The organism is Cupriavidus sp. YR651 (genome assembly GCF_900101625.1).
Lineage (GTDB): Bacteria > Pseudomonadota > Gammaproteobacteria > Burkholderiales > Burkholderiaceae > Cupriavidus.
Genome location: NZ_FMYZ01000001.1, coordinates 228,630 through 279,918 on the forward strand (window position 1 = coordinate 228,630; position 51,289 = coordinate 279,918).

At 63.4% G+C, this 51,289-nt stretch carries 45 protein-coding genes and 1 pseudogene (1 of these 46 running past the window's edge); 8 read left to right on the plus strand and 38 right to left on the minus strand.

Features of this window, described 5'->3' with window-relative positions; genetic code table 11:
* From BLR29_RS00995 to BLR29_RS01025, 7 genes are all read right to left on the minus strand, one after another.
* On the minus strand, window positions 1-162 hold the 5' portion of the coding sequence (locus BLR29_RS00995) for a YciI family protein (RefSeq protein ID WP_092133900.1). 141 nt of this gene lie to the left of the window's left edge; only the first 162 of its 303 coding nucleotides appear in the window; its start codon is at window positions 160-162; its stop codon lies beyond the left edge, outside the window.
* A 12-nt stretch (window positions 163-174) separates the two neighbouring features.
* Window positions 175-1,056 (minus strand): intradiol ring-cleavage dioxygenase, encoded by an 882-nt coding sequence (locus tag BLR29_RS01000; RefSeq protein ID WP_092133902.1) that lies wholly within the window; start codon window positions 1,054-1,056, stop codon window positions 175-177.
* 41 nt (window positions 1,057-1,097) lie between these two features.
* On the minus strand, window positions 1,098-2,066 hold the full coding sequence (locus tag BLR29_RS01005; RefSeq protein WP_092133904.1) for a sugar ABC transporter substrate-binding protein: 969 nt from the start codon (window positions 2,064-2,066) through the stop codon (window positions 1,098-1,100).
* Between the two features lie 64 nt (window positions 2,067-2,130).
* Window positions 2,131-3,096: an ABC transporter permease gene (locus BLR29_RS01010; RefSeq protein WP_092133906.1), complete on the minus strand. Its 966-nt coding sequence runs from the start codon at window positions 3,094-3,096 to the stop codon at window positions 2,131-2,133.
* The gene (locus BLR29_RS01015) at window positions 3,093-4,061 is read right to left on the minus strand and encodes an ABC transporter permease (RefSeq protein WP_092133908.1); all 969 of its coding nucleotides are present in this window, start codon (window positions 4,059-4,061) and stop codon (window positions 3,093-3,095) included. The genes BLR29_RS01010 and BLR29_RS01015 overlap by 4 nt, the downstream gene beginning before the upstream one ends.
* A 1-nt stretch (window position 4,062) precedes the next feature.
* A complete protein-coding gene (locus BLR29_RS01020; RefSeq protein WP_092133910.1) occupies window positions 4,063-5,571 on the minus strand; it encodes a sugar ABC transporter ATP-binding protein in 1,509 nt (502 codons plus the stop codon).
* A 9-nt stretch (window positions 5,572-5,580) separates the two neighbouring features.
* On the minus strand, window positions 5,581-6,933 hold the full coding sequence (locus tag BLR29_RS01025; RefSeq protein ID WP_092133912.1) for an amidohydrolase family protein: 1,353 nt from the start codon (window positions 6,931-6,933) through the stop codon (window positions 5,581-5,583).
* Between the two features lie 235 nt (window positions 6,934-7,168).
* On the opposite strand from BLR29_RS01025, the gene BLR29_RS01030 reads away from it, so the two are divergent.
* A complete protein-coding gene (locus BLR29_RS01030; protein WP_092133914.1) occupies window positions 7,169-8,083 on the plus strand; it encodes a LysR family transcriptional regulator in 915 nt (304 codons plus the stop codon).
* A gap of 51 nt (window positions 8,084-8,134) precedes the next feature.
* Here the strand turns inward: BLR29_RS01030 and BLR29_RS01035 are convergent, their stop codons facing one another.
* The 10 genes from BLR29_RS01035 to guaB all read right to left on the minus strand — a co-directional run bounded on the left by BLR29_RS01035 (window position 8,135) and on the right by guaB (window position 22,387).
* Window positions 8,135-9,007, minus strand: a complete 873-nt coding sequence (locus BLR29_RS01035; protein ID WP_092133916.1) for an NAD(P)-dependent oxidoreductase — start codon at window positions 9,005-9,007, stop codon at window positions 8,135-8,137.
* Window positions 9,008-9,052: 45 nt separating this feature from the next.
* Entirely contained in the window at window positions 9,053-10,126 is a 1,074-nt protein-coding gene (locus tag BLR29_RS01040) for a maleylacetate reductase (protein WP_092133918.1), read from the minus strand.
* A gap of 1,198 nt (window positions 10,127-11,324) precedes the next feature.
* Entirely contained in the window at window positions 11,325-15,005 is a 3,681-nt protein-coding gene (locus tag BLR29_RS01045) for an SIR2 family protein (RefSeq protein WP_092133920.1), read from the minus strand.
* Window positions 15,006-15,170: 165 nt separating this feature from the next.
* Entirely contained in the window at window positions 15,171-15,884 is a 714-nt protein-coding gene (locus tag BLR29_RS31840) for a hypothetical protein (RefSeq protein WP_143018404.1), read from the minus strand.
* 233 nt (window positions 15,885-16,117) lie between these two features.
* Window positions 16,118-16,876, minus strand: coding sequence for an NYN domain-containing protein (locus BLR29_RS01050; RefSeq protein ID WP_092135353.1), 759 nt, complete (start codon window positions 16,874-16,876; stop codon window positions 16,118-16,120).
* 658 nt (window positions 16,877-17,534) lie between these two features.
* Window positions 17,535-17,963, minus strand: a complete 429-nt coding sequence (locus BLR29_RS32350; protein ID WP_176860854.1) for a tyrosine-type recombinase/integrase — start codon at window positions 17,961-17,963, stop codon at window positions 17,535-17,537.
* Window positions 17,964-18,141: 178 nt separating this feature from the next.
* Window positions 18,142-18,372, minus strand: coding sequence for an Arm DNA-binding domain-containing protein (locus BLR29_RS32675; RefSeq protein ID WP_218132677.1), 231 nt, complete (start codon window positions 18,370-18,372; stop codon window positions 18,142-18,144).
* 219 nt (window positions 18,373-18,591) lie between these two features.
* Window positions 18,592-20,211 carry a glutamine-hydrolyzing GMP synthase gene (gene guaA, locus BLR29_RS01060; RefSeq protein WP_092133922.1) on the minus strand — a complete coding sequence of 540 codons (1,620 nt, stop codon included), beginning with the start codon at window positions 20,209-20,211 and terminating at the stop codon, window positions 18,592-18,594.
* The gene (locus BLR29_RS01065) at window positions 20,186-20,830 is read right to left on the minus strand and encodes a hypothetical protein (protein WP_092133923.1); all 645 of its coding nucleotides are present in this window, start codon (window positions 20,828-20,830) and stop codon (window positions 20,186-20,188) included. The genes guaA and BLR29_RS01065 overlap by 26 nt, the downstream gene beginning before the upstream one ends.
* 93 nt (window positions 20,831-20,923) lie before the next feature.
* The gene (guaB, locus tag BLR29_RS01070) at window positions 20,924-22,387 is read right to left on the minus strand and encodes an IMP dehydrogenase (protein ID WP_092133925.1); all 1,464 of its coding nucleotides are present in this window, start codon (window positions 22,385-22,387) and stop codon (window positions 20,924-20,926) included.
* A gap of 115 nt (window positions 22,388-22,502) precedes the next feature.
* Between guaB and BLR29_RS01075 the strand changes: the two genes are divergently transcribed.
* Both BLR29_RS01075 and BLR29_RS01080 read left to right on the plus strand, forming a co-directional pair.
* Window positions 22,503-23,462, plus strand: a complete 960-nt coding sequence (locus tag BLR29_RS01075) for a DMT family transporter (RefSeq protein WP_092133927.1) — start codon at window positions 22,503-22,505, stop codon at window positions 23,460-23,462.
* 90 nt (window positions 23,463-23,552) lie between these two features.
* Window positions 23,553-24,119 (plus strand): DUF4124 domain-containing protein, encoded by a 567-nt coding sequence (locus BLR29_RS01080; protein ID WP_092133929.1) that lies wholly within the window; start codon window positions 23,553-23,555, stop codon window positions 24,117-24,119.
* Between the two features lie 33 nt (window positions 24,120-24,152).
* On the opposite strand, the gene BLR29_RS01085 is transcribed toward BLR29_RS01080, so the two are convergent.
* Together BLR29_RS01085 and BLR29_RS01090 are read right to left on the minus strand one after the other, a co-directional pair.
* Entirely contained in the window at window positions 24,153-24,512 is a 360-nt protein-coding gene (locus BLR29_RS01085; RefSeq protein ID WP_092133931.1) for an RnfH family protein, read from the minus strand.
* The gene (locus tag BLR29_RS01090) at window positions 24,496-24,936 is read right to left on the minus strand and encodes a type II toxin-antitoxin system RatA family toxin (protein ID WP_092133933.1); all 441 of its coding nucleotides are present in this window, start codon (window positions 24,934-24,936) and stop codon (window positions 24,496-24,498) included. Before BLR29_RS01090 ends, BLR29_RS01085 begins: the two co-directional genes overlap by 17 nt.
* Before the next feature lie 176 nt (window positions 24,937-25,112).
* On the opposite strand from BLR29_RS01090, the gene smpB reads away from it, so the two are divergent.
* Window positions 25,113-25,565 carry an SsrA-binding protein SmpB gene (gene smpB / locus BLR29_RS01095; RefSeq protein WP_092133935.1) on the plus strand — a complete coding sequence of 151 codons (453 nt, stop codon included), beginning with the start codon at window positions 25,113-25,115 and terminating at the stop codon, window positions 25,563-25,565.
* 51 nt (window positions 25,566-25,616) lie between these two features.
* Here the strand turns inward: smpB and BLR29_RS01100 are convergent, their stop codons facing one another.
* The 3 genes from BLR29_RS01100 to ppsA form a co-directional block, all read right to left on the minus strand.
* Entirely contained in the window at window positions 25,617-26,546 is a 930-nt protein-coding gene (locus BLR29_RS01100) for an SPFH domain-containing protein (RefSeq protein ID WP_092133937.1), read from the minus strand.
* A gap of 70 nt (window positions 26,547-26,616) precedes the next feature.
* Window positions 26,617-27,042 carry an NfeD family protein gene (locus BLR29_RS01105; RefSeq protein WP_092133939.1) on the minus strand — a complete coding sequence of 142 codons (426 nt, stop codon included), beginning with the start codon at window positions 27,040-27,042 and terminating at the stop codon, window positions 26,617-26,619.
* Between the two features lie 182 nt (window positions 27,043-27,224).
* Window positions 27,225-29,609, minus strand: coding sequence for a phosphoenolpyruvate synthase (ppsA, locus tag BLR29_RS01110; RefSeq protein WP_092133941.1), 2,385 nt, complete (start codon window positions 29,607-29,609; stop codon window positions 27,225-27,227).
* 260 nt (window positions 29,610-29,869) lie between these two features.
* Between ppsA and BLR29_RS01115 the strand changes: the two genes are divergently transcribed.
* The gene (locus BLR29_RS01115) at window positions 29,870-30,796 is read left to right on the plus strand and encodes a posphoenolpyruvate synthetase regulatory kinase/phosphorylase PpsR (RefSeq protein ID WP_092133943.1); all 927 of its coding nucleotides are present in this window, start codon (window positions 29,870-29,872) and stop codon (window positions 30,794-30,796) included.
* A 145-nt stretch (window positions 30,797-30,941) separates the two neighbouring features.
* Here BLR29_RS01115 and BLR29_RS01120 read toward each other — a convergent pair whose 3' ends face one another.
* The 16 genes from BLR29_RS01120 to rpsB form a co-directional block, all read right to left on the minus strand.
* Window positions 30,942-31,721: a TrmH family RNA methyltransferase gene (locus BLR29_RS01120; protein WP_092133944.1), complete on the minus strand. Its 780-nt coding sequence runs from the start codon at window positions 31,719-31,721 to the stop codon at window positions 30,942-30,944.
* Between the two features lie 9 nt (window positions 31,722-31,730).
* Window positions 31,731-32,393: a ribonuclease HII gene (rnhB, locus tag BLR29_RS01125; RefSeq protein ID WP_092133946.1), complete on the minus strand. Its 663-nt coding sequence runs from the start codon at window positions 32,391-32,393 to the stop codon at window positions 31,731-31,733.
* Window positions 32,393-33,601: a lipid-A-disaccharide synthase gene (gene lpxB, locus BLR29_RS01130; protein ID WP_092135354.1), complete on the minus strand. Its 1,209-nt coding sequence runs from the start codon at window positions 33,599-33,601 to the stop codon at window positions 32,393-32,395. Before lpxB ends, rnhB begins: the two co-directional genes overlap by 1 nt.
* Window positions 33,602-33,614: 13 nt before the next feature.
* On the minus strand, window positions 33,615-34,418 hold the full coding sequence (lpxA, locus tag BLR29_RS01135) for an acyl-ACP--UDP-N-acetylglucosamine O-acyltransferase (RefSeq protein WP_092133947.1): 804 nt from the start codon (window positions 34,416-34,418) through the stop codon (window positions 33,615-33,617).
* A gap of 70 nt (window positions 34,419-34,488) precedes the next feature.
* Window positions 34,489-34,941 carry a 3-hydroxyacyl-ACP dehydratase FabZ gene (gene fabZ / locus BLR29_RS01140; protein WP_092133949.1) on the minus strand — a complete coding sequence of 151 codons (453 nt, stop codon included), beginning with the start codon at window positions 34,939-34,941 and terminating at the stop codon, window positions 34,489-34,491.
* A complete protein-coding gene (lpxD, locus tag BLR29_RS01145) occupies window positions 34,938-36,044 on the minus strand; it encodes a UDP-3-O-(3-hydroxymyristoyl)glucosamine N-acyltransferase (protein ID WP_092133951.1) in 1,107 nt (368 codons plus the stop codon). Before lpxD ends, fabZ begins: the two co-directional genes overlap by 4 nt.
* Window positions 36,045-36,094: 50 nt before the next feature.
* A complete protein-coding gene (locus BLR29_RS01150) occupies window positions 36,095-36,628 on the minus strand; it encodes an OmpH/Skp family outer membrane protein (protein ID WP_092133953.1) in 534 nt (177 codons plus the stop codon).
* A 21-nt stretch (window positions 36,629-36,649) separates the two neighbouring features.
* Window positions 36,650-38,959 carry an outer membrane protein assembly factor BamA gene (gene bamA, locus BLR29_RS01155; protein ID WP_092133955.1) on the minus strand — a complete coding sequence of 770 codons (2,310 nt, stop codon included), beginning with the start codon at window positions 38,957-38,959 and terminating at the stop codon, window positions 36,650-36,652.
* Window positions 38,960-39,119: 160 nt separating this feature from the next.
* Window positions 39,120-40,523: an RIP metalloprotease RseP gene (gene rseP / locus BLR29_RS01160; protein ID WP_092133956.1), complete on the minus strand. Its 1,404-nt coding sequence runs from the start codon at window positions 40,521-40,523 to the stop codon at window positions 39,120-39,122.
* A gap of 41 nt (window positions 40,524-40,564) precedes the next feature.
* A complete protein-coding gene (gene ispC / locus BLR29_RS01165; RefSeq protein ID WP_092133957.1) occupies window positions 40,565-41,743 on the minus strand; it encodes a 1-deoxy-D-xylulose-5-phosphate reductoisomerase in 1,179 nt (392 codons plus the stop codon).
* A 28-nt stretch (window positions 41,744-41,771) separates the two neighbouring features.
* Entirely contained in the window at window positions 41,772-42,593 is an 822-nt protein-coding gene (locus tag BLR29_RS01170; protein ID WP_092133959.1) for a phosphatidate cytidylyltransferase, read from the minus strand.
* Window positions 42,594-42,638: 45 nt separating this feature from the next.
* Window positions 42,639-43,409, minus strand: coding sequence for an isoprenyl transferase (locus BLR29_RS01175; protein ID WP_092133961.1), 771 nt, complete (start codon window positions 43,407-43,409; stop codon window positions 42,639-42,641).
* Window positions 43,410-43,457: 48 nt separating this feature from the next.
* Window positions 43,458-44,018 (minus strand): ribosome recycling factor, encoded by a 561-nt coding sequence (frr, locus tag BLR29_RS01180; RefSeq protein ID WP_092133963.1) that lies wholly within the window; start codon window positions 44,016-44,018, stop codon window positions 43,458-43,460.
* A 108-nt stretch (window positions 44,019-44,126) separates the two neighbouring features.
* Window positions 44,127-44,837: a UMP kinase gene (gene pyrH, locus BLR29_RS01185; protein ID WP_092133965.1), complete on the minus strand. Its 711-nt coding sequence runs from the start codon at window positions 44,835-44,837 to the stop codon at window positions 44,127-44,129.
* 318 nt (window positions 44,838-45,155) lie between these two features.
* Window positions 45,156-46,034, minus strand: coding sequence for a translation elongation factor Ts (tsf, locus tag BLR29_RS01190; RefSeq protein ID WP_092133967.1), 879 nt, complete (start codon window positions 46,032-46,034; stop codon window positions 45,156-45,158).
* A 229-nt stretch (window positions 46,035-46,263) separates the two neighbouring features.
* Window positions 46,264-47,007, minus strand: coding sequence for a 30S ribosomal protein S2 (gene rpsB / locus BLR29_RS01195; protein WP_092133969.1), 744 nt, complete (start codon window positions 47,005-47,007; stop codon window positions 46,264-46,266).
* Between the two features lie 382 nt (window positions 47,008-47,389).
* Here rpsB and map point away from each other — a divergent pair, with 382 nt between their 5' ends.
* The 3 genes and pseudogenes from map to BLR29_RS01210 form a co-directional block, all read left to right on the plus strand.
* A complete protein-coding gene (map, locus tag BLR29_RS01200; protein ID WP_092133971.1) occupies window positions 47,390-48,208 on the plus strand; it encodes a type I methionyl aminopeptidase in 819 nt (272 codons plus the stop codon).
* A 79-nt stretch (window positions 48,209-48,287) separates the two neighbouring features.
* Window positions 48,288-50,861, plus strand: a complete 2,574-nt coding sequence (locus tag BLR29_RS01205) for a [protein-PII] uridylyltransferase (RefSeq protein ID WP_092133973.1) — start codon at window positions 48,288-48,290, stop codon at window positions 50,859-50,861.
* A 27-nt stretch (window positions 50,862-50,888) separates the two neighbouring features.
* Window positions 50,889-51,289: pseudogene (locus BLR29_RS01210) on the plus strand (16S rRNA pseudouridylate synthase); the annotation flags it as partial.

The following is a 51,289-nucleotide window of genomic DNA, read 5'->3' on the forward strand; positions in this document are numbered from 1 at the left end:
CAGCAGGCTGCCGACCATGGTCTCGCCGTCCTCGGCCAGCAGCGGGCCGGCAAAAGCGATCTGGTTCTCCACCGCGCGCAGGTAGGCCTTGTGGTCGGGCCGCACGCGCAGGCGCAAGTCGCCAACGCCGGGCTTGTCGATCAGATGGAATACGTAAAGCATGGCACTGCCTCCTTACTGGTTTGCCGTTGCCGGTTGGGCGGGATTGAGCACGAAGTCGAAATCGAGCGTGTAGAAGGGGTTGTCTGACCGGGTGCCGTCTGGCGCCGTGCCAGAGTCGTGGCGCACCCAGTCGGCCACCAGCGACGAACGCACCCCGAACACGGTGTCGGAGTCCAGATAGGTGTCGCCGTCACGAAACACATGCGTGACCAGCGTCTCGTATCCGGGGGCCGAAATCATGAAATGCAGGTGCGCGGGGCGCCATGGATGCCGCCCCATGGCTTCGAGCATGCGTCCGACCGGGCCGTCGTGTGGAATCGGATAGCACTCGGCGACGATGGTCTTGAAGTGATAGTGTCCGGACGCGTCGGCGTGCAACGTGCCGCGTCCCTGGGCGCTCGTGCGCCCGGCCTTCTGCACATCGTAGAAGCCCTCGGCATCGGCTTGCCAGACTTCCAGCTTGGCGCCCGGCACCGCCTCGCCCGTGATGCTCCGGACATTGCCGCTGACATAGCAGGGCTCTCCCGCCATGCCGTTGCCGACGTCGGCGCCGAGCGCGTAGTCGGGCGCGTCGTCGACGTAGAACGGGCCGAACACCGTGGCCTCCGTGCAGCCCTGGGGCTTGCGATGGTTCTGCGCGGTCACCAGCGTCGACAGGCCCAGCGTATCCGACAGCAGGATGAACTCCTGCCGGCTCGGGTTGCAGGTATGGCCGACGTCCGTCAGAAACTGGATACCGGCGGCCCACTCCTCCTCGGTCAGCCTGACCTCCCTGGCGAACGCGTGCAGGTGCTGGATCAGGCTGGTCATGACCGTCTTCAAGCGGCGATCCGTCATGTCGGCATTGCGTGCCAGCACCGCCTGGGTAATGGTCTCTTCATTGAGATTTCGCATGGTGTTCCTTTCTTGTTGCCTTTCTTGGCCGTATGAGGCCTCTACGCTTTTGCGCCGTCTTCCCAGCGCGGGCAAGCGCGCTTGTCGACCGGCACGTCGAGCGGCTGATAGTTGGTCTTGTCGATCACGGCGGCCGGCAGCACGATGTCCTGCTTCACCGGCAGCCCGCGCAGCTTGCGGATCGCCGCCATGGTGCCGAGGCAGCCCTGGGCGAAGCCGTTGTAGTCGCCGGTCGCCAGCATGGTGCCGGCCTTGATTGCGTCGATCGCTTCCTTGGTGCCGTTGATGCCGGAGACCAGGGCCTTGCGATTAGCCCCCTGCAGCGCCTCGATGGCGCCGATGGCCATGGCGTCGTTGGCGGCGAACACGGCATCGATCTGCGGGTAGGACTGCATCAGGTTCTCCATCACCTGCAGGGCCTGCAGGCGCTGGTAGTTCGCGGGTTGCGTGGCCACCAGCCTGACCGCCGGGAAGGCCTTCAGCGCGTCTTGCACGCCGCGCACGCGGTCGGTATTGGTCAGCGATCCCTTGACGCCTTCCAGCAGCACCACATTGCCCTTGCCGCCCATGGACTTGAACAGATGCGTGGCGGTCTTCAGGCCGAGTTCGTAGTCGCTGGCGCCGACGAAGGACACAAAGGTGCCCACATCGCTGCGATCCGTGACGTTGACCACCGGGATGTTCGCCGCGTTGATCTTCTTCACCCCCGGCGCCATGGCCTTGTAGTCCACCGGCACGAAAACCACCGCATCCGGCTTCTTGACGATGACGTCCTCGATCTGGCTCATCTGCTCGGGAATGCTGTCCGGCTTGGTCGGGATGTAGTGCGTGACCTTGGCGTTCATGCTCTTTGCCGCCGCATCCGCGCCCTGGCGCAGTACCTGGAAATATGGGTTGGTCTGGTTCTTGGTAAAGACGGCGATCTTCTCGCCGTCGGCATGGGCGGCTGGCGTGGCCAGCAACCCGAGTGCCAGCATGGCGGCGAACGGCTTCAGCTTGTGCGATTGCATAGGGTGTCTCCTTGGTTTTCGAATAGCGCCGGCATGTGGTCTGCCGGCGTTGCTGCAATTTCGCTTACCTGGTACCCAGCCGGCGCCGCGACAGGGTGTCCAGGAAGACAGCAAGCACGACGATGACCCCGGTCACCAGCGGCTGCCAGTTGGCGCTGACGGTGAGCAGGTTCATGCCATTGAGCAACAGCGTCAGGATGATGGCGCCCACCAGCGTGCCGGAAACCCGGCCCACGCCACCGAACAGCGACGTGCCGCCGATCAGTACCGCGGCGATCGCCGGCAAGGTCAGCGTCTCGCCGATATCGCCCTCGGCCGAGTTCAGGCGCGCCAGGAACACCAGGCTGGCCAGCCCGGCCATGGCGCCGCTCACCACATAGACCATCACCAGCCGGCGCGCCACCGGCACGCCGGACAACCTGGCGGCGACGGGATTGGCGCCGATGGCGTAGATCTCCTGCCCGTAGGTGGTCTTCTGCGAGATCGCCGTGCCGGCCACCAGGAAGGCCAGCATCAGGAAGACCGGAATCGGTACGCCCCACAGATAGCCGCTGCCGACCGCGCGGAACGCCGGCGCGAAGCCGTGGATGGTGTCCCCGGCCATGAACCAGTAGGTCAGGCCGTGCAACACCCAGAGCATCCCGTAGGTGGCGATAAAGGGCGGGATGCGCAGCGCCGCCACCAGCAGGCCGTTGCCCAGGCCGATCAGCACGCCGCTGCCCAGGCCAACCCCTACCCCAAGCATCGTCGAGCCGGTGGCCTTCATCACGCTCGCCGCCAGGCAGGCGGACATCGCGACATTGGCCCCCACTGACAGGTCGAGACCGCCGGTCAGGATCACCAGCGTCAGTCCGGAGGCCAGCAGGAACAACAAGCTGGCCTGGCGCAGCACATTGAGCAGGTTGCCGAGCGTCAGGAAGGCGTCCGACGCCACCGCCAGCGCCACGCAGAGCAGGCCGAGCGCGAATACGCGGTAAGCGAAGGAGCGGGCGTCAGCCGACAGCGGCGCCCGGGCGATGACGGTATTCATGCTTTCCCCTTGAAGGACTCGATCAGCAGCACGACCAGCACCAGCAGGCCGATGGCCGCCACCTGGATCGACGATTGCACGCCGACCAGGTTCAGGCCGTTGCGCAGCACGCCCACCGCCAGCACGCCCAGCACCGTGCCCGGCAGCCAGCCGTTGCCGCGATCGAAGGTGGTGCCACCCACGGCCACCGCGGCGATGGCATCGAACTCCAGCCCGATGGCCGCCGTGGGATGACCGGCGTTCATGCGCGCGGTCATCAGCAGCGCGGCCACGCCCGCCATCACGCCGCCCAGTGCGTACACCGCGATCAGCCAGCGGTTGACGCGCACGCCGGCAAACTTGAGCGCTTCGCGATTGCCGCCGAGGGCGAACACATTGATGCCGAAGCGCGTGCGGTAAAGCAGCCAGTGGAACAGGCCGTAGAACGCGCCGGCGATCCAGATCGGCAACGGGATACCGAGCCACTCACCCGAGTAGAGCAGCGGAATGGTGTCGCCGATGCCCACCACGCTCTGGCCGTCCGTGACCGCCAGCGACAGCCCCTGCGCCACGCCCATCGTGCCGAGGGTGGCGACGAAGGGCGGAATCCCCAGGCCCGCCACCAGCGCGCCATTGAGCAGGCCGAACAGCAGCCCGACGCCAAGCGCCGCCAGCACCGCCAGCCACAGCGAGCCGGTTGCCACCATCACCATGGCCAGCGCCACGCCGCACAGCGTGAGGACGGCGCCCATCGACAGGTCCAACCCTTCCGTCATGATGATCAGCGTCATGGGCAAGGCGATCAGCAGCAGGATGGTGGACTGCGTGCCGACGTTGAGCAGGTTGGCCGTGCTCAGGAAGCCATCGCCGCCAATGGCGAAGGCGAGCGTCAGCAACAGCAGGACCCAGACCGATCCGGGCAGCTTGCCGAGTGCCGGCGCCATCGGCAGTGCCACGGCGCGCGGGAGGGCGCGGGTATCAGGCATATCAGGCATCGTTCATCCCCAGTTGCAAAATGCTTTCCTCGGTCATGTCGCCATGCGCAAGCTCGCCGGCGATGCGGCCTTCGCGCATGACATAGGTGCGGTCGCAGACGTTGATGATCTCCGGCAGCTCGGAGCTGATCAGCAGCACCGCGGCGCCCTCCTTCACCAGCCCGTCGATCAGCGCGAAGATCTCGGCCTTGGCGCCCACGTCGATGCCGCGGGTCGGCTCGTCGAAGATGAACAGCCTGGATTCGGCGATCAGCCATTTGCCGATCACGATCTTCTGCTGGTTGCCCCCCGAGAGGAACTGCGCAAGCTGGTCGCCGCCGGGCGTGGCGATACGCAGGCGGCCGATCTCGCGCGTGGCCAGCGCTTCGGCCTTGCCGCTGCGATACCAGTGGGCCGGGAAGGCGCGCCGCAGTCCGGCCAGCAGCAGGTTGTCGCGCACGGTGCGGATCAGGGCCAGCCCCTCGGTCTTGCGGCTCTCAGGAATCAGCGCCGCGCCCAGCGCCCGCGCCTTGTCCGGGCCGCCCTTCATCGGCTTGCCGAAGATGCGGATCTCGCCGTGACGGATCGGGTCCGCACCGAACACGGCCCGGGCGACCTCGCTGCGGCCCGAACCCACCAGGCCCGCCAGGCCGACGATCTCGCCGGCGCGCACCTGCAGGCTGATGTCCTCGATGCCGTTGTCGGCGCTGACGCCGCGCATCTCCAGCGCCAGGTCGCCGGTGGGCCCGCCGCGCTCGCGGCTGTAGCTCATATCGACCTTGCGGCCCACCATGCGGGCCACCAGTTCGTCGGGGGTGGCATCGCCCGGCAGGTAGCTGCCGACCTTGCGGCCGTCGCGCATCACGGTGATGCGGTCCCCCAGGGCGAACACCTCGGCCATGCGGTGCGAGATGTAGATCATCGACACGCCTTCGGCCTTGAGCTTGCCGATCACCGAAAACAGCTTCTCGGTCTCGCGGTCGGACAGCGCCGCCGTCGGTTCGTCCAGCACCAGGATGCGCGCATCCTGCGACAGCGCCTTGGCGATCTCGACCATCTGCTGCTGGGCCACGCCCAGGCGGTGCACGGGCGTACGCGTGCTCAGGTCCATGCCGAGGATATCGAGCAGGCGGCGGGCCTCGGCATGCATCCTGGCGTGATCGACCGAGCCCGGCACGCGTCCGCGCGGCTCGCGCCCCAGGAAGATGTTCTGCGCGATGTCCAGGTACGGCACCAGCGAGAACTCCTGGAAGATCACGGCGATGCCGAGTCTCATGGTGTCGGCCGGGCGGGTGACGGCAACGCGCTGCCCGTTGTGATAGAACTCGCCGGCATCGGCCACGTACACGCCGCACAGCACTTTCATCAGCGACGACTTGCCCGCGCCGTTCTCGCCGAGCAGCATGTGCACTTCGCCGGGGTAGATCGCGAAGGACACGTCGTCGAGCGCCTTGACGCCCGGAAAGCCCTTGCAGATGCCGCGCATCTCGAACAGCGGTGTCATGTCGGTGATCGCGTTCATGGTCTCTCCTTATGCGTGGGCGGGCGTGTGGGCGTGCTTGTGAAGCAGGCGCTCGCCGGAGGCGCGCAGCGTCTCCAGCTTCGCCGGCAGCCCGTCGACCAGCAGGCGGCCGCCGCGCTTGCGAGCCACGCCGGCCACGAACACGCTGTCGATATTGGCCAGGCTGGCCTGCATTACGACGGCGCTGACCGGGTCGTGCAGCGGCATCATGTTGAGCCGGCGCGCGTCGATCAGCACCAGGTCGGCCTGCTTGCCTGCGGCCAGCGAGCCGATGCGGTCGGCCAGGCCGAGCATGCGCGCGCCGGCCATCGTGATCCATTCCAGCGCATCGCGACAGCTCACCTCATGCCGGGCGGCGATCTCGCCGTGCTGCGCGCGGTACGCGGCATGATCGAGCGCACGCTGGATGCCCAGCGCGATGCGCGCCGCCACGAACATCTCGCCGGACAGGCCGGATTCCAGGTCGACGCCGAGCGAGGGTGCCGCGCCCAGTCGACGCAGCCGGCCCGTGATGGGAAAGCCGTGGCCCTGCGTCAGCTCGTTCTCCGGTGTCACCGAAAAGCTCATGCCCGCATCGACAAAGCGCGCCAGTTGCGCATCGCTCAGGTTGTTGCCGTGCACGATATTGATGTGCGGGCCGAGCAGGCCAGCGGCTTCGAGCCGCTCCCAGCCATTGGGCGTACGCGCGGCGCCACCGCCCTGGTGCATGCTGGCCAGCAGGCCGAACTCGCGCGCCAGCGAGAAGTCGTGCAGCGCCACGTCCATCGTCGAATAGTGCGGGCCGAGAATCGCCAGACCCAGGCTCACAAGGCTGGAACCCTGCAAGCGCCGGGCGAGACGTTCGACTTCGCGCCTCGGATGCGGGGTTTCCCAGAACGGGGCCACGCCGGGCTTTGGGTCCGGCTTGGGCGAGCCGTGCAGGAAGGCGGCGCGGATGCCGGAATGCTCCAGCGCGTCGAGCGCGGCATCGCTATGGGCAGGCGTGGGATTGTTATGGCACCAGTCCACCAGCGTGGTGGTGCCGCAGTCGAGTTGGTTCCACGCGCCGACCTCGGTGGCGATGTGGATGTCTTCGGGCGTGAAGCGCGTAGCCAGGCCCGCATGCATCTGCCGGAAGTATTCCGTCAGCGTCCACCCGGCTGCCACGCCGCGCAGCGCGGTCTGCCAGGTGTGCATGTGGGCATTGATGAAACCGGGCGCCACGATAAAGCCGCGCGCATCGATCTGCTCGGCATCGGGGGCGTCGATATGTGGTGCGATGGCGGCGATACGCTCGCCGTGGATCAGCAGGTCGCCGATGAACTCGCCGTGAGCCGGCTCCATCGTGACGAGCGTCGCCCCGCGAATCAGGGTACGCGTCATGCCATTTGTCTCCTTTGGCCCGGCGGCTGGCACGGAGTCAGCCGCCTTCGCATTCATCGCCTTTCCAGGCGCTTTCGTAGTTTTTGCGTGCCCGGCATCGCTTGCTGCAAACGATTGCCGCGAGAGCACCGAGGCAGTCTATACTCGCCAAAAGCGGAAAAAAACGACGTACAAGGAAATCTTCTTTCCACTGCGCGGGAGAATCCCGCACACCGAAAGGAGGCGGAGACAAGGCATGGACCGCTGGACCGAAATCGAATTGTTCGTACAAACCGCCGAGCTCGGCAGCATCACCAAGGCCGCCGAAAGCCTGGAGATCTCGAACGCGGCGGCCAGCCGCTACCTGAGCGCGCTGGAGCAACGGCTCTCCGCGCGGCTGATCGAGCGCAACACGCGCCGGCTGTTCCTGACGCAGGTGGGCGAGGAGTTCTTCAAGCGCTGCAAGGGAGTGCTGGCGGAGATGAAGGAGGCGGAAGCCGACGTCAGCGCCACCGTGCTGGAGCCCAGCGGCATGCTGACCATCACCGCGTCGCTGTCGTTCTCGATGAAGCATCTGGCGCCGCTGATGCCCGAGTTCACCGAGCTCTATCCGAAGGTGAGCGTCAATATCCTGACCGCCAACCGCTATTACGACATCATGGACAGCGGTATCGACCTGGCGATCCGCACACGCGAGTTCGAGCCGGATTCCAACCTGACCGTGCGACGGCTGGCGGAGACCCGGCGCGTGCTGGCGGCATCGCCGCGCTACCTCGATCGCAATGGCACGCCGCGCAGCGTGGAAGACCTCGTCGATCACGAAATGATGATCTACGCGTACGCCAACCGCCCCAATGAGCTGGCGTTTACGCGCGATGGCGAAAAACGCGTGGTGTCGGTGCGCAGCAAGATGGAGTCAAACGACGGCCAGGTGCTGCGCGCGGCGGCACTCGAAGGCATGGGCATCCTGGTGCAGCCCAAATACATCCTCTATGACGACATCGTCGCGGGCCGCCTGATCCCCGTGCTCGATGACTGGGACCTGCCCAGGCTGACCGTCAATATCGCCTTCCAGAACCGGCATCACTTGCCGGCACGGGTGCGGCTGTTCATCGAGTTCCTGGTCGGCCATTTCCAGCGCATGGACTACGAGCGCAAGTGGACCTCGTAGCCAGCGCGGATGGCCCGGCGAAGACCGGACGACGTCCGGTCCGGGCAATCCCTAGGCCGTCCTCACGCCGGCAGCCAGCGCCGCCGACTTGATCACCGCTGCGTAGTCGTCGCCAGCCATGCCCTGCGCGGCGGCACCCTGCAGCATCTGGCCGTAGAGGGCCGTCAGGCCCATCGGCACACGCAACTGCGCGCCCGCGTCCAGGATCAGCCCGACGTCCTTGAGCATCTGGTCCACCGTGAACGTGGGCGTGTAGTCGTGTACGGCCAGCTGCGCGGATTTTGCCTTGACGATCGGCGACGCCACGGCGCTGGCATTGATCACCTCCCACATGGCCGCCCAGTCCAGACCGCCCTTCTTGCCCAGCGTCAGCGCCTCGGCCAGCATGCCGCTGGTCAGCGCGATCAGCAGATTCACGACCAGTTTCATCAGGCGCGCTTCCTCCGCCTCGCCAAGATAAAACTGGGCCGGGCCGAGCGCAGCCAGCAAAGGCCGGACGCGCTCATAGGCGGATTTCGGGCCGGACACCAGTGATGTCAGCTTGGCGGCCTCGGCCATGTGGTTGTTGCCCGATACGGTGACGCGCAGGTAGCCGATATCGCGCGCCGCCAATGCAGCGGCCGCCTCCGCCGACGCCGTGGGCGAAACCGTGCTGGTGTCGATGTAGAGCGCGCCCGGCCTGGCCGCAGTGGCCACCTGTGCGGCAACGGCTGCGAAGGCGGCGTCGTGCGGCATGGAACTGAATACGACTTCCGCGTCGGCAACCGCTTCGGCGAGCGACGCCGCCACGGAAAGGCCGGCCTGCCGCGCCGCCGCGACTTGTGCGGGCGCCACGTCATGGACGAGGACGTCGTTGCCAGCCGCAGCCAGATGGCGCGCCATCGGCAAGCCCATCTTGCCGGTTCCGATAAAGCCAATCTTCATGGTCTCGCTCCGAATTCTTGTTTGGGTGTCACAGGATGGATGCCCTCACGCGGGCCGCACGCCGTCGTAGGCGGCTTGCAGCAAGGCGCGGATCGGCTCACGCTCGATCGGGCGGGGATTCCAGTAGGGGTTGGCCAGCGCGATGTCGGTGGCGCGGTCGAGGTCCTCCTCCCGCATGCCGATGTCGCGCAACGCGACGGGTGCGCCATGACGCGCGGCCAGGTCGAACAATGCGGCCGGCGCCGAAACATCCGTCACTCCGATGGCCCGCTGAATACGCGCCATCGCCTCGGGTGCCGCGGCGGCGTTGTACGCCATGGCATGGGGTAGCACGATGGTGTGAGTCTCGGCATGGGGCAGATTGAAGCTGCCGCCCAGCGTATGGCACAGCTTGTGGTGCAGCGCCATGCCGACGTTGCCGAGCACGGTGCCGCACAGCCACGCACCGTAGAGACACTGCGCACGCGCGTCCAGATCGGCCGGTTCGCGGAAGACGGCGGGGATGCCGCTGGCCAAAGCCCGGATGCCCTCCTCGGCCATCATCGACATCACCGGGTTGGCTTCGCGGGCATAGAGGCCTTCAGCCGCATGCGCCACCGCGTTCAGACCGCTGGTCACGCTCAAGCCCACGGGCAGCCCGACCGTCAGCGTCGGATCGTAGATCACCGTACGCGGCAGCACGCGCGGGTCGCGGCCCGTGCGTTTCAGGCCGGCCTCCGTGAGTCCATAGATTGGCGTCATCTCCGAGCCTGCGTAGCTGGTGGGAATCGCCACGATCGGCATGCCGGTTTCCAGCGCGATGGCCTTGCCCAGGCCGGTGGTCGAGCCCCCGCCGATGGCCACGGCGCAGTCGGCGCCGGCAGCGCGCGCACGGGCCACCGCCTCGCGCGCACTCTCGACCGGCACATGCATGACGGCGCCGGCAAAGATGCCTGCCGACCGGGACCCCAGCAGGTCAGCAATGCGCTGCGCTTCCGCCACCTGGTTGGGGGTGCAAAGCACCAGCGCCCGCGCGGCGCCGAGCCGTTCAACCTCCTCTGCAACCCGCGCCGACGCGCCCGCACCGAACACGACGCGAGCCGCATTCGCCTCATAGATGAATGGCTGTGACGTTTGCATGGTCTCCTTTGTGGCATGCGAATACGAATGGCTGAACGCTATATTTCCGCGCGCCGAAAGGAAATAGCCCCTGCGGAAAACACTCTTTAGGCTGGTGGAAAAATGCGGGAGATTCGCTGTGCGGGAAATTCGCTGATCAGGCTCGCACTGATGACGAAATACGCGTCGGGGCGGACGCGACGCGGTTCTTTAGCGCGCCGCACAAACCGCGGAGGTCATCGGGGGGATGTCGTTGAGCAGCCGGTTTTGAGAGGCCGGCAGGATATGGCGACGGCGCCGGACGGCGATACCGTCACGCACATGCGATCGCGATTGCGATCAGGAGCCTTGCAAGTCCGGGAGTTGGGCTTGAGGTTACGCGGTGCGCGATTTGGATTGGGTAGTAAGTCTGGAAAGCAAACGCGAGGAATTTGAAACGCCCTCCGGATTCTATCGCGACCTCCGCCGCCGACCTGTTCCGCTGGCCGGCTAGCTCGCGATAGTCCCCGGAAGGGGCGTCAAATCACTCCCACTCGATCGTCAACTTGTGCGGCAAACCCGCATGGTTATTAACTTTGCGGTCGTCGCATTTCTGCCATACCGTCACAGATACCGTCAAGACAGCGCAGCTATGCTAGCTTTGCAACACTCTCCTTGGCGCGGACCAGGCCGGCGCAGGGCGCACGGTATTCGTCCCGCACGCGATAGGCGCCAGGTGTCCCGTCAAGGCGCTGCGGCAGTGGCTGGAATTAGCAGGGATTGCTTCGGGCTGGGTATTCCGCGCCGTGAACCGGCACGATACAGTGGGTAGCGCAGCTCTGTCTGCGCAGTCGGTTGCGTTGATCGTGAAGGCTGCGACAATACGGCCAGGCGGCAACTCGTCCGCCGTCTCGGGACACAGCTTGCGAGCAAGGATACGTGCCGACGGCAGTCGAAGCCAGATTGCAACCTCACCAGATCAAAGAGCAAACGGGACACCGCTCGAATACAATGTTGGCTCGCTACATCCGGCCAGTGTCAACGCGGATAATCCCAAGCTTGCTTTGAATGTGCCAAGCGGTGACTTCCCATCTTTGCCGACGAAATGGTCACGGGACCACAGAAGTGACGTTGATCCTCCGAGTAGTTGCCCTCCATCATGGCGGGATGTGACGGCAGGTCCCACGCTGGCTGCCATCAGACTGCCGGTCGAAAAGGATCGACCGACCAGTCAGGCCAATCAAGCTGCGGTCGTGTCTAGAGCAAACCTGACCTCAGGAAGTGGATCGACTCGCGACTTGGCAAGAACGTCTTCCAATGCTTGAGCGTGCGGATGCAGCAGCGTCAGTGTATGCGCCAATTTCACCAATGCCGCCCTGATAGTGGATGCGTTCACTGCCTCCTGGCTTGCATAGTCGATGTTGATGTAGCTAGCCGATTCGAATGCAGTGGGTACTGCCTCAATCAGCGCCTTAATTTGATCATCTGACAGGCACTGACGAGTCAGCAGTTCTTCGGCAAGCCATATCAGTTGATGCAATCCAACAGTGCGGCCTGACTCAATGATCGCTACTACTGTCGAAACAAGCTTTGTGAACTCCGCCGAGCCAGTGGAGTCTGGTAGGTGCATCCACCTTCGTAGAGCAAGGGCTGCATAACTGACCGAATCCGACCTATTGCTCCAGAGTGCCTTCCGGATGATTTTTTCAGTGACCTTGGCGGTACTATCGTCAATGTGGGCAAAATAGACGAACGCCGGCAGGACCGCGTAATTGTGTTGAATTTGCAGATGAAAGTCGTGGATCTGCTCAAACTGCCGAAGAGTTTTTGGAGCGAGCGCCGGCACAATCCCATTGGCCAGGGCGCGGCCCACGGGATCCTTCAGGCGCTGCCGGCGATCCCTAAACCATCCGTCGGTATCCTCAACCGGGCGCCACGAGATCAGGCAGTCGAAAAGAATCTGGGCCTGAGCAGCCGTGGGAAACAATGCCGTCCTTTCATTGGCTGCGGCGTTTGCTATGCCGTCATAGGTTTGAACGGCACTTTGAATCTCAGGCGATGGATGAACTCGAAGCTCCTTCTGAGTATTCTCCAGAACATCACCACTGTCGTCAAAAAGATACGCGCGTACGAGTTGTTCGGCCCGCTCCTTGTCCATGCAAGGCAGCATCAGCAGTGCATGGGCAAAGAGGCCAGTGCTGGGAAGCGTGAGGTAATTAGGTGGGTTACCCCAAATCGCCGAAGCAAGCTTCTCGTGTTCCGACGAGACCAAAAAGCTGGATTCTTTGGACAAGGGCAGGAGCCGCAGAAGTGCCTCGCTTCTGGCATCGGGGCGACCTGTGGCGACAACCTCAATGAGTTGCGCGATTCGGTCTCCAATGCCGCTGTATGCAGATCGATCATGGAGGTACTCGATTACGGGATTCGGCCAATGAGGAAATCGTTCTGTGGCAACCTCACACGCGAGCGGAAAGGCCAAGGCGCTTGGCAAGAGCTCGCCTTGCTGGGAACTACGTATGCTCGTGAGCGCATGCGTCAACAGGTTCTCTAGGGACTCGGACAGCCAAAAATGCTGAAATTCCGCTTGCTGTCCGAGCGAAACGCCAAGTAAGTACAGCTGCTTGGCGCATTCGGACGAAACTCGAACAGCCAAACGCGCCAGAACCTCAAGGAACACGCGCAGCATCGATATCGCCTCCTTCTGGCTGTCCGACGCCCCCTTGAGTCTCTCATTGCGCCAGTAGGAAATCGCGGCAAGGAGTCTTGCCACGAGCGTATCGACTACGTCTTGCGATGCTCTTGCGACACCGATGCGCGAAAATGCGCTCTTGATAGGAGTTGAATCTTCGGAACTTGCCGCCCGAATGGCGAGAATGAACGTTTGTAGATCGCGGTCCGGATCTGCGGATAGCACGATTCTTTCCGCATTGCTTGCCAGGAGGTTGACAGTGACACTAGCCCCTCGCAGTCGCAACGGAATGCCAATTTGCTTACTCAGTCCGTCGAGGAGTATTGCAATGGAAGTGTCGGCACTTGCTGACCGATTCCCAGAGTGATCACGATAGTGCCCTTGCCCAAACAGTGGCTCTATGGACTTCTGACGTTCGAGATAGTCTTCCCATTGCTTCACTGTACTTTCGCGAATGTTATCCAGCCAAGTCCACGGATCGCATTTCAACCGCCGATAGGTATTTTCGGCGGACGCGGGCAGCTCCACGTCCTTTGATCGCAACCTTCCGTGCTGTGCCGCCTCCAATAGCCAGTGCGTCCACATCAACCGAGACAGGATGGGGATGGAAGAGCGTTCGCGTCGATGGGCCTCCCGTAGCTCGCCATAGCATTGGGCAAGTATCTGCGATGCTTCCTCGAAGCGGGCGAGCTCCATGAGCATCGATGCTTGGCGAAGCTTCCAGACAGGATTTTCGCCTACGATACCTTCGATTGAGGAAGCAATTCCGTCGTAATCAAGACTGTCTCGCGCAACAATCGCACGATGATATGCCAATTCCGCGGCGCAATCAGGCAAGTACGCGGCATACTTCTTCAGGCTATCGATTAGGGCAAGAACACGCTGATCACCAACCCGCCGCTCATCTCCACTGTCGCATTCGATCCAACGTGCATTATTGAGAAGAAAAAGTGAAATCTCCAGTTGCTGACGCCTTGTAAGGGCGCATGAAAAATCGGGATTTGCGAACTTGAAAAGCTCATCCGCAAGCCACGGTCGTACATCATGGAAGGTGACACTATGCCGCCAAGAGATCTCGTACAGAAGCTTGGCGCGATCACCTTCGTCAAGGGCAGCCAGGTTTTTCATGCTGGGCAGCGGATGGCTAATCTGGTGAGCTAGGCTCCATCGAAGGGAGGGCGGGCAAACAAGCCATCCTGGATAAGCTTCCCGATCCCGCTTTAATGTTGCAATTTGCTCAGACAGTAGCTTTGCTCCGTACTCAGGATCTGTTATTGCCCGAGTATGGTCCTCTGCACTCATCGAACTCTTGACGAGATTCGTCGGTTCCCATTCATGCGGCTTGGTTGTAGATGACGCTTCTGTCTTCAGTGCTTCCAAAAATAGTTCGACGGCTCTCTGATGCCGCAGATCTGTGTCGGTTATGTGAGCGACAATAGGCCATAGGTCTATCGGCGCAATATTCACAGATTCAAGATGCTTGCGCCGAGCGGCAGAAAGGTTCAGAGCACCGACGAGATAGATTCTTCGAGCATGATTAGCAAGGTGGTCACGGACCCACCCAGTCCACTGCACAAAGTTTGGATCATCTCCCGAAAACCCGAGCAAGCAAAACTCGTTTTCAATAAACACTTGTCGCGCAAAATTTACGAAAGGCGCAAATCGCTCGGGATAGGTACGATAGTCTTCCTGCGCCGCAATGAAGGATTCAGTAACGCCAATTGTTCCGTGCAGCTTTGCTATGCGCGGCGTCTGTGCCCAAGCCAGATCGGAGGTCTTGGTCACAACGGTATAGTACGGGCTATGGACGTTATTGGCGGCTCGCTCCAACAGCGTATCCCAATTGGTGGTAAGAACCTCGGACCAGGGGAGCTCAAGAAGCTGTTGATGCAGCGGACCGGTTAGCCACGAGTCATCTGCGATCTCGTGTCGAATCCTGTCATTTAGTGCGGCCTGCCCAAAGTACGCGCGGTATTCTTCTGCTACGCGAAGAGGGTCGGAGAACGTGAGGTCTGTCCCGTTGACGTTGAGCTCGCTCTCAAGTCGCTTGGTAAACTGGCCCCAGAGGGGCATTTTTCTCTCCCCGCCCACGTGACGTGCCGCGCTGCGACTAAACCCCGCTCCGATCATGATTGCTGCGCCATGATGACGCGCATCCAGCCGAAATAGTGCAGAAGCAAGCTTCCTTATGCCAGGGAAATCAGGAAGATCGCGGACCGATGGAGTTGTCATAGTTATCAGATATTCTACGGAAAAGGCAGGGACGAGGTTCTATCTCTTTGATCGCGTTTTCGCCGAAAGGGCGAAGCAGAGTGTAACGCGAGTGCCAAGGCGACTGCCGGTGATCCTACTATCGTCTCTCGGAGTTCGACCGCTGCAGGTCCAACTATGCTGTAACTAGGTCTCTCGCCGTGCCTTAGCTTCCGCACTTGATCTTAAGTACTCGCGTGCGCCCAACATGCTCGGAGGAAGAACGTCGATCTTGTCCAGCGAGTAGAGCGTTACACCGTCGATCTGGTCCACTTGACCCTCGGGCCATCTGGCGAAGTCAAATATCACCTGAACTGATCGAGGCTCAATTGGAGATCCGTACGGAGATGCATCTCTCTCGAAATAGCCTCTGGCGAGAGGGGCGGGAGCAGCGGATCCAAGCCTCAGAAGCCCGTAAAACTGTAGACGCCAGTGAGCCTTCTCGGCAGCCAGAAGCGTGTGTGACGATGAATCCGAGTCGAGTCGAGTGGATACTTCATCTGCCGCCAGTAACAGGCGCGCGCAGGTGAGCCACGCGAGGCGATCATGTCTAGGCTCCCCGTTGCTGTTGAGGCTGTCAAAAGCTCGTTCCCAGCATCTGTTTGCCATTTCGAGGTAGAGGCCCTCGTCTGTGGTAGCTCTTTCCTGTTGAATAGTCCAAATAAGGCCCGCTAGGGCGGCGACGGCCATGATTGGTGAAATTGTTCCCCCTATAAAGGTTCCAAAGTTGTTCCATTGCCCCGGATTGTCGGAAATGGGAGTTTCCCAAAAATAGTAGAGCCAAACAATCAGTGGAAGTGGAGATACTGCCGCCGCACCTATTGCAATAACTCGTGCGGGTATGCGATGGAGCTTGATCATGGGCTATCTCGACAGCGTTTAAATGCATCTTATAATTCTATGCGATGCCGCAACGATTCCGCGAGCTTAAGCAGCGGCCATTCAAAATAGAACCGCGATGTCAGGCGCTTGATGACTCAGGTTTGGTCGTGATCTAGTGATATTTATGCTGCAGGTGCTGGCTGCCCCTTTGACGTCTTATTTGCCACCGCAGGCAGATCCAAGTAAACACCCCTCTTTCGTGTGGGCGCCGATCACCCCTCAGCTGCATCCGCCTTGGGCTTCAAGCTGACCCAAAAACCGGTGCCGTTCTGCTGGTTCATGACCAGGTCGGGGTAAGTGCGTACCATGTCAGAGAGAGCGGCATGGCCGAAGGCTTTGGGCGAAAAAGCGGGGTCAGTACGTTTGAGGTACTGGCCTAGAGCGCCCAAGCCTACCCAGCCATCTGGCGTGTCGCCGGCGAGCAGTTCGACGGCCTTGATAACGGTCTTAGGTCGTCGCTTTGTCGGGGTCTTTGCAGGAGCCGCGGCAGCCTTCGGCTTTGCTGGGTCCGCCGGTTCCGCGGCAGGCTCTGGCGGCAACCACTCGAAGAACTGATCGCTGGCATTTCGCAGTGCGTCAGGCGTCTTGGCCTCCCCAACGATATGCACGGTTGCGCCACGTTCCCGGAGCTTGCGGCAAAGGTAGGCGAAATCCGAATCGCTGGTGACTAGGCAGAAGGTATCGGCGCGGGAATCGAACATGGCTTCCATCGCATCCAAGGCCAAGGCGATATCAGCGGTATTCTTGCCCGCCGCGTATTGATACTGTAGGCAGGGGGTAAATGCGAGGCGGACCATGGCTTCCTGCCACCTGTGCGCGAGCGTAGCGTGGTTACCGTACCCTCTGCGAAGGACTACACGGCCGAATTGAGCCACAACCCGGAGGGCATATTCGAGGATCTCTGGGCTTGTATTGTCGCAGTCTACGAGTACTGCGACCCGTGCCTCCGCTGGTGCCAATTGACCCGCCATCGTTTCCACCATTTCATTGTTGTTCCTGCATCATAGCAGGGGCAATTGCGCAGAAGTTGGCTTAGCCAGTAGTGCTGCTGGCCGTGGAGGCTGAGGTGGAAGAAGCAGGTCTGCTCAATTTATACGTCGTAGATCAACGAGTGAACCGTAGCACTATGCCGACCAAACTGAACCGCTGGAGCAACAGCCTCGGCCTGCTGTTGCCGCAACACATCGTAGAATGCGCCGAGCTAGCCGCCTGGGACTATCTGTATATACGCCTGTTGGATTCTGGCGAGATCACCGTTCGCAGTGGCACACCTGGCCGGAAGAATCCGGCTTCGGCGACTCGCTATCGCAGTGCAGACGGCCGAGGTTGGAACGGAACTGGGGAAATGCCCGACTAGCTGCGTAGGGCCGTCAATGCCAGGCAAAACGTGGAGCATTTTCGCGTTGGATAGTCCCTGCCGTTGTAGACGGCAGCGATCCTATTCCGCGGCGCGTGCGCTAGGCTCAGCTCAATCCATCTCTCGTCGAACTTCGCCCGATTCAGGCCAGTGGAGAACGTGCGCCGCAATTCGTGCACCCCGAACGACTGAAATTCTGGGTCGTCCTTTTGAAGGATCTCGTCCGCCGCGCGTCAATAACGCGATTTAGCGTGGCATTGCTGATCGGCGACTCACTGTCGTAGCGGCCCGGGTGCAAGTATTGGCTCGCCCCATAGCAAGAGCGCAGCGCCGTCAGAATATCGAGTGCCTGTTCGCTCAGCGGCAACGTGAGCGTTGCGCGCTTTCATGTGGCTGGCCGGAATCGTCCAGCGTCCTGCATCGAAATCTACCTCGCTCCAGGTGGCGTCGATAAATTCCCCTTTCCGCACACCGGTCAGCAGCACAAATTTCAGCGCCAGGCGCAGCGTTGGCGTGGTTGCAACCTTCTGCAGCGCAGCGATGAACTTGCAGATCTCGGCTGGCGTCAACGCCCGATCGCGCGGCTTGAATGTTGCAACGGCACTAGCGCGCACAGCCTCGGCCGGGTTGCCAACCGCCTGGCCCCTGGCCTGCGCGTGGCGGAACACCGCCTGTACGACTTCGCGAATGTGGATGGCCACGGCGGGACCGCGCTTTGCCTTGGCGTCATCGCAAAGCCGCATCAGTCGCTGGGGGAACACGTCAGCGCTTCGGCAGCTGTGGTGCGCTTCTCCACCTTGGTGCGTGATGGCGATACACCCCGTTCCACCTCTCGACGGGCTCGGTCCAGAAGCGTGCGGGCCTCTCGTAGAGACACGCTCATGCGCTCATGCCGAACTCCAACGCATCAGGATCACGCGCTTGCTTGCGCGCCAGATCGACGTCGTACCGGCCGATAGCTGGCGTTTCGCGCCGGCCGTTTAAACGGTAGTCGTAGCGGAATGAAATTGTGCCCGTTGGCAGCACCGCGACGTACATGCCGTCGCGGTCACTCACCTTGAATGCTTTGTCCTTGGGCTTCAGGGCACTCAGCTCTCGATCAGTCAGCAAATCAACCTCACTCTGGTTTGCCGCTTGGTACCATCAGCCCCTCTGACGGTACGGGAAGCGGCGATTTCCACCGCTTCCAGTCGTACCATCACGAATACCGCCTTATTTCTGAAGATTCGGCGATACGGACTGAGACAACATGAGTCACCTAAGTCCTTGTCACGCTTGGGTTTCTTGTGATCTTTGACACTATTTGAAACGGCGTGAAGCTATCTTAGATCACTCCCACTCGATCGTCGCGGGCGGCTTGCCCGATACGTCGTACACGACCCGGTTCAGGCCACGCACTTCGTTGATGATGCGATTCGAGCAACGGCCCAGCAGCGAGTACGGCAAATGCGCCCAGTGCGCCGTCATGAAGTCCGTGGTCTGCACCGCGCGCAGCGCCACCACGTAGTCGTACGTGCGGCCATCACCCATCACACCGACCGACTTCACCGGCAGGAACACGGCAAATGCCTGGCTGGTCAGGTCGTACCAGCTCTTGCCCACCTGCTGCGGCTCGCACAGGCCAGCGGCGGCGTCCTGCTCGGTGGCGATCGTCTTGCGCAGTTCCTCGATGAAGATGGCGTCGGCACGGCGCAGCAGGTCGGCGTAGTCGCGCTTGACTTCGCCCAGGATCCGCACGCCCAGGCCAGGGCCCGGGAACGGGTGACGGTAGACCATCTCGGGCGGCAGGCCCAATGCCACGCCCAGTTCGCGCACTTCGTCCTTGAACAGGTCGCGCAGCGGTTCCAGCAGCTTCAGGCCCAGCGTTTCCGGCAGGCCGCCCACGTTGTGGTGGCTCTTGATCGTGGTCGCCTTCTTGGTCTTGGTGCCGCCCGATTCCACCACGTCCGGGTAGATCGTGCCCTGCGCCAGCCACTTGGCGTTGGTCAGCTTCTTCGCCTCGGCCTGGAACACCTCGACGAATTCGCGGCCGATGATCTTCCGCTTCTGCTCGGGATCGGTCACGCCGGCCAGATGGCCCAGGAACTGCCCGGAGGCATCGATGTGGACGACCTTAGCGTGCAGACGGCCGGCAAACATCTCCATGACCATCTTGCCTTCGTCCAGGCGCAGCAGGCCGTGATCGACAAAGACGCAGGTCAGCTGGTCGCCGATGGCGCGGTGGATCAGCGCCGCGGCCACGGAGGAATCCACGCCGCCGGACAAGCCGAGAATCACCTCTTCGTCGCCGACTTGCTCGCGAATCCTGGCCACCGCTTCGGCGATGTGGTCGCGCATCACCCAGTCAGCCTTCGTGCCGCAGATCTCGAGCACGAAGCGCTCGATCATCTCGCGGCCCTTGGCCGTATGCGTGACTTCCGGGTGGAACTGCACGGCGTAGTAGCCGCGCGCCTCGTCGGCCATGCCCGCGATCGGGCAGCTTGGCGTCGATGCCAGCAGCTTGAAGCCCGGCGGCAGCTCGGCGACCTTGTCGCCGTGGCTCATCCAGACCTTGAGCATGCCGTGGCCTTCGGCGGTGGAAAAGTCCTCAATGCCGTTCAGCAGCTTCGTATGGCCGTGGGCGCGCACCTCGGCATAGCCGAATTCGCGATGGTCGCTCCACTCCACCTTGCCGCCCAGTTGCACGGCCATCGTCTGCATGCCGTAGCAGATGCCCAGCACCGGCACGCCCAGGTCCCACACCGCCTGCGGGGCGCGGAGCTGGTGGTCTTCATAGGTACTGGCGTGGCTGCCGGACATAATCACGCCCTTCGGCGCGAACTCCCGCACGAAGTCGTCGGAAACGTCGTTGGGATGGATCTCGCAGTAGACGTGCGCCTCGCGAACGCGACGGGCGATCAGCTGCGTGACCTGCGAGCCGAAATCAAGAATGAGGATTTTGTCGTGCATGATGGGCGGTTGGCGGTGCTTCCGGTTCGGGTTCGGGCATCACCTCGGTGCCCGGGCCGTAGCCGGGCGGCGGCGTGATGACCGGCTCGCGCCGGTATTCGGAGAATGGCGTCTGGCGTGCCTGGCTGGCGCCGCCGGGTTCGTTTTCGGGGGGGTACACATCGGCCGGACGGACGTCCCGTCCCGCCTTTCGTTCCGCTTCGCGTTCGGCCTGCAGCTCGCGTTCGCGCAGACGCACCTTCTTGGCGGCCGGCAGTTGCACGACGGCGAAGACGATCAGCACTGCTGCCAGTGTCAGCAGCCAGATCTTGCCGGCGCCCTGCACGGGCATGTCCAGGAACATCGTCCAGGCGGCGATCAGCACGGCACTGGCCAGGTTCACCTTGCCTGCGGTCCGCGCCACGGTCACGGTCAATTGCCCGTTGACGGTGGCCTGGAACAGCAACCAGGAAAAACCAATCATCGCCACGCCCAGCAGTTGGCCGAACAGGGCCGGCTGGGGCTGCGGCAATTGCAGCGCGGCGTACAGCGTGGTGAACGGCGACATCAGCAGCAGGATGCCGAGCAGCAAGTCGAGCAAGGCGTCGAAAAACAACACGGCTCGCAACAGTACTTTCATGGGCGCTCCTCTTGCGGCGCGGCCGCGCGACCCCGTCAACCTCGACGGAGCCAGCGCGGCCGTGTTGCCCTTCCCGGGCGGGCCATATCGGGATCAGTCGATATGGTAGTTCGGCGCTTCCTTGGTGATCTGCACATCGTGGACGTGCGACTCGCGCATGCCCGCGGCGGTGATCTGAACAAACTCGGCGGACTCGTGCCAGTTGGCAATGGAGCTGCTGCCGCAGTAGCCCATCGAGGCACGGATGCCACCGGTCAGCTGGTGGATGATCGCCATGACCGAGCCCTTGTAGGGAACGCGGCCTTCGATGCCTTCCGGCACCAGCTTGTCGACGTTGGCCGTGTTGTCTTCCTGGAAGTAGCGGTCCGCGGCGCCGTCCTTCATCGCGCCCACGGAACCCATGCCGCGGTAGCTCTTGAACGAACGCCCCTGATACAGGAATACTTCGCCCGGCGCTTCCTCGGTGCCCGAGAACATGCCGCCCATCATCACGGTGTGCGCGCCGGCCGCCAGGGCCTTGGCCACATCGCCGGAATAACGAACGCCACCATCGGCGATCAACGGCACGCCGGTGCCCTTGAGGGCTTCGGCCACGTTGGACACGGCAGTGATCTGGGGAACGCCCACGCCGGCCACGATACGCGTGGTGCAGATGGAGCCCGGGCCGATGCCGACCTTGACGCCGTCGGCGCCATGTTCGACCAGCGCCAGCGCGGCGGCGCCGGTGGCGATGTTGCCGCCCACGACCTGCACATGCGGGAAATTCTGCTTGACCCAGCGCACGCGGTCCAGGACACCCTGGCTATGGCCGTGCGCGGTATCCACCACAACCACGTCCACGCCTGCCTTGACCAGCAGTTCCACACGCTCGTCGTTGTCCGGGCCAACGCCAACGGCCGCGCCAACGCGCAGCTGGCCGTGGTCGTCCTTGCTGGCCAGCGGATTGTCGACAGCCTTCTGGATATCCTTGACGGTGATCAGCCCGCGCAGCTCGAACGCGCTGTTCACCACCAGCACGCGCTCCAGGCGGTGGCGATTCATCAGGCGCTTGGCTTCTTCCAGCGGCGCACCTTCGGCCACGGTCACCAGCTTGTCGCGCGGCGTCATCTTGGCGCGCACCGGGGCGTCGAGTTCTTCCTCGAAACGCAGGTCGCGGTTGGTGATGATGCCGACGACTGTCTTGCCTTCCAGCACCGGGAAACCCGAAATACCGTGCTGCTGCGACAGGGCGATCACATCGCGCACTTTCATTTCCGGCGAAATGGTGATCGGATCACGCAGCACACCCGATTCATAGCGCTTCACGCGCGCCACTTCACGCGCCTGGTCGGCGGGCTTCAGGTTCTTGTGGATGATGCCGATCCCGCCGGCCTGTGCCATGGAAATGGCAAGGCGTGCTTCCGTCACGGTATCCATGGCGGCGGAAACCAGCGGAATATTCAGTTCGATCGAACGGGTCAGGCGGGTGCGGAGGGAAACATCCCGAGGCAGGACGGCCGAATAGGCCGGGACGAGCAGCACGTCATCGAATGTGAGTGCTTTCTGGACAAGACGCATAGCAAATCCTCTAGGCGCAAAAGCAGATTATACAGTAATGCAGGATTTGCTGATGCGTTCTTGCAAGGCCTTTGCTATTCTCGGCCTCCCTTTCAGACAACCATATCGGGAGACCATGGGAATCGGCGTGTTGTGTGGCCTTCTGGCGGGAGCGTTCTGGGGCATGGTGTTCATCGCACCGAAGCTGCTGCCGGTGTTTTCGCCATGGGAACTGGCCATCGGCCGATACCTGGCCTACGGGCTGGTGGCCCTCCTCGCCGCCCTGCCCCTGCTGGCGCGCATCGCCCGCAAGCTCACTCGCGCGGACTGCGTGGCGCTGCTGCGGCAAGCCTTTACCGGCAACCTGCTGTACTACGTGCTGCTGGCGTTTGGCGTTCAACTCGCTGGCGTGGGCCCCACGTCGCTGATCATTGGCATCCTGCCGATCTCGGTCACCATCATGGGTCGGCGCGACCACGGCGCCGTGCCGCTGACCCGCCTGATCTGGCCGCTGCTGGTGGTCGCCACCGGCATCGCCTGCATCAATATCGATCTGTTTGGCGGCGGCGCCGGCGCGCATGGCGCTGCCGTGGGTGCCGTGGTTCGACCAGTCTGGCAAAAGATTGCAGGCGTGGCCTGCGCGGCGGGGGCACTGGTCTGCTGGACGCTCTACGCCGTGGACAACGCCCGCTACCTGCAGCGCAACCCGCACTACAGCGGCAACGAATGGTCGGCGCTGTATGGGCTGTCGACAGGACTGGTGTCCGTGGTGCTCGCGGCCATCGGCTGGCTGGTGCTCGGAGATGCCCTGACCGCACCGGGCAGCGGCCGCGACTGGCAGTGGTTCTGGATGGTCAATGCCGCAGTGGCACTCGGGGCGTCGCTAATTGGCAACAACCTCTGGAACATCGCCAGCCGGCGGCTGCCCCTGACGCTTTCCGGCCAGATGATCGTATTTGAGACGCTGTTCGCGCTGGCATATGGGTTTGTGTTCGATCACCGCTGGCCGCGCCCTCTGGAAATGGCCGCCATCGTGTTGCTGATGATCGGCGTGGCATGGTCCGTGCGCTTGCATGCCACGGACAAGTCTCAGTAGACTACCGGGCAATGACGCGGGGGTCACATCGTTGTCAACCCCACCGCGGTCTGATAGCACCATCGCCCAACCCGTCCAGACGCCTTCGCCATGAACCGATCGTCCGCGCTGTACCTGCTTGTCGCCGCCGCTGTTGCCGTCCCCGGCACGGCCTTCTCACAATGGCAATGGAAGGACAGCACGGGACGCATGGTGTACAGCGATGTGCCGCCACCGCCATCCGTACCGGACCGCGCCGTTATCATGGCGCCCGGCCGGGCTCCCGGGGCTTATCGCCCGGTGGAAGCGGATGCCGCCGCCAAGGGCGACAGCATCAAGGCCGAAGGCCAGCCCGACGCCAGGCCGGAGGCACCTCGTGCGCGCCCGGCATCCGCCCGGGTAAAAGACAAGACGGATGCCCCGGCCGATCCCGATCAGGCATTCCGCGAACGCCGCGAAGCCCGACTCAAGGCCGACCTGGAAGCCGCCACCAAGGAACGCGAACAACTGGCACGGCAGACGCGGTGCCAGGAATTGAGCAACTACGCGACAGGCCTGCGCGAAGGCATGCGCGTGTCAAAAGCTGGCGCCGATGGCGCCGCCCATCGCCTGAGCGGCGAGGAGCGCGAGGCCGAACTTGCAAAGATGAACGACTCGATCTCGCAGCACTGCAGCTGAAAGCCCGCAGTTGACTGCAGCGCCCGGGGGCCGTCAGCCCTCCTGGCCACCCCCGCCGCGCAGCCACTTCAGCCCCTCGCGCGTTCCCGTCTGGCGGGTCTTCTGCACCCGCTTGCGGCGAGCCTGCTTCGGATCGGCTGTCAGCACCCGGTAAACCTCGACCCGATCGCCGGTGCGCACCACCGTGTCAGGAGTCTTGAGCTTGCCGTAGATCCCCACGCGAAGCGTGGACGGATCGACCTCGGGATAAGCCTCGACCAGCCCGCTGGCATTGATCGCCCCGATAACGGTCGTACCCGCCGCCACCTCGATATCCTTCAGGAACACGCCGTCCGGACGGGCATAACAGACCGACACGCGCACGACTCCTGCCACTTCAGTCTTTGTTGCCATAAACCACCTCGGCACGCTTGACGAAGGAGTCGACGAAGGTATTCGCGATCATGCTGAATACCGGACCGATGATTTTCTCGAGAATGAAGCTGGAAAACTCGTAGTGCAGGTGGAATTCGATCTTGCAAGCGTCGGCACGCAGCGGCGTAAAGCGCCAGGACCCATTGAATGTCTTGAAAGGACCATCGGCGAACGTCATATCGATGCGAGTCGGACGCTCCTGGACGTTGCGCGTGTGGAAATACTGCTTGATGCCGTTGAAGTGGATATGGAGCTTGGCGTCGAGAAGCGTTTCGGTCTGCTCGAAGACTTCCACGCCGCCGCACCACGGCAGGAACTTGGGATAGTCCTCCACGCGGGTAACCAGGTCGTACATCTGCTCGGCCGAGTAGCCGAGCAGGACGGATTTATGGACGTCTGCCATGTATTCGGATTGCGGGGCGCGGCCGGGGCTGGGCCGGGGCCGGATTGGTTTGCTAGAATCCCGATTTTAGCCGACAGGCGCGCGCACGGCACCCCCGGCGCACATTTCCGCGCCGGCCAATCGCTTTTCACGCCTGCCGCGCCGCGGCAGTCTCGCTTAGGAACCCACCCCACCGCATGACCATCGCTGACAACAAGAAGGCCTTTTTCGACTACTTCATCGAAGAGCGATTTGAAGCCGGGATCGTGCTGGAAGGCTGGGAAGTCAAGGCTATCCGCGCCGGGCGCGTGCAAATCAAGGAAGGCTATGTCGTCGTGCGCGACGCGGAGATGTACCTGATCGGCGCTCACATCAGCCCGCTGCAAAGCGCCTCGACGCACATCAAGCCGGACCCGGTACGGACCCGCAAGCTGCTGCTGAAGGCTGACGAGATCAAGAAACTGATCGGCAAGGTGGAGCAGCGCGGCTATACCCTGGTACCGCTCAACCTGCATTACACGCGCGGCCGCGTCAAATGCGAGATCGGACTCGGCAAGGGCAAGAAGCAGTTCGACAAGCGCGAAACCGAGAAAAATCGCGACTGGCAGCGCGAAAAGGCGCGCCTGATGAAGAGCGACAACAAGGAATAAAAAAACGGAGGCTTCGGCCTCCGTTTTCGTTCGAAGGGGCGGATATTGCCGTCAGGCGGCCTTCTGCCCTTTTACGATCTGGAGCGCGGACGCAATCATCGAACTCATCTCCCCGAGATTGCCCGGCACGATCAGCGTATTGCCCTGCTTGGCCAGATTGCCAAACGCCGCCACATACTCCTCGGCCACCTTCAGGTTGACGGCCTCGGAGCCGCCCTCCCCCCGAATGGCGTGGCCGATCTTCGCAATCGCCTGCGCATTGGCTTCCGCCACGGCGAGGATCGCCGAAGCTTCCCCCTGGGCCTTGTTGATGGCCGCCTGTCTTTCGCCTTCCGATTTCTGGATCGCCGCCTCGCGCGCACCCGACGCAAGATTGATCTGCTCCTGACGCTTGCCTTCCGACGCCGCAATCAGCGCGCGCTTTTCACGTTCGGCGGTGATCTGCGCCTGCATGGCGTGCAGGATCTCCTTGGGCGGCGTCAGGTCCTTGATTTCATAGCGCAACACCTTCACGCCCCAGTTGGCCGCCGCCTCATCGAGCGCATTGACCACGCTGTGGTTGATGAACTCACGCTCCTCGAAGGTCTTGTCCAGCTCGAGCTTGCCGATCACAGACCGCAGCGTGGTCTGCGACAACTGCGTGATGGCCACCACGAAATTGCTCGACCCGTAGGACGCCTTCATCGGGTCCGTCACCTGGAAGTACAGCACGCCGTCCACCTGCAATTGCGTGTTGTCCTTGGTGATGCAGACCTGGCTCGGCACGTCCAGCGGAATCTCCTTGAGGATGTGCTTGTAGGCGACCCGATCGACGAACGGCACCACGATCGACAGACCCGGCGTCAGCGTTGCGTGATAGCGCCCGAGCCGCTCAAGCACCCATGCATGCTGCTGCGGGACGATCTTGATGCCCTTGGCGATCAGTACGATGGCGCCGATGAGCAGGATTAGCGGAAACAAGCCAAGCTGGTACGCAAGCATGTACAACTCCCCTCAAGAAGGAAACGGCAAACGACAAGAATGTTGGAAACGCTGGCAGAGGATGCCCGGCTCAGCGCGGCGAGACGATCAGCGTGGCGCCACGGATCTCGACGATGCGGAATCGCCCTGGCACTGGCTCGCTGCCGGAGACCAGTTCCACGGTCCAATCGGCCCCACGATATGGCACGCGGGCGCGCCGGTAGCTGTCCCAGCCCGGCACTTCCAGCTCCTGGCCAATATCGAGATTGACGTCGGGATTGGTCGACGCCTCGCTCCGGCGCAGCTTGCCGAAACGCGTCCGGCGCAGCCCGACGATGCATGCGATGGCCACCAGCGCCGCGGTCACGGTCTGGATGGGCACCACGGCCCCCATTAGTGCCGCAACGCCGCCCGCGACCACGCCGACTGCGATCATCAGCAGATAGAAAGTCCCCGTCGCCATCTCCGCGATCACCAGCACGACCGCGGCGGCAAACCAAAGGTAGTACGACGCCATCCCGCTCCTTTCGTCCAGAAACAAGACATCCGGCCAATAAAAAACCCCCGCGACACGCTTAAGGCGTCTGCGGGGGCAGATGGAACACCTGCCGCAGGGCCGGTGCCGCGCGGCGCACCGACCAGGTCGGGCGCCGCCTTGGGATGAAGCTATTGTGACGCGAAATGCCTTGGGAAGCCAGATCAGGAAGCCAGCTGTTGCCAGGTTTCCACCACGGAGTCCGGATTCAGCGAAATCGACTTGATGCCTTCCTTGGCCAGCCAGGCGGCGAAGTCCGGATGGTCCGAGGGGCCCTGGCCGCAGATGCCGACGTACTTGTCCAGGCGCAGCGCCGTGGAAATGGCGCGTTGCAGCATGAAGCGGACGGCAGGGTCGCGCTCGTCGAAGTCCCGGGCCAGCAGTTCCATGCCGGAATCGCGATCCAGACCCAGCGTGAGCTGCGTCAGGTCGTTCGAGCCGATCGAGAAACCATCGAAATACTGCAGGAACTCCTCGGCCAGGATGGCGTTGGACGGCACTTCGCACATCATGATGATGCGCAGGCCGTTCTCGCCACGCTTCAGGCCGTGCTTGGCCAGCAGCTCGATGACCTTTGCCGCCTGACCCAGCGTCCGCACGAACGGCACCATGATCTCGACATTGGTCAGGCCCATTTCGTCGCGCACGCGCTTCATGGCCTTGCATTCCATCTCGAACGCTTCGGCGAAGTCGTCGGCGATATAGCGCGAGGCGCCGCGGAAGCCCAGCATCGGGTTTTCCTCGTCCGGCTCATAGCGCGAGCCGCCGATCAGCTTCTTGTACTCGTTCGACTTGAAGTCCGACAGACGCACGATCACGGGCTTCGGATAGAACGCCGCGCCGATCGTCGCGATGCCTTCGGCCAGCTTGTCCACGTAGAACGCGCGCGGGCTGGCATGGCCACGGGCCACCGATTCGACGGCCTTCTTCAGGTCCCCATCGACCTGCGGATAGTCGAGGATCGCCTTCGGGTGGACGCCGATGTTGTTGTTGATGATGAACTCGAGGCGGGCCAGGCCCACGCCGTGATTCGGGATCTGCGCGAAGTCGAACGCAAGCTGCGGATTGCCCACGTTCATCATGATCTTGGTCTCGATCTCCGGCATTTCGCCGCGCTGGACCTCGGTCACTTCGGTCTCGAGCAGACCGTCATAGATGCGGCCTTCGTCGCCCTCGGCGCACGACACCGTCACCAGCGTGCCGTCCTTGAGCAAATCGGTCGCATCGCCGCAACCCACCACGGCCGGCACGCCCAGTTCACGGGCGATGATGGCTGCGTGGCAGGTACGGCCACCCCGGTTGGTCACGATGGCAGCGGCGCGCTTCATCACCGGCTCCCAGTTCGGGTCGGTCATGTCGGCCACCAGCACGTCGCCGGGCTGCACGCGTTCCATCTCGGATGGATCGTTGATGACGCGCACCGGGCCGGTACCGATCTTCTGGCCGATGGCACGGCCACTGGTCAGCACCGGAGCGGTGCCCTTCAACTTGAAGCGCAGCTCGGCCTTGCCGGCGGCCTGGCTCTTCACCGTTTCCGGACGTGCCTGGAGGATGTAGATCTTGCCGTCCTTGCCGTCCTTGCCCCACTCGATGTCCATCGGACGGGCATAGTGCTTCTCGATGATCATGGCGTACTTCGCCAGCTCGGAGACATCGTCGTCCGTGATCGAGTAACGGTTGCGCAGTTCGGGCGGCACGTCCACGGTCTTCACGCGGCCGGCTTCGCCCGGGCCCGTGAATTCCATCTTGATCAGCTTCGAGCCGATCGAGCGGCGGATGATCGGGTACTTGCCAGCCTGCAGCGTCGGCTTGAAGACGTAGAACTCGTCGGGGTTCACCGCGCCCTGCACCACCGTCTCGCCCAGGCCGTAGCTGGAGGTGATGAAGACCACGTCCGGGAAACCCGATTCCGTATCGATGGTGAACATCACGCCCGATGCGGCCAGGTCCGAACGGACCATGCGCTGCACGCCGGCGGACAGCGCCACCACGTCGTGCGCAAAGCCCTTGTGGACGCGGTAGGAAATGGCGCGGTCGTTGTACAGCGAGGCAAACACGTGCTTGATCTTGTCGAGCACGTCGTCGATGCCGCTGACGTTGAGGTAGGACTCCTGCTGGCCTGCGAACGAAGCGTCGGGCAAGTCTTCCGCGGTGGCGGACGAACGCACGGCGAACGAGGCCTCGGCGCCTTCGCGTGCGGACACGCGGGCGTAGTGGTCACGGATCTCCTGCTCCAGGCGCGGCTGGAACGGGGCGGCGGCCACCCAGCCGCGGATCTCGGCGCCGGCTTCCGCCAGGGCCTTCACGTCGTCGACGTCAAGCGTCTTCAGGCGTTCGGAAATGCGGGCGGTCAGGTTGTTGTGCTGCAGGAAGTCGCGGAACGCCAGCGAGGTCGTGGCGAAACCACCGGGAACGCGGACGCCGGCCTCTGCCAGCTGGGAGATCATCTCCCCCAGCGAAGAGTTCTTGCCGCCGACGATTTCCACGTCATGCATGCGCAACTGCTCGAACGGCAGCACATAGGCGCCGTTATCTGCCTGGTTGGTCATAAAAGCCTCAAAACAAAGTAAGAAATCTTTTGCACCGACCGGTATGTTGTTGGCGTTCTGTTCCCGGTGGATCGCTTGGCTAAGCATTCCCTGAGTTTGCCGTCGGAAGGGTCCTATGCTGCGGCGCACATTGTCAACAATCCCACCGCAGATCGTTGCCCCGTCGACGTCGGCTGAATTGCTTAGCCAAAAGATCGCCGCTATTCTACCGTGCCGCACCGCACTTCCGCGCAGAGGCGGCTTCAAATAATTGATCAGACATGTCCCTCCCCGAAGCGCCTGATGCGTCGCAACCGGCGCATGCGCCCGGCACGACAACCGTCCCGGCCACTCAGACTCCGGCAGCCACCCCTGCCAGCGCCGATCGCCCTGCCGTACGTACGGTTTTTATCGTTTCCGATGGCACCGGCATCACGGCGGAAACGTTCAGCCATTCGATCCTGGCGCAATTCGAAATGCGTTTTCGGAAGGTTCGGATGCCGTTCGTCGATACGCCGGAAAAGGCACATGTCGCCGTGGGCAAGATCAATGAGGCGTTCTACAACGAGGGCGCGCCACCCATCGTATTCACCACGCTGGTCAACGCCGAATCGAACAAGGCCATGCGGCGGGCGAAGGGGATGATCCTGGACATGTTCCAGACCTTCATCGAACCGCTGGAAAAGGAACTGGGCCTCAAGTCCACGCATGCCATCGGCCGCTTCCACCAGAACGCGGACACGGAGGCCTACAAGAACCGGATCGAGGCCATCAACTTCTCGCTGGCCCACGACGACGGCCAGTCGCACAAGAACCTGGAAGAAGCTGACGTGATCCTGGTGGGCGTGTCGCGCAGCGGCAAGACCCCGACCAGCCTCTACCTGGCCATGCAGTATGGACTGAAGGCCGCCAATTACCCGCTGATCCCGGATGATTTCGAGCGCGGGCGGCTACCGTCGGCGCTCTATGCGTTCAAACCGAAGATTTTTGGCTTGTCGATCGATCCGCACCGCCTGACCGAGATCCGCAACGAGCGGCGCCCGGGCAGCAAATATGCGGCACTGGAGAACTGCCGCTACGAGGTCAATGAAGCGGAGGCGATGATGCGCCGCGAAGGCATCAAGTGGCTGTCTTCGACGCACAAGTCCATCGAAGAGATCGCGACGACCATCCTGCAGGAGATCAAGGTCGACCGCGACAACTACTAGCATTTTGAGAATCGTCCCGTGGCCCGGTGGTGGCTACGGGCGCAGCATTGTGTGGTCAAGACTTGCCGCAGGACCGATGACCGCAATGACCGCACGCCACCAGATTTGCCACGGATCGGGCGGCACGACGACCGCCCCGGCGGCGCTACGCGCGCCGCTGGCGAATCGCTTCAAACAGGCACACGGCCGTCGCCGCCGCCACGTTCAGCGATTCCAGCCCGCCAGGCTGCGGGATGCCCACGGTGCGCGATACACGCGCCATCCATGCCTCGCTGACGCCAGCACCTTCGTTGCCGACCACCCATCCGACAGGCTCGCGCAGATCGGTGTCGAACACAGCGGCATCCGCGTGGGATGACGTCGCCAGCAACGGCACCGCCAGACGGCTCTCCAGCATCTCCAGCGAACAATGCTCGACGATATTGAGATGGAAGTTCGCGCCCATGCCGGCGCGCAGCGTCTTGACCGACCATGCGAACGCACAGCCAGTTGTCAGGAACGCGTGCGGAATCCCGGCTGCGGCGGCACTACGCAGGATCGAGCCCACGTTGCCGGCATCCTGAACGCCATCGAGGATGACGCAATCGGTGTCGATCTTCGACGGCAGGTGGCCCGCCGGCGTGTCAACCACCAGCATCAGGTCGACGCCATTCACCACACTGCTGATCTGCGTGAACAGCGCGTCGGCCAGCACGACCACCCTGTCGGGATCGACCTGGTCCAGCAGCGAACGTACCTCGGCATGGTCGTAGTGCCGTTCACCCACCACGCAACTGGCAGGCTGCCCCAGCGCGGCAATGTACGCCTGCGCCAGGTGAACCCCATCGAGCACGGATTGCCCCGCCTTGCGGCGTTGATGCGTGGAGCCCGTCAGGGCCTTCAGGTGCTTGAACAGCGCGTTGTCGCGCGAGGTGACGTGCTTCAAGGAAGTGTCTCAGAAAGGCAGTGCGTCGCGCTCCAGCACCACGCGAACCGGTGCGAACGACCGGCGGTGATGCGGCGTGGCACCGAACTGCTCCAGCGCAGCAAGATGTTGAGGCGTGGGATAGCCGACGTGTTTGTCGAACCCGTACTGCGGATACTCCCCATGCAGGGCGTGAAGTTCGCGATCCCGCGCCACCTTGGCCAGGATCGATGCCGCGGAGATGGCGCGAATCTTCGCATCGCCCTTTACGATGGCTTCCACGGGATACGGGACCTGCGGGCAGCGGTTGCCGTCCACCTGAACAAGGTCGGGTATGACGCCGCTGGCCGCCAGGCCCGCAACCGCCCGCTGCATCGCCAGCATCGAGGCGTGAAGGATATTGAGCGAATCGATTTCGGCGACGGATGCCGAGGCGATATGCCAGCCGAGTGCGCGCTCGCAGATGCGTTCGAAGAGCACTTCGCGCTTGTCGGCAGTCAGAATCTTGGAGTCGGCCAGGCCCCGGATCTGGCGATCCGGGTTGAGCACCACCGCGGCCGCGTAGACCGGGCCGGCCAGCGGCCCACGCCCCGCCTCGTCCACGCCGCACAGGCGCTGGACCACGGCGACTGTCTGCGTCAGCTCCAGGCCCAGTTGCGGAGACGGTGTCGTATCGGCTTTCGTGCGGGCCATCAGCGCACTCCTCGCCCGTGCATGAGTTCGACCACAACGCCGGCAGCCAGGTTGGCGGTATCGCGTTTCAGAGTCTCGTGCATGGTAGTGAAATGCTCGCGCAGGAAGGCAATATTGCCTTCGTCGTTGAGCTGCAGCAGCGTCTCGCGCGCCAACGCCTCGGGCGTGGCATCGTCCTGCAGCAACTCGGGCACGACAAAACGGCCTGAGAGAATATTAGGCAGTCCCACGTAAGGCAGATAGCCCTGCCGTTTCATGATCTGCGCCGTCAGCCAGGGCACCTTGTAAGAAATCACCATTGGCTTCTTGTACAGCGCCGCTTCAAGCGTCGCCGTGCCGCTGGCCAGCAGCACCACGTCGGCAGACTCCATGGCCAGATGCGAATGACCCTCCACGATCGTCAGGTCGATTTCCGGATACTGGGCGTGGAGTGCTTCGACGATCGCACGCAGCGGCGCGCTGGCGGCGGGGAGCACGAAAGCCAGGTTGCCGTCCATGCGGTGCATGCGATCCATGGCCGCGAAGAAGGTGGCACCGAGGTTGCGCACCTCGGACTGACGGCTTCCCGGCAAGACAGCCACAATCCGCTTGCCGTCCGGAAGGCCCAGCTTTTCGCGCGCGCCTGCGACGTCGGGCACCATCGGGATCACATCGGCCAGCGGATGGCCGACATAGGTCGCGGGGATGCCAGCCTTCGCGTAGATCTCCGGCTCGAACGGGAACAGGCAGAGGATATGGTCGACGGCGCGCGCAATCGTGCGGATGCGGCCACCCCGCCAGGCCCATATCGATGGACTGACGAAATGCACGACCGGAATACCTGCACGGCGCAGCGGCACCTCCAGCCCGAAATTGAAATCGGGTGCATCCACGCCGATAAAGCACAGCGGTGGTTGCGCCAGCAGCTTGTCTCGGACCGCCCGGCGCGTAGCCAGGATTTCCCGCAAGGAGCCCAGGACTTCGACGTAGCCGTTGACGGACAGCGTCTCCATTGGCCAGTGGGAAACAAAGCCCTGCGCCATCATTCGGCGGCCACCAATCCCGGCAAAGTCCACGGACTCGCCCAGCCGTGCGTGGAGCCCTTCCAGCAGCAGCGATGCCAGCAAGTCGCCCGAGGCTTCCCCGGCGACCATGGCGATCGTGCCGCGTTTGTTCACGTCCATTCCCGCGACAGCGGGCAGTTCGGCCTGCACTGCGGCGTCGACCATGTCCAACCGGGCTTCAGCGAACAATGCCGCGCTGCGTGGCGGCCAGGAAGTCCACGAAGGCGCGCAGCGGCACGCCGGTGGCAGTGTCGAACTGGGCCAGCAACGCGGCAATCTCGTTGCGCGCGTCGTCAAAACTCAGGTCGGACTTGTACAGCAGTTTGTAGGCCTGGCGAAGCGCGGCGATCTGGCCCGCGTCAAAGCCGCGGCGACGCAGCCCTTCCACGTTGATGCCATGAGGCGTGGCCTTGTTGCCGTTCTTGTCGCTGGCCGCGATCACGAACGGCGGCACGTCCTGCACGAGTGCCGAGGCACCGCCGAGCATGGCATGCGCGCCGATGCGCACGAACTGGTGCACACCGCTCATGCCGCCCAGGATGGCCCAGTCGCCCACTTCCACGTGGCCGGCGATCTGCGCATTGCTGGAGAACACCGTGTTGTTGCCCACACGGCAGTCGTGTGCGATGTGCACGTAGGCCATGATCCAGTTGTCATTGCCCAGGCTGGTCACGCCGCGATCCTGCACCGTACCGGTATGGATCGTCGTAAATTCACGAATCGTGTTGCGATCGCCAATTTCGAGCCGCGTCGGCTCGTTGGCGTACTTCATGTCCTGCGGCACACCGCCCACCGATGCGTACGGGCCGATGCGGTTGCCCTCGCCGATGCTGGTGTGGCCTTCGACGGTGGTATGCGAGCCGATCCGGGTGCCGCTGCCAATCCGCACATTCGGGCCGACGATGGAAAACGGGCCGACGGTAACATCGGCGGCCAGTTCTGCCTTCGGATCGACCAGTGCGGTGGGATGGATTTGCGTCATACGTCCTGTCCTGTGGTGTGTGGTCTGTAGAGAGTCCCGCGGCCAGGCGCGGGGACGGGCTCGGCAGCGGTCAGCCTTCGGCCTGCTTCACCGTGCACATCAGCTCGGCTTCACACGCCACTTCGCCGTCGACGGTGGCGCTGGCCTTGAACTTCCAGATGCCGCGAATGTAGCGCTCCACGGTCACGTTCAGATGCAACTGGTCGCCCGGGTACACCACGCGCTTGAAACGTGCGCCATCGATGCCCACGAAGTAATACAGCGCGCCTTCCTTGCGCTCCATATCGGCGCCGAAGGTCAGCAAGCCGGCCGACTGCGCCAGCGCTTCCAGAATCATGACGCCCGGCATCACCGGCTGGTCCGGGAAATGCCCCATGAAGTACGGTTCGTTGATCGTGACGTTCTTCAGGGTCTTGATCCGCTTTTGCGGTTCGAACTCGAGCACGCGGTCGACCAACAGGATCGGATACCGATGCGGCAGCAGCTTCAGGATCTTGCGGATGTCGATGTCGGAGGCGGTCATGATGATTTCTCTTCGTCTTGTTTGCTATTGGACCCGGCGAATTCGCCGCGCAGGCGGCGCTCCAGTTGCACCACGCGGTCGCGCAGCTTGCTCAGCCCGCGCACGATGGCCGCATTGCGCTCCCATTCGCCATGCGTCGTGAACGGAAACACGCTGGTGTAATGCCCACCGGGTTTGGTAATCGATTTGGTAATCGATGTGCCGCCGGACACTGTGGTCCGGTCGGCGATATTCAAATGGCCAGAAAAATTGGCCGCGCCCCCGATCACGCAGAATTTGCCGATCTTCGTGCTGCCCGATACCGCGGCCGTGCCGGCAATCACCGTATGGGCGCCCACGTGCACGTTGTGCGCGATCTGCACCTGGTTGTCGATCTTGCAACCGTCCTCGATCACCGTATCGGCCATCGCACCACGGTCGACGGCCGTATTGGCGCCGATCTCCACGTCATTGCCGAGCACCGCACGGCCCACCTGCGGGATCTTGACGTATTCGACTCCGGCCGGCCCGATATCGGGCGCAAAGCCAAAGCCGTCGGCGCCAATCACCGCCCCGCTGTGCAGGATGTTGCGCGCACCCACCACGCAACGATGATAGACAGAAACATTGGCGTAGATGAGCGTATCTTCGCCGATCTGCGCGCCTGCGCCGATAAAGGCATTTGCCAGGATCCGCACGCGCTCGCCCAGTTGCGCACCGGCCTCGATCACCACATTGGGACCAATGAAGCAGGAGGCCGGCACCACGGCGTCCGCGGCCACGCTGGCGCGCGGATCGATGCCAACGCGCGGATCGGCATTGGCTTCGCGGTCGAAACGCTGGGCCACGCGAGCAAAGCAGACGTACGGGTTGCGTGCCACAAGCCAGTTACGGCCATCGGCGTGCCCTTCGGCGCGAATACGCTCGAGGTCGGCAGGCGACACGATGACGGCACCGGCCCCCGAGGCCAACGCCTGTGGCAAGTACAGCGGATTGGACAGGAAAGACAGGTCGCCGGGGCCGGCCTGGTCGAGCGGTGCCAGACCGCTCACGGCCAGGTCGGGATCACCCACAACCTGCACGCCGTTCTCGGTGGCGAGCTGACCCAGTGTGGGTGTCTGCATGGCGGTACTTCCTTGAAGATCGAAACAGCGGCGAACGAAAGGCGCGCCGCTTACTTGCCCGTGCTTCCGGCGTTCAACGCCTTCATCACGTCATCGGTAATGTCGATGCGCGGATTCACGTAGACCGCTTCCTGCACGATCAGGTCGTACTTGCGCTGCTCGGCCAGTTGGCGGATCACGCGATTGGCGCGTTCCAGTACCTGGGCCAGCTCCTCGTTCCGGCGCTGGTTCAGGTCTTCACGGAATTCGCGCTGCTTGCGCTGGAATTCGCGATCCAGGTCTGCCACCTCACGCTGGCGGCGCTGGCGATCAGAGTCAGCCAGGACGGCGGTGTCCTTGTCGAGCTTGTCGGCCATGCCCTTGATCTTCTGGGCCATGTCCTGCAGCTCGCGGTCACGCTTGGAAAATTCCTGCTCGAGCTTGACCTGCGCCGCCTTGGCGGGCACCGAGTCACGCAGGATACGTTCCGAGTTGACCGCGGCAATACGAGCCTCCTGAGCCATCGCCGGCGCTGCCGCGCACAGGGCCGCAGCGGCCAGCGCGGCCGCGCTCAGGGATTTCGTCAGTGAAGTATGGAGTTTCATGAAACAAATCCTTTGTGGGGATCAGAACGCAGTACCGATCTGGAACTGGAAGCGCTGGACACGGTCGGTCTCGTCCTTCTTCAGCGGGAAGCCCATGCTGACCTTGAGCGGACCGATCGGCGACAGCCAGGACATACCGAAACCGGTCGAATACTTCAGGTCGCTGACCGTAATCGGCGCGCCTTCCTGGTAGACGTTACCGAAGTCGAAGAACGTGAACAGACGCAGCGTGCGGTCCACGCCCGAACCCGGCAGCGGGAACACGAACTCGACGTTACCGATCAACTTGGATGCGCCGCCAACCGGGTTGCCGTTCTGGTCCTTCGGTCCGAGCGTGCTGGTCTGGTAACCGCGCACCGAACCAATACCACCGGCGTAGAAGTACTTGAATACCGGGAACGGCGTCGCGCCGTAGCCGTGGCCGTACGCCACTTCACCGTTCAGGGCCAGGGTAAAGGCCTTGGACAGCGGGTAGAAATACTGCTGCTGGAAGCTGGCGCGGTAGTACTGGGTGTCGCCGCCCGGTACGCCCACTTCCAGGTTGGCCTGGGTGTACGGACCCTTGGTCGGGATCAGCGCGCTGTCACGACGGTCTCGCGCCCAGCCAATCGTAAACGGGAAGTTGTTGATCGGATCGCCACTGGTCTTGCCAATCTTGTTCAGCCATGCCGTGTACTGGCTCGGCGTGTTGACCGACGTGTAGACCTGCGTGCGTTCGTAGCCGATGCCGAAGAACACCGTGTCGTTCTCGGAGAACGGCACGCCGAACTTGAAGCCACCGCCGGCGGACACGATCTTGTAGTCCTGGTCACCGGTGTAGTACAGCGGACGGGACGTACGGTAGTAGATGTCCGTCGACCGGCTGATGCCGTCCACCGTGAAGTACGGGTCGTACTGCGTCAGCGCGATGGTACGGAACGACTTGGCCGTGTTCACATCCAGGCCCAGGCTGGTACCGGAGCCGAACACGTTGTCCTGGCGCAAGCCGGCCTGCAGCACGAGCTTGTCCGTGGACGAGAAGCCCAGGCCCAGGCTGATCTGGCCGGTCGGCTTTTCGGTCACGTTGACGTTCACATCCACCTGGTCGGGCGCGCCCGGCACGTCTTCGGTGGTGATGTTAGTGTCCGTGAAGTAGCCGGTACGATTGATACGCGCCTGCGATTGCGTCAGCTTTTCGCTGTCGAACCACGAGCTTTCCATCTGGCGCATTTCACGACGCACGACTTCGTCGCGGGTCTTGCTGTTACCGACCACATTCACGCGACGCACATACACGCGGCGGCCCGGGTCCACCATCAGTGTCAGCGCGACTTCGCGCTTTTCCTGGTCAACCTGCGGCTGCGGATTGATCGTCGTGAACGCATAGCCATAGGTACCCAGCAGGTCCGTGATGGCCTTGGTGCTGGCGGTCAGCTTTTCGGACGAGAAGATGTCGCCCTTCTTCAGCTGCAACAGTTTTTCCATCTCCGCCTGCTTGCCCAGCGTTTCACCGGCCAGGTGGATTTCGGACACCTTGTACTGCTCGCCTTCCTTGATGTTCAGCGTCAGGAAGATGTCCTTCTTGTCCGGCGTAATCGAGACCTGCGTGGACTCGATCTGGAACTCCAGGTAACCGCGGTTCAGGTAGTACGAACGCAGCGCTTCCAGGTCAGCAGTCAGTTTCTGCTTCGAGTACAGGTCGTTCTTGGTGTACCAGGACAGCCAGTTCGGCGTGGACAACTGCATCTCATCGCGCAGCGTGCTTTCCTTGAACGCCTTGTTACCGACGATATTGATCTGGCGGATCTTGGCGACCGGACCTTCTTCCACGTTGAACACCACGGACACGCGGTTGCGGTCCACCGGGGTCACAGTGGTCTGCACATCCGCCGCGTAGTAACCGCGCGCCACGTACTGGCGCTTGAGCTCCTGCTCGGCCTTGTCGATCAGGGCCTTGTCGTAGTAACGGGCTTCCGCCACGCCCACGGCACGCAGTGACCGGCGCAGCGTGTCCTTGTCGAATTCCTTGATACCGACGAATTCCAGCTGAGAGATCGCCGGACGCTCTTCCACCTGCACGACCAGCACGCCGTCTTCGGCGCGGATCTGCACGTCCTTGAAGAAACCGGTGTTGTACAGCGCGCGAATGGCATCCGCGCCCTTGTCGTCGGTGAAGGTCTCGCCGACGCGGACAGGGAGGTAACCGAAAACGGTGCCCGGCTCGACGCGCTGCAGGCCTTCAACGCGGATATCCTTGACCACGAACGGATCGGCGGCCCAGCCCGCCGGGCTCCACGCCGCGATAATGGCACTCGTCAGCAGGCCCAGCGAGATGCGCTTATGTCTGATCAATGTTGATCCCCTCTTCCTCTTTGATTCCATGCAGGGTTTTGGCTCCGATGCCGTCCGGGACTACGCCTGACAACGCTGGCAAGGCCGATCCGTCCCGACGGGAAAATGTCCCCCGGGATGCGACCGCCCCCCGCCGACACACGTTTCGGGCTGCGCGAAGCTAGCCGCGCGCAAGAAACAGTCGGCTGACGTCATTGAACAAAGCGAGTGAGGTCAGGAGCAAGATGCACGCGATGCCGACCTTCTGCAGCATCGCTTGCCAGTGGTCTGGTACGGGCCTGCCAGTCAAAAATTCCACGCAATAATACAGCAAATGCCCCCCATCCAGAACCGGAATGGGTAACAAATTGAGCACACCGAGGCTGACGCTGACCAGTGCCAGGAAACTCACGAACGGCTGCCAGCCCAGGTTCGCCGCGCGTCCCGCATAGTCCGCCACGGTCAGCGGACCGCTCAGGTTCTGCAGCGAAGCCTGCCCGACGAGCATCTTGCCGAGCAGCTTCAGGGACAGCGTACTGGTGCTCCAGACCTGGCCTGCAGCGCGCGCCAGCGCCTGCAACGGCGGATAACGCACGATTTCCGTCTCTACAGCCTGGTTCAGCGCCGCCCCGAGCTTGCCGGTCGGGCCAGCGGGCGCGCCCGAGGCATCCTTGGCACCTTCCGCGGCCGGCGCCGAATCCAGCTTCACCGGTACGTCCAGCCGCTGGCCGGCGCGTTCGACGCCCAGCGTCACCGGCTCGCCCGGACGAGCCCGGACGCCGCGAATCAGCTCGCTGGCCTGGGTCAGCGGCTGGCCCTGCCAGGTCACCACGCGGTCCCCGGCCTTCAGGCCGGCGCGCTGCGCCGCCGAATCCGGCACGATCTCGGTGATGGTGACCGGCCCACCCTTCAGGTTCAGCCCCAGCGTGGCCAGCGGGTCCTGGTCCGGATTGCCGCCCGTATTGGGCAGGCGCGACAGCGTGACGTCCCGCTCCACACCGTCGGTACCGCGTACATGCAGCACCGCGCGTGCGTCGCCGAAGCCTTCGGCGAAGACGGCCATGCGCAAATCGTTCCAGGAGCGTACCGCTTCCGTGTGGTCGTTCGCGGTCAGGGACAGGACGCGATCGCCCTCGCGAATGCCGGCTTGCGCAGCCACGCTGCCGGCTACGGGGGCGGCCACCACCGGCACGGGTTCGCGCATACCGCCGGCAAACAGGACCACGTACAGCGCGATGGCCAGCGCAAAGTTGGCCACCGGCCCCGCTGCGACGATCACAAAGCGCTTGCCGACAGGCTGTCGGTTGAAGGCGCGCGGCAGTTCGGCGGGGTCGATCGGCGGATCGACTTCGGGGTCTCGCTCGCGCTCGTCAAGCATCTTCACGTAGCCGCCCAGCGGAATGGCGGCCAGCGTCCACTCGGTGCGGTCACGCCCCTTGCTGACCCAGCGGGCCAGGGGGCGGCCGAAGCCGATGGAGAATCGCAGCACCTTGACCCCGCAGGCGCGCGCGGCAAGGTAGTGACCCATCTCGTGCACGAAAATCAGAATGCACAGGGCGACAATGAACGCGATGACGGTTTGCATGGCAAATCACCCCCTCGAGACCTGGCCCGCGCTGCGATCCATCAGCGGCTGGCCAGACGTGTCAGCAATGCCTGCGCGGCGCGGCGAGCTTCGGCATCGGCCGCCAGGACGCCCTCTAGCGTCCCGACCGAACCGGCGTGCGGAAGTTCGAGGACACCGGCCACCACGCGGGCAATATCGGTAAAGCGGATAGCGCCGCCGAGGAAGGCCTCCACGGCGACCTCGTTGGCCGCATTCAAGACGGCCGGCGCCACGCCACCCGCGCGCAATGCATCAAAGGCTAGTCCCAGGCACGGGAAGCGCTCAAGGTCCGGCGTCTCAAAATGGAGGCCGCCAGCGATTGTCAGGTCCAGCGGCGTCACGCCGGAGTCGATGCGCTCCGGATACGCCATGCCATAGGCGATCGGTGTCCGCATGTCCGGATTGCCAAGCTGCGCCAGCACCGAACCGTCGGCATAGGCCACCATCGAGTGCACGATGCTCTGCGGGTGGATCAGCACTTCGATCTTTTCGGCCGGCGCGCCGAACAGCCAGTGGGCCTCGATCACCTCCAGGCCCTTGTTCATCATCGTCGCCGAATCCACCGAGATCTTGCGGCCCATGACCCATTTCGGATGGGCGCAGGCCTGGTCAGGCGTGATGTCGTGCAACGTGGACGGGTCGCGGGTGCGGAACGGGCCGCCCGACGCCGTCAGCAGCACCTTCGAAACACCCGCCGCGTAGCGCGGATCGCTGGTCGGCAGGCACTGGAAGATGGCGTTGTGTTCGCTGTCGATCGGCAGCAGCGTGGCGCCATGCTCACGCACGGCGTCCATGAATATGGCGCCGGACATCACCAACGATTCCTTGTTGGCCAGCAGCACGCGCTTTCCGGCGCGGGCGGCGGCAAGCGACGAGCGCAGGCCAGCGGCGCCGACGATGGCGGCCATCACTGCATCGGTACCGCTGTCGGCGGCAATCGATTCCAGGGCGGCTTCACCGTGGCTGACTTCGGTCTTCAGGCCGGCGGCGCGCAGCAGCGCCTCCAGCCGGCTGGCGGCCTCGGCCGTTCCGACCACGGCCCGTGCCGGACGGAACTCGACGCACGCGGCGGCCAGCTTGTCGACCTGACGGTGCGCGCTGAGCGCATGCACGGTATAGCGGTCCGGATGTCGACGGACGACGTCGAGCGTGCTTTCGCCGATGGAGCCGGTGGCGCCCAGGATGGTGATACGTTGCATAGACCAGATAACCGAATTCAGATTGTGACTACACCCAGGCCAGCAGCAGGGCCGCCAGTGGGAACACCGGGATCAGGGCGTCGATCCGGTCCAGGACCCCGCCGTGCCCGGGCAGCAGCCGGCTGCTGTCCTTCATGCCGACCTGCCGCTTCAGCAGGGATTCGAACAGGTCGCCGATGATGCTCGCGGCGACCAGCAGCGTGACCAATACCGCCGCCAGACCCAGGCCGCCCTTGTCCGCGATGCGCGAGAACCAGGTCGGTGCGAATGCGTGCGTGGTGGCTAGCGTCAGCGCCACCACCATGACCAGCAACCAGCCACCGATCGCGCCCTCCCAGGATTTCCCCGGGCTGATGCCTGGCGCCAGCTTGCGGCGGCCAATCGCCTTGCCGACAAAATAGGCGCCGATATCGGCCGCCCACACCAGTACCGCAGCCGATAGCAGCACCGCGATGCCGTCGGCACGCAGCACCATCACGGCATGACCAAACGCCGGCAGCATGATGAGCCCCAGGATGGCGCCCAACACCGTGAAGCCGGGCGTGGCCTTGCGTACACCGCGAGCCAGCAGCACCAGCGCCACGCCCCAAGCCACGATGGCGGCCTCGAGCAAGTACGTGACGGCATGGCGCTCGGGCGCGTCATGCCAGGCAATCAGCACCAGCAGGCAGGCCACGGCATAGACATAAGGCCACGCGCGACGCAGGCCGATCAGCCGGCCAAACTCCCATCCGCCAAGCAACACGATCACCGCCACCAGCCCTGCGAGTGCCGCCGGCGGTGCCAGGAACAGGATCGGCAGGATCAACAGCAACAGGCATACGGCGGTGATGACGCGGGTAAGTAGCATGCGCTGCGGGGTCCCGTGGTGAGTTGGAGGAAAACGAGCCGGGGCTCAGGCCGTGCCGGACAGGCCCGGCGCAAGCAGTTGCGCACTGGTTCGGCCAAACCGTCGCTCGCGCTGCCGGTACGAGGCGAATGCCTTGTCGAGCTCGGCGGCATCGAAATCGGGCCAGTAGGTATCGGTGAAATACAGCTCGGAATAGGCAAGCTGCCACAACAGGAAATTGCTGATGCGCTGCTCACCGCCTGTGCGGATGAACAGGTCGGGCTCCGGCGCGTACGACATGGCCAGGTGCGGCGCCAGCACGGACTCGTCGATCGCGTCCGGATCGAGCATGGGGGACCGCGCCAGCATCTTGCGCATGGCCTGCAGCAGGTCCCAGCGCCCGCCATAGTTGGCGGCGATGGTCACGGTCAGGCCCGTGTTGCCGGCTGTGCGCGCCTCGGCGTCGAGGATGAGCTGCTGGATGCGCGGACTGAACCGCGACAGATCGCCCACCACGCGCACGCGAATGTTGTTGGCGTGCATCTTGATCACCTCGCGGCGCAAGGCGGTCATGAACAGGCGCATCAGGAACGAAACCTCGTCCGCCGGGCGGCGCCAGTTCTCGGAACTGAAGGCGAACAGGGTCAGGAACTGCACGCCGCGCGCGGCACAAGCCTCCACCACCGCCCGTACCGCGTCCAGGCCGCGGGAGTGGCCCGCGACGCGGGGCAGATGACGCTGGGTCGCCCAGCGGCCGTTGCCATCCATGATGATGGCAACGTGGCGGGGCACATAGCTGGTATCGGGAACGCCTAGCGTCGAACTGATGTGCTGCATGGGTTGGCGGACGGTGACAGCATCCGGCGGACAGGCCGCCGGGCGCCATCACACCGTCATGATCTCCTTCTCTTTCTCGGCGACGAGCTTCTCGATCTCGGCGACGAACTTGTCCGTCAACTTCTGGACTTCGTCCTGGCCGCGGCGCTCGTCATCCTCGGAAATGGTCTTGTCCTTGACCAGCTTCTTGAACTGCTCGTTGGCGTCGCGGCGCAGGTTGCGCACAGCCACCTTGGCACCCTCGGCCTCGCTCTTGACGACCTTGGTCAGTTCCTTGCGGCGCTCTTCCGTCAGCGCGGGCATCGGCACACGGATCACTTCACCCATGGTGGCCGGATTCAGGCCCAGGTCCGCGTCGCGGATGGCCTTCTCGACGGCGCCAACCATCTTCTTTTCCCACGGCTGCACGCTGATCGTGCGGGCGTCGGCCAGACCGACGTTGGCTACCTGGCTGATGGGCACCATCGAGCCGTAGTAGTCCACCTGGACGTGGTCAAGCAGGCCGGCGTGGGCGCGGCCGGTGCGAATCTTCGCCAGATCGGCCCTGAAGGCTTCGATCGATTTCTGCATTTTCTGCTCGGCGCTCTTCTTTGTGTCGGCGACGGTCATGTTTACCTCCGGAAAACAGCCAGACAGGATCCCGCCGGACGGGATCGAAAATGAATCATTCTACTCTCAGGCCGGGCCGAATCCGCATTGTGACGCGGCCCGCGCCCATCAAACGTGCACCAGCGTACCTTCGTCTTCACCGAGGATCACACGCTTGAGCGCGCCCGGCTTGACGATCGAAAACACCTTGATCGGCAGCTTCTGGTCGCGGCACAGCGCGAACGCGGTGGCATCCATGACCTGAAGGTTGCGGGAAATGGCTTCGTCGAAGGAAATGGTGGTGTAACGGGTAGCGCTCGGGTCCTTCTTGGGGTCGGCGGTATATACACCGTCCACCTTGGTGGCCTTGAGCACGATTTCCGCACCGATTTCCGAGCCGCGGAGTGCGGCGGCGGTATCGGTCGTGAAGAACGGGTTACCCGTGCCGGCGGCGAAAATCACCACCTTGCCCTCTTCCAGCTGACGGATGGCGCGCGGGCGGATGTACGGCTCGACCACCTGGTCCATGCGCAGCGCGGACTGCACACGGCCTTCGATGTTGGCATGGCGCATGGCGTCCTGCAGGGCCAGCGCATTCATCATGGTGGCCAGCATGCCCATGTAGTCGGCCGTGGCACGGTCCATGCCGGCCGCTCCGCCGGCTACGCCGCGGAAAATGTTGCCGCCGCCGATGACTACGGCGACCTGGACGCCCAGCTTAACGATCTCGGCAATGTCATTGACCATGCCCTCGATGGTGGAGCGGTTGATGCCGAAGGCATCGTCGCCCATCAGGGCCTCACCGGACAGTTTCAGAAGGACGCGCTTGTAGGCTGGCATATTCACCCTCGGGCTGGTTCTCGATCGCTCGTATGAACGGATGGATTGGCGCGGGCGGCATACAGCGTGTGGGCTGCACCGGCCGCGCAAGAATTCGGAAATGCGGGACAGCTTGAAGCCGGTTTTCGCCGTCATCTGCCGGCATCGTCCGTCAAAAGACGCACAGAGGCAGGTGACTGCGAAAACTGGCTGACACGGCCGCAGCGGCACGCACATGGCGGCCGCAATTGTGCAGAGGGGCACCTTGCGGCGCCCCTCGGCATTATACGGTGGCAGGGTTGGCTTTCCTCACTGGATGCCGGCCCGGCCACCTGGACATCAGCCCTTCTGGGCGGCAGCCACCTGGGCGGCCACTTCGGCGGCGAAGTCGTCCTGCTTCTTCTCGATGCCTTCACCCACCACGTACAGGGTGAAACCCTTCACGGTCGTGTTGGCAGCCTTCAGCATCTGCTCAACCGTCTGCTTGTCGTTCTTCACGAACGGCTGGTTGAACAGCGACACTTCCTTCAGGTACTTCTGGACCGAACCTTCCACCATCTTGGCGGCGATTTCAGCCGGCTTGCCCGATTCGGCAGCCTTCTGCTCGGCGATGCTGCGCTCCTTGGCGATCAGCTCGGCGGGAACCTGGTCGGCGGACAGCGACACCGGCTTCATGGCGGCCACGTGCATGGCCACGTCCTTGGCGGCGGTCTCGTCGCCGTCGAACTCGACCATCACGCCAATGCGCGTGCCATGCAGGTACGACACCAGCTTGCCGCCGTTGGCGTAACGGGTGAAGCGGCGGATCGTCATGTTCTCGCCAATCTTGCCGATCAGGGCGGCACGGGTGGCTTCCACGGTCACACCGTCGATTTCCAGGGCCGACAGGGCAGCCACGTCGGCCGGGTTCTGCTTGGCCACCAGTTCAGCCACCTTGGCCGTGAAGGCCAGGAAGTCGTCGTTCTTGGAAACGAAGTCGGTTTCGCAGTTCAGCTCGATCAGTGCACCGGTCGTGCCGTCGATGAACGATGCCACCACGCCTTCGGCGGTCACGCGCGAAGCGGCCTTGCTGGCCTTGTTGCCCAGCTTGACGCGCAGCAGCTCTTCAGCCTTTTCCAGGTCGCCGTCGGCCTCGGTCAGGGCCTTCTTGCATTCCATCATCGGCGCGTCGGTCTTCGCGCGCAGTTCTGCAACCATGCTTGCGGTAATTGCCGCCATTTGTCACTCCTTGATTGGTTCGGGCCGTCCGCCCCGCATGTCACACGGGACGGCCGGCCGGTGTCTGATCAACTTCGGTCCGGCTTCACCCGCGGCGGATCGTACCCGCGGCGGATGACAACAAAGTCAGTTTGCAAAAAGGGGGCGCCAGAAGTGCCCCCTTTTATTGTCTTGCCACCGTACGGGCGCCGGCAGCCGGTGTACCCCGGCTTCAGGCGCCCGCGGGCAATCAGCCTTCCTGGACTTCGACGAATTCGTCGCCGCCGCGAGCGGCTTCCACCACTTCCTGCACCGCATTGGCGCGGCCTTCCAGGATGGCGTCAGCCACGCCGCGCACGTACAGGGCCACGGCCTTGCTCGAGTCGTCGTTGCCCGGGATCACGTAGTCGATGCCTTCCGGCGAGTGGTTCGTGTCGACCACGCCGATGACGGGGATGCCCAGCTTGTTGGCTTCGGTCACGGCAATCTTGTGGTAGCCGACGTCCACCACGAAGATGGCGTCAGGCACGCCGCCCATGTCCTTGATGCCGCCGATGGACTTTTCCAGCTTGATCATCTCGCGCTCGAACATCAGCGCTTCCTTCTTGCTCATGGTGTCCAGCGCGCCGGCTTCCTTGGCGGCTTCCATGTCCTTCAGGCGCTTGATCGAGATCTTGACGGTCTTGAAGTTCGTCAGCATGCCGCCGAGCCAGCGGGCGTCGACGTACGGCATGCCAGCGCGGCCGGCTTCCTCAGCCAGGATCTCGCGCGACTGACGCTTGGTACCCACGAAAAGCACGGTGCCGCGATTTGCTGCCAGTTGACGCACGTACTTCATCGCGTCCTGGAACATCGGCAGGGTCTTTTCGAGGTTGATAATGTGGATCTTGTTGCGATGGCCGAAGATGAAGGGGGCCATCTTGGGGTTCCAGAAGCGGGTTTGGTGGCCAAAGTGGCAACCGGCTTCCAGCATTTCGCGCATGGTCACGGACATGAAAGGTGCTCCAATAGGGTTGGGTCTGAAGTCCGCCCCGACATTCCTGAAAAGGAACACCCCGGATGGGCGGACCAGCGATTTACCAAAAAGATTCTTGATGCCGACCCGCCGCCGGCGCACCGCCAGCAAGTCAGCCTTCGATTGTAGCAACAAAGCGGCCCTTCGCTCAAGCCCCGCCGATCGTCTCCCGATGGGCGGTCGCTCCAACGGCCACAGGACCCGGGCCACTACCCGGCCTGTCGATTTTTCGTCCGGCCGCTCGCCCGCAGCCGCCCGTAATTCACTGCTTTCAGGACACGATGGTGCGATAATCCCACTTTGCGAATCGATATCCGGCGCAGCCAGTGGCTGAGCCGTCACTTTTTTCTGGCGAAGCAGCATGAGCATCCACCTGAACACCGCCGAAGACATCGCCCAAATGCGCGTGGCTTGCCGCCTTGCCTCCGAAGTCCTCGACTACATCACCCCGCACGTCAAGCCCGGCGTGACGACCGGCGAACTCGACAAGCTCTGCCACGCCTACATGCGTGACGTGCAAGGCACGGTGCCCGCGCCGCTGAACTATGCGCCCCCCGGCTACCCGCCCTTCCCCGGCGCCATCTGCACCTCGGTCAACGACGTGATCTGCCACGGCATTCCCGGCGACCGCGTGCTGAAGAACGGCGATGTCATCAACCTCGATATCACCGTCATCACCAAGGAAGGCTACTACGGGGACACCAGCCGCATGTTCATCGTGGGCGAGGGCTCGATCCTGGCCAAGCGCCTGGCGCAAATCACCTATGAATGCATGTGGAAGGGCATCCAGCAGGTGCGCAACGGCGCGCGGCTGGGCGATATCGGCCATGCCATCCAGGTGCACGCGGAAGCCGCCGGCTACAGCGTGGTGCGCGAGTACTGCGGCCACGGCATCGGCAAGGTCTTCCACTCCGACCCGCAGGTGCTGCACTACGGCCGCCCCAACACCGGCATGGAAATCAAGAGCGGCATGATCTTCACCGTGGAGCCGATGATCAACGCCGGCAAGCGCGACATCCGTACGATGCCCGACCACTGGACCGTCAAGACGCGCGACCGCAGCCTGTCGGCGCAGTGGGAACACACCGTGCTGGTCACCGATACCGGCTTTGAAGTGTTGACGCTGTCGGCGGGATCGCCGGTGCCGCCGGCCTTTGTCACCGAACCCGTCGCGGCCTGACGTCGCGTCGATCGCCAGGGCGCCGACCGCGGCGCCCTTTCTACTTCCAGCCGTGCCCACGACCCCCATCGCCCAACCCATGGACACCACGCCGGAACTCCTTCTCTGCCAGCGCATCCGCGACAAGCTCAAGGCCGACAAGCAGGCCCTGTTTGCCGAATTCAATGCGCACAACCAGGTCAATCCGCTCGTCACCCGGCTGCGTCGCGCCGTGGATGCCGCCCTGATCGATGCCTGGAGTGGCCTGGAGTTGCCCGCCGACGCCGCACTCGTCGCGGTAGGCGGCTATGGGCGCGGCGAGTTGTTTCCCCATTCGGATGTCGACGTCCTGCTGCTGCTGCGCGCGGAGCCCGACGCGGAGACCGCGGCCAAGCTGGAGCGCTTCATCGGCCTGTGCTGGGACCTCGGCCTGGAGATCGGCTCGTCCGTCCGCACCGTGGACGACTGCATCCGCGAGTCCGCGGCGGACATCACGATCCGCACGTCCTTGCTGGAAGCCCGTCTGCTGACGGGCAACAAGGCACTGTTTGCCGACTTGCGCACACGCTATCAGGCCGACATGGACGCGGCCGACTTCTTCCAGGCCAAGCTGCTGGAAATGCGCCAGCGCCACGCCAAGTACCAGGACACCCCCTACGCGCTGGAGCCCAACTGCAAGGAAAGCCCCGGCGGCCTGCGCGACCTTCAGGTCATCCTGTGGATGACGCAGGCGGCGGGCCTCGGCGACAGCTGGAAGCAACTGTTCGAGCGGGGCCTGCTGACCGAGCGCGAGGCCCAGGAACTGACCCGCAACGACCGCCTGCTGCGCACCATCCGCGCCCGGCTGCACCTGCTGGCGGGCCGGCGCCAGGACGTGCTGGTGTTCGACCTGCAGACCGCGCTGGCGGAATCGTTCGGCTATCGGCAGACCACGCACAAGCGTGCCAGCGAGCAGCTGATGCGCCGCTACTACTGGGCGGCCAAGGCCGTGACGCAGCTGAACAGCGTGCTGCTGCTCAACATCGAGGCCATGCTGTTCCCGAGCGAGTCCAAGGTCACGCGTGTGATCAACGACCGCTTCGTGGAGCGCCAGGGCATGCTGGAAATCACCAGCGACGACCTGTACGAGCGCGATCCGCACGCGATCCTGGAAACGTTCCTGCTTTACGAGCGCACGCCGGGCGTCAAGGGCCTGTCGCCGCGTACGCTGCGCGGCCTCTATAACGCCCGGACGGTCATGGACGCCAGCTGGCGCAACGACCCGGAGAACCGCCGCCTGTTCCTGGCCATCGTGCAGGAACCGCAGGGCATCACGCACGCGCTGCGCCTGATGAACCAGACCAGCGTGCTGGGCCGCTATCTGATCAACTTCCGGCGCATCGTCGGGCAGATGCAGCACGACCTGTTCCACGTCTACACCGTGGACCAGCACATCCTGATGGTGGTGCGCAACATGCGCCGCTTTGCCATCGTCGAGCACACACACGAGTTTCCGTTCTGCAGCCAGCTGATGGCCAGCTTCGACCGGCCATGGGTGCTGTGCGTGGCCGCGCTGTTCCATGACATCGCCAAGGGCCGCGGCGGCGATCACTCCAAGCTCGGCACCGTCGATGCGCGCCGCTTCTGCAAGCAGCATGGCATCTCGCGCGAAGACACCGACCTGATCGCCTGGCTGGTGGAAAACCACCTGACCATGAGCCACGTGGCGCAGAAGCAGGATCTGACCGATCCCGAGGTGGTGAAGTCGTTCGCCAGCGTGGTCGGCAACGAGCGCTACCTGACCGCGCTCTACCTGCTGACCGTGGCCGATATCCGCGGCACCAGCCCGAAGGTCTGGAACGCATGGAAGGGCAAGCTGCTGGAAGATCTGTACCGAATCACGCTGCGCGTGCTCGGCGGCGCGCAACTCGATCCCCACTCGCTCTGGGCCCAGCGCCGCGACGACACCATCGCGCAACTGCGTCTCAAGGCGTTCGACCCGGACCTGGCCAGGCCGCTCTGGGGCAAGCTCGACGTCTCCTTCTTCCTGCGCCATGACGCGCGCGACATCGTCTGGCTGACGCGCCATCTGTTCAACAAGGTGGACAGCGACGCAGCCGTGGTGAAGGCCCGCATCTCGCCAGCCGGCGAAGGCCTGCAGGTGGCGGTCTACGTCAAGGACCAGCCCGACCTGTTCGCACGGATCTGCGGCTACTTCGAGCGCAAGGCGTTCTCGATCCAGGACGCCAAGATCCACACCACGCGCCACGGCTACGCGCTGGACACCTTCCAGGTCACGGACCCGGGCCGGGACGGCGACTACCGGGACATCCTGACCCTCGTCGAACACGAACTGGCGGAGCGTGTGCGGCTGGAGTGCCCGTTGCCGGAGCCGACGCAAGGCCGGCTGTCGCGCCAGTCGCGCAGCTTTCCGATCAAGCCGCGCGTGGACCTGCGGCCCGACGAACGCGGCCAGTATTACCTGCTGTCGCTGTCCGCCAACGACCGCACCGGCCTGCTCTATGCCATTGCCCGTGTACTGGCCAAACACCGCGTGTCCGTGCATTCGGCACGCATCAACACCCTGGGGGAACGCGTCGAAGACGTGTTCCTGGTCGATGGCAGCCGTCTTGCCGCCGACAACCGATTGCAGATTCAGCTTGAACAGGACTTGCTCGAAGCGCTGGCCATCTGATGGCCACGCGTGTCGGGACGCAACGATATGACCGATAGCAAAACGCCCGGCCGCAAGACGCTGGGCATCAAGACCTCCCCCACCACCGACGCACCCCGCAAGGCCACCCGGCCTGTACGCGTGTCGGACCTCAATCGCAAGCGCGTGCAGGATGTGGTGACGGGGATCAAGCAGGCGAAGGAGCGCGCTGGCGAGAAGGCCAAGCGCAAGGCCGTGCCTGCGGAAGGCGCCGCGCGCCCGGAACGATCGACCCGTCCTGCGCGTCCTCGCCCGGCCGATGGCGAGCGGGCGCCGCGCCGCTTCGGCAACGACGACTCACGCCCGCCGCGTCGTTATGGCGACGATGAATCGCGGCCCCCGCGTCCGCGTAGCTTCGGTGACAACGAATCGCGCCCGCCGCGCCGTTATGGCGACGACGAGCGCCGTCC

Bases quoted from the DNA above. Each gene is read 5' to 3' on its own strand.
- BLR29_RS01000 (WP_092133902.1), bottom strand. From the start codon at position 1,056: ATGCGAAATCTCAATGAAGAGACCATTACCCAGGCGGTGCTGGCACGC.
- BLR29_RS01005 (WP_092133904.1), bottom strand. From the start codon at position 2,066: ATGCAATCGCACAAGCTGAAGCCGTTCGCCGCCATGCTGGCACTCGGG.
- BLR29_RS01010 (WP_092133906.1), bottom strand. From the start codon at position 3,096: ATGAATACCGTCATCGCCCGGGCGCCGCTGTCGGCTGACGCCCGCTCC.
- BLR29_RS01015 (WP_092133908.1), bottom strand. From the start codon at position 4,061: ATGCCTGATACCCGCGCCCTCCCGCGCGCCGTGGCACTGCCGATGGCG.
- BLR29_RS01020 (WP_092133910.1), bottom strand. From the start codon at position 5,571: ATGAACGCGATCACCGACATGACACCGCTGTTCGAGATGCGCGGCATC.
- BLR29_RS01025 (WP_092133912.1), bottom strand. From the start codon at position 6,933: ATGACGCGTACCCTGATTCGCGGGGCGACGCTCGTCACGATGGAGCCG.
- BLR29_RS01030 (WP_092133914.1), top strand. From the start codon at position 7,169: ATGGACCGCTGGACCGAAATCGAATTGTTCGTACAAACCGCCGAGCTC.
- BLR29_RS01035 (WP_092133916.1), bottom strand. From the start codon at position 9,007: ATGAAGATTGGCTTTATCGGAACCGGCAAGATGGGCTTGCCGATGGCG.
- BLR29_RS01040 (WP_092133918.1), bottom strand. From the start codon at position 10,126: ATGCAAACGTCACAGCCATTCATCTATGAGGCGAATGCGGCTCGCGTC.
- BLR29_RS01045 (WP_092133920.1), bottom strand. From the start codon at position 15,005: ATGACAACTCCATCGGTCCGCGATCTTCCTGATTTCCCTGGCATAAGG.
- BLR29_RS31840 (WP_143018404.1), bottom strand. From the start codon at position 15,884: ATGATCAAGCTCCATCGCATACCCGCACGAGTTATTGCAATAGGTGCG.
- BLR29_RS01050 (WP_092135353.1), bottom strand. From the start codon at position 16,876: ATGGCGGGTCAATTGGCACCAGCGGAGGCACGGGTCGCAGTACTCGTA.
- guaA (WP_092133922.1), bottom strand. From the start codon at position 20,211: ATGCACGACAAAATCCTCATTCTTGATTTCGGCTCGCAGGTCACGCAG.
- BLR29_RS01065 (WP_092133923.1), bottom strand. From the start codon at position 20,830: ATGAAAGTACTGTTGCGAGCCGTGTTGTTTTTCGACGCCTTGCTCGAC.
- guaB (WP_092133925.1), bottom strand. From the start codon at position 22,387: ATGCGTCTTGTCCAGAAAGCACTCACATTCGATGACGTGCTGCTCGTC.
- BLR29_RS01075 (WP_092133927.1), top strand. From the start codon at position 22,503: ATGGGAATCGGCGTGTTGTGTGGCCTTCTGGCGGGAGCGTTCTGGGGC.
- BLR29_RS01080 (WP_092133929.1), top strand. From the start codon at position 23,553: ATGAACCGATCGTCCGCGCTGTACCTGCTTGTCGCCGCCGCTGTTGCC.
- BLR29_RS01085 (WP_092133931.1), bottom strand. From the start codon at position 24,512: ATGGCAACAAAGACTGAAGTGGCAGGAGTCGTGCGCGTGTCGGTCTGT.
- BLR29_RS01090 (WP_092133933.1), bottom strand. From the start codon at position 24,936: ATGGCAGACGTCCATAAATCCGTCCTGCTCGGCTACTCGGCCGAGCAG.
- smpB (WP_092133935.1), top strand. From the start codon at position 25,113: ATGACCATCGCTGACAACAAGAAGGCCTTTTTCGACTACTTCATCGAA.
- BLR29_RS01100 (WP_092133937.1), bottom strand. From the start codon at position 26,546: ATGCTTGCGTACCAGCTTGGCTTGTTTCCGCTAATCCTGCTCATCGGC.
- BLR29_RS01105 (WP_092133939.1), bottom strand. From the start codon at position 27,042: ATGGCGTCGTACTACCTTTGGTTTGCCGCCGCGGTCGTGCTGGTGATC.
- ppsA (WP_092133941.1), bottom strand. From the start codon at position 29,609: ATGACCAACCAGGCAGATAACGGCGCCTATGTGCTGCCGTTCGAGCAG.
- BLR29_RS01115 (WP_092133943.1), top strand. From the start codon at position 29,870: ATGTCCCTCCCCGAAGCGCCTGATGCGTCGCAACCGGCGCATGCGCCC.
- rnhB (WP_092133946.1), bottom strand. From the start codon at position 32,393: ATGGCCCGCACGAAAGCCGATACGACACCGTCTCCGCAACTGGGCCTG.
- lpxB (WP_092135354.1), bottom strand. From the start codon at position 33,601: ATGGTCGACGCCGCAGTGCAGGCCGAACTGCCCGCTGTCGCGGGAATG.
- lpxA (WP_092133947.1), bottom strand. From the start codon at position 34,418: ATGACGCAAATCCATCCCACCGCACTGGTCGATCCGAAGGCAGAACTG.
- fabZ (WP_092133949.1), bottom strand. From the start codon at position 34,941: ATGACCGCCTCCGACATCGACATCCGCAAGATCCTGAAGCTGCTGCCG.
- lpxD (WP_092133951.1), bottom strand. From the start codon at position 36,044: ATGCAGACACCCACACTGGGTCAGCTCGCCACCGAGAACGGCGTGCAG.
- BLR29_RS01150 (WP_092133953.1), bottom strand. From the start codon at position 36,628: ATGAAACTCCATACTTCACTGACGAAATCCCTGAGCGCGGCCGCGCTG.
- rseP (WP_092133956.1), bottom strand. From the start codon at position 40,523: ATGCAAACCGTCATCGCGTTCATTGTCGCCCTGTGCATTCTGATTTTC.
- ispC (WP_092133957.1), bottom strand. From the start codon at position 41,743: ATGCAACGTATCACCATCCTGGGCGCCACCGGCTCCATCGGCGAAAGC.
- BLR29_RS01170 (WP_092133959.1), bottom strand. From the start codon at position 42,593: ATGCTACTTACCCGCGTCATCACCGCCGTATGCCTGTTGCTGTTGATC.
- BLR29_RS01175 (WP_092133961.1), bottom strand. From the start codon at position 43,409: ATGCAGCACATCAGTTCGACGCTAGGCGTTCCCGATACCAGCTATGTG.
- frr (WP_092133963.1), bottom strand. From the start codon at position 44,018: ATGACCGTCGCCGACACAAAGAAGAGCGCCGAGCAGAAAATGCAGAAA.
- pyrH (WP_092133965.1), bottom strand. From the start codon at position 44,837: ATGCCAGCCTACAAGCGCGTCCTTCTGAAACTGTCCGGTGAGGCCCTG.
- tsf (WP_092133967.1), bottom strand. From the start codon at position 46,034: ATGGCGGCAATTACCGCAAGCATGGTTGCAGAACTGCGCGCGAAGACC.
- rpsB (WP_092133969.1), bottom strand. From the start codon at position 47,007: ATGTCCGTGACCATGCGCGAAATGCTGGAAGCCGGTTGCCACTTTGGC.
- map (WP_092133971.1), top strand. From the start codon at position 47,390: ATGAGCATCCACCTGAACACCGCCGAAGACATCGCCCAAATGCGCGTG.
- BLR29_RS01205 (WP_092133973.1), top strand. From the start codon at position 48,288: ATGGACACCACGCCGGAACTCCTTCTCTGCCAGCGCATCCGCGACAAG.